37 protein-coding genes, 2 tRNA genes and 2 pseudogenes are annotated in these 45,045 nt (G+C 64.4%); 8 read left to right on the top strand and 33 right to left on the bottom strand.

The annotated features are described in order from the left end of the window. Positions 1-254: 254 nt before the first annotated feature. The 5 genes and pseudogenes from GJ668_RS14035 to GJ668_RS14020 all read right to left on the bottom strand — a co-directional run. Positions 255-428 (bottom strand): annotated as a pseudogene (locus tag GJ668_RS14035) (integrase core domain-containing protein); the annotation flags it as partial. Continuing rightward, positions 418-735 (bottom strand): annotated as a pseudogene (locus GJ668_RS21275) (IS1634 family transposase); the annotation flags it as partial. The pseudogenes GJ668_RS21275 and GJ668_RS14035, both read right to left, overlap by 11 nt. Positions 736-864: 129 nt before the next feature. Next, positions 865-1,413: a DUF4381 domain-containing protein gene (locus GJ668_RS14030; RefSeq protein ID WP_155450766.1), complete on the bottom strand. Its 549-nt coding sequence runs from the start codon at positions 1,411-1,413 to the stop codon at positions 865-867. Continuing rightward, positions 1,410-2,354: a DUF58 domain-containing protein gene (locus GJ668_RS14025; protein WP_155450765.1), complete on the bottom strand. Its 945-nt coding sequence runs from the start codon at positions 2,352-2,354 to the stop codon at positions 1,410-1,412. Before GJ668_RS14025 ends, GJ668_RS14030 begins: the two co-directional genes overlap by 4 nt. A 13-nt stretch (positions 2,355-2,367) precedes the next feature. After that, entirely contained in the window at positions 2,368-3,393 is a 1,026-nt protein-coding gene (locus tag GJ668_RS14020; RefSeq protein WP_222930793.1) for an AAA family ATPase, read from the bottom strand. 192 nt (positions 3,394-3,585) lie between these two features. Between GJ668_RS14020 and GJ668_RS14015 the strand changes: the two genes are divergently transcribed. After that, the gene (locus GJ668_RS14015; protein WP_155450764.1) at positions 3,586-3,984 is read left to right on the top strand and encodes a sulfur globule family protein; all 399 of its coding nucleotides are present in this window, start codon (positions 3,586-3,588) and stop codon (positions 3,982-3,984) included. 127 nt (positions 3,985-4,111) lie between these two features. Here GJ668_RS14015 and accC read toward each other — a convergent pair whose 3' ends face one another. The 6 genes from accC to cutA form a co-directional block, all read right to left on the bottom strand. After that, on the bottom strand, positions 4,112-5,452 hold the full coding sequence (gene accC / locus GJ668_RS14010) for an acetyl-CoA carboxylase biotin carboxylase subunit (RefSeq protein WP_155450772.1): 1,341 nt from the start codon (positions 5,450-5,452) through the stop codon (positions 4,112-4,114). Between the two features lie 20 nt (positions 5,453-5,472). Next, complete coding sequence (gene accB / locus GJ668_RS14005; RefSeq protein WP_155450763.1) at positions 5,473-5,949, bottom strand: acetyl-CoA carboxylase biotin carboxyl carrier protein; 477 nt, start codon at positions 5,947-5,949, stop codon at positions 5,473-5,475. Positions 5,950-5,953: 4 nt separating this feature from the next. Next, positions 5,954-6,415: a type II 3-dehydroquinate dehydratase gene (aroQ, locus tag GJ668_RS14000; protein WP_155450762.1), complete on the bottom strand. Its 462-nt coding sequence runs from the start codon at positions 6,413-6,415 to the stop codon at positions 5,954-5,956. 115 nt (positions 6,416-6,530) lie between these two features. After that, positions 6,531-7,124 carry a TlpA family protein disulfide reductase gene (locus tag GJ668_RS13995; RefSeq protein ID WP_155450761.1) on the bottom strand — a complete coding sequence of 198 codons (594 nt, stop codon included), beginning with the start codon at positions 7,122-7,124 and terminating at the stop codon, positions 6,531-6,533. Next, positions 7,121-9,388: a protein-disulfide reductase DsbD gene (dsbD, locus tag GJ668_RS13990; RefSeq protein WP_425482490.1), complete on the bottom strand. Its 2,268-nt coding sequence runs from the start codon at positions 9,386-9,388 to the stop codon at positions 7,121-7,123. The genes GJ668_RS13995 and dsbD overlap by 4 nt, the downstream gene beginning before the upstream one ends. Further along, the gene (gene cutA / locus GJ668_RS13985; RefSeq protein WP_155450759.1) at positions 9,385-9,723 is read right to left on the bottom strand and encodes a divalent-cation tolerance protein CutA; all 339 of its coding nucleotides are present in this window, start codon (positions 9,721-9,723) and stop codon (positions 9,385-9,387) included. Before cutA ends, dsbD begins: the two co-directional genes overlap by 4 nt. A 127-nt stretch (positions 9,724-9,850) precedes the next feature. On the opposite strand from cutA, the gene GJ668_RS13980 reads away from it, so the two are divergent. Beyond that, positions 9,851-10,309, top strand: coding sequence for an FxsA family protein (locus GJ668_RS13980; RefSeq protein ID WP_155450758.1), 459 nt, complete (start codon positions 9,851-9,853; stop codon positions 10,307-10,309). 22 nt (positions 10,310-10,331) lie between these two features. Here the strand turns inward: GJ668_RS13980 and GJ668_RS13975 are convergent, their stop codons facing one another. Further along, the gene (locus tag GJ668_RS13975; protein WP_155450757.1) at positions 10,332-10,757 is read right to left on the bottom strand and encodes a PilZ domain-containing protein; all 426 of its coding nucleotides are present in this window, start codon (positions 10,755-10,757) and stop codon (positions 10,332-10,334) included. A 96-nt stretch (positions 10,758-10,853) separates the two neighbouring features. On the opposite strand from GJ668_RS13975, the gene GJ668_RS13970 reads away from it, so the two are divergent. After that, positions 10,854-12,458 (top strand): DnaJ domain-containing protein, encoded by a 1,605-nt coding sequence (locus GJ668_RS13970; RefSeq protein ID WP_155450756.1) that lies wholly within the window; start codon positions 10,854-10,856, stop codon positions 12,456-12,458. Positions 12,459-12,473: 15 nt separating this feature from the next. On the opposite strand, the gene hybE is transcribed toward GJ668_RS13970, so the two are convergent. The 9 genes from hybE to rnr all read right to left on the bottom strand — a co-directional run bounded on the left by hybE (position 12,474) and on the right by rnr (position 25,564). Continuing rightward, a complete protein-coding gene (gene hybE, locus GJ668_RS13965; protein ID WP_155450755.1) occupies positions 12,474-13,034 on the bottom strand; it encodes a [NiFe]-hydrogenase assembly chaperone HybE in 561 nt (186 codons plus the stop codon). Then, positions 13,024-13,584, bottom strand: coding sequence for a TorD/DmsD family molecular chaperone (locus tag GJ668_RS13960; RefSeq protein ID WP_155450754.1), 561 nt, complete (start codon positions 13,582-13,584; stop codon positions 13,024-13,026). The genes hybE and GJ668_RS13960 overlap by 11 nt, the downstream gene beginning before the upstream one ends. A gap of 91 nt (positions 13,585-13,675) precedes the next feature. After that, entirely contained in the window at positions 13,676-14,635 is a 960-nt protein-coding gene (nrfD, locus tag GJ668_RS13955; protein WP_155450753.1) for an NrfD/PsrC family molybdoenzyme membrane anchor subunit, read from the bottom strand. Between the two features lie 4 nt (positions 14,636-14,639). Further along, positions 14,640-15,257: a 4Fe-4S dicluster domain-containing protein gene (locus tag GJ668_RS13950; RefSeq protein WP_155450752.1), complete on the bottom strand. Its 618-nt coding sequence runs from the start codon at positions 15,255-15,257 to the stop codon at positions 14,640-14,642. 15 nt (positions 15,258-15,272) lie between these two features. Continuing rightward, positions 15,273-18,047 carry a molybdopterin-dependent oxidoreductase gene (locus tag GJ668_RS13945; RefSeq protein ID WP_155450751.1) on the bottom strand — a complete coding sequence of 925 codons (2,775 nt, stop codon included), beginning with the start codon at positions 18,045-18,047 and terminating at the stop codon, positions 15,273-15,275. A 262-nt stretch (positions 18,048-18,309) separates the two neighbouring features. After that, a tRNA-Val gene (locus tag GJ668_RS13940) sits at positions 18,310-18,384 on the bottom strand. A gap of 73 nt (positions 18,385-18,457) precedes the next feature. Continuing rightward, positions 18,458-22,351, bottom strand: coding sequence for a phosphoribosylformylglycinamidine synthase (gene purL / locus GJ668_RS13935; protein WP_155450750.1), 3,894 nt, complete (start codon positions 22,349-22,351; stop codon positions 18,458-18,460). A 47-nt stretch (positions 22,352-22,398) separates the two neighbouring features. After that, positions 22,399-23,142: a 23S rRNA (guanosine(2251)-2'-O)-methyltransferase RlmB gene (rlmB, locus tag GJ668_RS13930; RefSeq protein WP_155450771.1), complete on the bottom strand. Its 744-nt coding sequence runs from the start codon at positions 23,140-23,142 to the stop codon at positions 22,399-22,401. After that, positions 23,135-25,564 (bottom strand): ribonuclease R, encoded by a 2,430-nt coding sequence (rnr, locus tag GJ668_RS13925; protein WP_186343110.1) that lies wholly within the window; start codon positions 25,562-25,564, stop codon positions 23,135-23,137. Before rnr ends, rlmB begins: the two co-directional genes overlap by 8 nt. A 116-nt stretch (positions 25,565-25,680) precedes the next feature. Between rnr and GJ668_RS13920 the strand changes: the two genes are divergently transcribed. From GJ668_RS13920 to GJ668_RS13900, 5 genes are all read left to right on the top strand, one after another. Further along, positions 25,681-25,767: transfer RNA gene (locus GJ668_RS13920), tRNA-Leu, on the top strand. Between the two features lie 109 nt (positions 25,768-25,876). Next, positions 25,877-27,250, top strand: coding sequence for an adenylosuccinate lyase (purB, locus tag GJ668_RS13915; RefSeq protein WP_222930792.1), 1,374 nt, complete (start codon positions 25,877-25,879; stop codon positions 27,248-27,250). Between the two features lie 214 nt (positions 27,251-27,464). After that, entirely contained in the window at positions 27,465-28,430 is a 966-nt protein-coding gene (gene ispH, locus GJ668_RS13910; RefSeq protein WP_155450749.1) for a 4-hydroxy-3-methylbut-2-enyl diphosphate reductase, read from the top strand. Positions 28,431-28,456: 26 nt separating this feature from the next. Continuing rightward, a complete protein-coding gene (gene thiO, locus GJ668_RS13905) occupies positions 28,457-29,542 on the top strand; it encodes a glycine oxidase ThiO (protein WP_155450748.1) in 1,086 nt (361 codons plus the stop codon). A 75-nt stretch (positions 29,543-29,617) separates the two neighbouring features. After that, complete coding sequence (locus tag GJ668_RS13900; RefSeq protein WP_155450747.1) at positions 29,618-31,243, top strand: ATP-binding protein; 1,626 nt, start codon at positions 29,618-29,620, stop codon at positions 31,241-31,243. 12 nt (positions 31,244-31,255) lie between these two features. Here the strand turns inward: GJ668_RS13900 and folC are convergent, their stop codons facing one another. The 12 genes from folC to GJ668_RS13840 form a co-directional block, all read right to left on the bottom strand. Next, a complete protein-coding gene (gene folC, locus GJ668_RS13895; protein ID WP_155450746.1) occupies positions 31,256-32,545 on the bottom strand; it encodes a bifunctional tetrahydrofolate synthase/dihydrofolate synthase in 1,290 nt (429 codons plus the stop codon). A 17-nt stretch (positions 32,546-32,562) separates the two neighbouring features. Next, positions 32,563-33,444: an acetyl-CoA carboxylase, carboxyltransferase subunit beta gene (accD, locus tag GJ668_RS13890; protein WP_222930794.1), complete on the bottom strand. Its 882-nt coding sequence runs from the start codon at positions 33,442-33,444 to the stop codon at positions 32,563-32,565. 119 nt (positions 33,445-33,563) lie between these two features. Next, positions 33,564-34,373 (bottom strand): tryptophan synthase subunit alpha, encoded by an 810-nt coding sequence (gene trpA, locus GJ668_RS13885; RefSeq protein ID WP_155450745.1) that lies wholly within the window; start codon positions 34,371-34,373, stop codon positions 33,564-33,566. Continuing rightward, complete coding sequence (gene trpB / locus GJ668_RS13880) at positions 34,370-35,620, bottom strand: tryptophan synthase subunit beta (protein WP_155450744.1); 1,251 nt, start codon at positions 35,618-35,620, stop codon at positions 34,370-34,372. Before trpB ends, trpA begins: the two co-directional genes overlap by 4 nt. Beyond that, positions 35,589-36,230 carry a phosphoribosylanthranilate isomerase gene (locus GJ668_RS13875; protein ID WP_343032219.1) on the bottom strand — a complete coding sequence of 214 codons (642 nt, stop codon included), beginning with the start codon at positions 36,228-36,230 and terminating at the stop codon, positions 35,589-35,591. The genes trpB and GJ668_RS13875 overlap by 32 nt, the downstream gene beginning before the upstream one ends. Positions 36,231-36,259: 29 nt before the next feature. Beyond that, on the bottom strand, positions 36,260-37,063 hold the full coding sequence (gene truA, locus GJ668_RS13870; RefSeq protein ID WP_222930791.1) for a tRNA pseudouridine(38-40) synthase TruA: 804 nt from the start codon (positions 37,061-37,063) through the stop codon (positions 36,260-36,262). Positions 37,064-37,070: 7 nt separating this feature from the next. Next, a complete protein-coding gene (locus tag GJ668_RS13865) occupies positions 37,071-40,043 on the bottom strand; it encodes a FimV/HubP family polar landmark protein (protein WP_155450742.1) in 2,973 nt (990 codons plus the stop codon). A 62-nt stretch (positions 40,044-40,105) separates the two neighbouring features. Then, positions 40,106-41,221 carry an aspartate-semialdehyde dehydrogenase gene (gene asd, locus GJ668_RS13860; RefSeq protein WP_155450741.1) on the bottom strand — a complete coding sequence of 372 codons (1,116 nt, stop codon included), beginning with the start codon at positions 41,219-41,221 and terminating at the stop codon, positions 40,106-40,108. After that, positions 41,218-42,291 (bottom strand): 3-isopropylmalate dehydrogenase, encoded by a 1,074-nt coding sequence (gene leuB, locus GJ668_RS13855; protein WP_155450740.1) that lies wholly within the window; start codon positions 42,289-42,291, stop codon positions 41,218-41,220. The genes asd and leuB overlap by 4 nt, the downstream gene beginning before the upstream one ends. 19 nt (positions 42,292-42,310) lie before the next feature. Continuing rightward, entirely contained in the window at positions 42,311-42,949 is a 639-nt protein-coding gene (gene leuD / locus GJ668_RS13850; protein WP_155450739.1) for a 3-isopropylmalate dehydratase small subunit, read from the bottom strand. After that, positions 42,949-44,352 carry a 3-isopropylmalate dehydratase large subunit gene (gene leuC / locus GJ668_RS13845; protein ID WP_155450738.1) on the bottom strand — a complete coding sequence of 468 codons (1,404 nt, stop codon included), beginning with the start codon at positions 44,350-44,352 and terminating at the stop codon, positions 42,949-42,951. The genes leuD and leuC overlap by 1 nt, the downstream gene beginning before the upstream one ends. A gap of 55 nt (positions 44,353-44,407) precedes the next feature. Beyond that, complete coding sequence (locus GJ668_RS13840; RefSeq protein WP_186343109.1) at positions 44,408-44,887, bottom strand: glycosyl-4,4'-diaponeurosporenoate acyltransferase CrtO family protein; 480 nt, start codon at positions 44,885-44,887, stop codon at positions 44,408-44,410. Between the last annotated feature and the right edge of the window lie 158 nt (positions 44,888-45,045).

Here is a 45,045-nt window from a genome sequence, read left to right as displayed (position 1 = left end):
TGCGCCCGCTGCACCAGGCTGTGGGCGGTTTCGCGGCTTCGCGCCAGACCTTCCAGGACGGTGCGTGGTTCAGGGGGTAGCTCAATCAACGGGGCAGGACGGGCCATGGGCGGCAACTCACAATCAGGCAGTGGGAGAGTGATGAGTGATTATCCAGAAAATTCACAGTGCGCGGTACTAGTGAGGCACCGCCAGACGAAAGGGGCGGAAACAGATAGGCCAGATCTACGGATGCAGAATGCCTGCTCTCTACTCTACCTCTCAACCACAGCGATTTGGCGCGGCCCCAGTTCTGATTCGGCCTTGGCGAAGCGATCGACGATCTTGGCTCCTCCGCCGGTGCCGGATTGGTAGACAGCATCGGGCGTGAGATAGCCCAGGGATTGATGAGGGCGTTGGCCGTTGTAGAAGGCGAAATAGGCGCTCAAGTATCAGCCCCAAACGGTCGTCGCTGACATCCAACGCCCGCAGCGCCCGGCGCTCCAGGCCGACCCGCAACGTCATCAAGAGACCGCCCGCCCAGCCCTGAACCCGGTTGAGGCGATGGTCTCCCTCGCTGAGAATGTAAGCCAGCCACACCACCGCCACCTCACCGAGGCTCAGCCCTTGCCAGTTTCCGTGCATCGGGCAGTGCTCGCCGAGCAGCGAGGCGCCCCCCATCTTGGACAATTGCGCCAAGAGTAGTGGGATGTCATCAACCCGTTCGATGCGGGTGACCGTAGGGGCCGTGTCCATGGGTGTCCTGACTCAGGATGCAAGTGCGCATAGCTTGCCTCATTTTTCAGGAACCGGGCGGTAAAATTGAGCGAACGATGACCATGAATCCTCCTTTGGTGAAATTGGCCTGGTAACGTCCTGCATGCATCAGGATCGTGGTTCGATTCCTGGCCGTTTGGCCAACGGCAGGCTGGTGAACGATGAAGCCATAGATGCCACAGAGATCGCGCTGTCGATCCAGCGTCCGGCCAGGGCCGCGAGCTGCTCGGAGTCGAACGCACTCTCGTCGGCGGAGCGATAAGCCGACTCGACCAGCACACGCCCGACGCCGTCGCTGAACTCGCCATCACCGCCGGTCGCATCCAGAAAGGTCAGCCAGTCCTCGCCGGTTAAACCTGCGACCTGGACGCGCGGATATCGCGCCAACGCCAGACGCCGCAACAGACGCGACAACTCGGCCAGATAGCGCCGCCGATCGCCATCGGCGGCCAGCTCGCGGCCCAGCCGTTCGAGTTCGCGCCGCGCGGCACGCTGGAGCGCGGTCTGGTCTCGCCAGCGAAGCCAACGACGCACCACCAGAACCAGTGCCACCAGAACCACAGCCGCCAACAGCCACCAGCCCGGCGCCAGCGGCCACCAGGACACCGGATCGGGCAGATGCCAGTCACGCAAATCAGCCAGGGGATCAGCCATCATGCCTGCCTCGCCGGATGAAGCGCCCGCCGCGCTCCGAGGGCGAGCGCCAGGGCCGGGCCGACCGGATCGCCGGTCGATAACCGCAGCCAGTGCGCGCCATGGAGCCGTGCCAGCCGTTCCAAGAGCGCCAGACGCTGTTCGAACGCCGCCTGATAGCGCGTCCGCGCTCCCGCACCGGTCAGGTCCAGAATCCCGCGCCGCTGGCCCATCAGCACCGGATACCGCCCAGCAGGTGGCGCCTTTGCTTCGATCGGATCATGGACCAGGACGAGCAGCAATTCACTCCCCGAGGCCAGACGCGCGATCCAGGCGCCATCGCGCTCGTCGAGATCGCTGAAGTCACTGATCAAAGCGATCAGGCTGCCGGGACGAACCAGCGCGGCCAGATGTGCCGCCGCCCCGGCGAGCCGGACATGACCGCCCTCCCCCATCGCCACCGGCGTGGCCAGGCGTTCGAGCAGCGGCAGCAGACCTGTGCCGCGCGCGGCCGGCCGTCGCTCCAGATGGCGTGACTCGTCGAACACCAGTCCGCCGACCCGGTCGCCTCGATCCACGGCCGCCCATCCGAGCAGCGCCGCCACGCGCGCGGCCACGACCGACTTGAAGGCCACGCGCGTCCCAAACTGCATCGATGGCCCCTGATCGACCAGCAGCCACACCGGCCGCTCGCGCTCCTCGCGGAATAGCTTCACATGCGGCGTCCCGGCGCGTGCGGTCACGCGCCAGTCCATATTGCGCGGATCATCACCCGGCAAATAGACACGCGACTCGTCGAACTCCATGCCGCGACCGCGAAAGCGCGACAGATGACCACCGCTGCGCGTGGCCAGCACCCGCCCGCGCGGAGCCAGATCCAGCCGCCGTGCCTGGGCACGGAGCGCGATGAGTTCACGCAGATCGGCACGGAAGCCGTTTGCAGTCTGCTCGTTTGAATCGGCCATGACTGGATGCGGCTCAAGGTGCCGGAACACGCGCCAGCAGCGCCGTGACGAAATCATCCGCACAGCGCCCTTCGGCCTCGGCTTCATAGGACAGCAGCACCCGATGGCGCAGCACGTCGGGCGCGAGCGCCTGGACGTCCTCGGGCGAGACGAAATCGCGTCCGGCCAACCAGGCGCGGGCGCGGGCACAGCGATCCAGGGCAATGGTCGCGCGCGGACTGGCGCCAAACCGTAGCCAGCCATCGAGATCGCGCGCATAGGCACCGGGGCGGCGTGTCGCCATCACCAGATGCACCAGATAGTCCTCGACCTCGGGCGCCATATAAAGATCGAGAATGGCCCGCCGTGCGGCGAAGACCTCAGCCTGGGTCAGCACCACGGCGGATTCCCGCGGCGCCTGATCGCCTCTGGCCTGATCGCGGTTGAGCCGCAGGATGGCGCGCTCGGTCTCCAGGTCCGGGTAATCGACGCGCACATGCAGCAGGAAGCGGTCGAGCTGGGCTTCCGGGAGCGGATAGGTGCCCTCCTGTTCGATCGGATTCTGGGTCGCCATGACCAGAAAGAGTTCCGGAAGCGGATAGGTCTCGCGCCCGACCGTGACCTGACGCTCGCCCATGGCCTCCAGCAGTGCCGACTGCACCTTGGCCGGGGCGCGGTTGACCTCATCGGCTAGCAGCAGATTGTGGAAGATGGGGCCGCGATCGAAACGGAAACTGCCATCATGCGGCCGATAGATCTCGGTGCCGGTGAGATCCGCCGGCAGCAGATCCGGCGTGAACTGGACGCGATGGAAATCACCTTCCAGACCGACCGCCAGATACTTGACCGCCGTGGTCTTGGCCAGACCCGGAGCGCCCTCGACCAGCAGATGTCCATCCGCCAGCAACGCGATCAGCAGACGCTCGACCAGGGTGCGCTGACCCAGGATGCCGCGCGCGATCTGATCGCGCAACGCGCCAAAGCGCCCGGCCAGATCGGGCGCGGCATCCGCATGGGCGCTGCGACCCTTGTGCAACTCCAGATTTGGACTCTGTTCCAAGGTTTGCCTCCTTCAAAAAAGCTCACAGGCATCCGACCGACGCCCCCGTACAGGCATGGCCAATCGGAATATAGAGTTCCAGGTTTTGTCGATCGACGCCGTTAAAACTTTTTAAGGTAGATACATTGTGGATGCTCAACCTGACCCCTATACTGGTTCAGCCATTCCGGCTCCACAACAGAGGACGACACAATGATCAAATCCAACCGGATCACCGCTTGCGCCATCGCCGCGCTCTTCGCTGGCGCCTCCTTCTCCGCAAGCGCCTGGTGGGGCGGCCCAGGCTATGGCAACGGCAACGGCCTCTGGGACAACATGGGTGACATGTTCGGCGATGGCTATGGCGACTTCAACATGAACATGGGTGGCGGCGGACGCGGCTATGGCCGTGGCTATGGTCGCGGACAAGGTTACGGCTACGGCTATGACGCCCCCTATGGCTATGGTGCTCCCTATGGTTACGGCGCCCCCTACGGCGGCTATGGTGCTCCCTATGGTTATGGCGCGCCCTACGGCGGAATGCCTTATGGTGCCATGCCGCCCCAGATGCCCGCTGTTCCAGCCCAGCCACAGGCGGCTCCGAGCCGTTAACCTGTGACCCCGCTCGGCTGAACGGCCCGGCCGTGAGTGATCGCGGCCACATAAAGACGCCTCGTGCTCCTTGAGCCGAGGCGTTTTTGTTGTTCGAGGTTTGCCGGGAACGGCGAACACCCGACGGCTAGAGACCGAGCATCTTTTCCAGATAGTGGATATTGGTGCCACCGGCGAGGAAGGCGCCATCGCGCATGATCGAGCGCTGAAGCTTGATGTTGGAGTGGATGCCTTCGATGATCGTCTCGCGCAAGGCATTGCACATACGCGCTACCGCCGAATCACGATCCTCGCCGTGGGTGATGAGCTTGCCGATCATCGAGTCATAGTGACAGGGCACGGTATAGCCCGAGTAGATATGGGTCTCGATCCGCACCCCCGGACCGCCCGGCGCGTGGAAGTCGGTGATCTTGCCCGGACTGGGCATAAAGGTCTCGGGATGCTCGGCGTTGATGCGGCACTCAATGGCATGCCCGCGCATCTGGATGTCTTCCTGCCGATAGCGCAGCGGCTCGCCGGCGGCGATCAGAATCTGTTCCTTGACGATGTCCACGCCCGTGACCATCTCGGTGACCGGATGCTCGACCTGGACGCGGGTGTTCATTTCGATGAAATAGAACTGCCCGTTCTCGTAGAGGAACTCGAACGTCCCCGCCCCGCGATAGCCGATCGACCGACAGGCGGCCGCGCAACGCTCGCCGATCTCGCGCCGCTGGGCCTCGGTAATGCCCGGTGCGGGTGCTTCCTCGACCACCTTCTGATGACGCCGCTGCATCGAGCAGTCGCGCTCGCCGAGATGGATGGCGTTGCCCATCTGGTCGGCCAAGACCTGGAACTCGACGTGACGCGGGTTCTCCAGGTACTTCTCCATGTAGACCATGTCGTTGTTGAAGGCCGCTGCGGCTTCGGCCTTGGTCAGCGCGATGGCGTTGAGCAGGGTCGCTTCGGAGTGCACCACACGCATCCCGCGCCCACCACCACCGCCCGACGACTTGATCATGATCGGATAGCCGATCTCGCGCGCCAGCTCCAGGGTGCGCTTCTTGTTGTCGTCGATCGGACCGTCGGACCCCGGCACACAGGGCACGCCGGCTTCCTTCATCGCCGCGATGGCCGAGACCTTGTCGCCCATCAGGCGAATGGTCTCGGGACGCGGGCCGATGAAGATGAAGCCCGACTTCTCGACGCGCTCGGCAAAATCAGCGTTCTCAGACAGAAAACCATAGCCGGGGTGGATGGCAACCGTATCCGTGACCTCCGCGGCACTGATGAGCGCCGGAACGTTCAGGTAGCTTTGCATCGCGGCTGCCGGGCCGATACACACCGACTCGTCGGCGAGCAAGACATGCTTGAGATCGCGGTCGGCTTCGGAATGGACGGCGACCGTCTTGATGCCGAGTTCGCGACAGGCACGCAGGATGCGCAGCGCGATCTCGCCACGGTTGGCGATCAGAACCTTCTCGATCATTGCAGACATAATGTCAGACCTCAGTCGATCAGGAACAGCGGCTGGTTGTACTCAACCGGTTGACCATTCTCGACCAGGATGCGCTTGACCGTTCCGGAGTGGTCGCTCTCGATCTGGTTGAGGATCTTCATGGCCTCGATGATGCAGAGCGTATCGCCGGCCTTGACCGACTGGCCTTCCTCGACGAAGGGCTTGGACCCCGGCGAGGGCGCGCGATAGAAGGTGCCGACCATGGGCGAGCGCACCAGGTTGCCGGTGAGTTCGTCCTCCTCGTCATCGCCCGCTGGCTGGGTCGGCGCTGGTGCGGCGGCCGGCTGGGGCGCGCCGCCGGCCATGGGCATCGACATCGGCATGCCCTGGGGCATGTAGAACGGCATGGCACCGCCGCTCACCTGGCGGCTGATGCGTACCGATTCCTCGCCCTCGTGGATTTCGATCTCGGCGACGTCGGATTGCTCCAACAACTCGATCAGCTTCTTGACCTTGCGGATATCCATCGTTTCAGTGGTTCTCGTTCGTTGGGTTCTGAGCCAGTCGACCAAGCGCGGCGCGGAGCGCCAGCGCATACCCCTCGGCCCCGAGTCCGCAGATCACGCCCACCGCGATGTCAGAGAAATAGGAATGGGCGCGAAATGGCTCGCGAGCATGCACATTCGACAGGTGCACCTCGATGAAGGGGATGGCCACGGCCAGCAGGGCATCGCGCAAGGCGACGCTGGTGTGGGTGAAGGCGGCCGGATTGATGAGGATGAAACGCACCCCGTCGCGCCCGGCCTGGTGAATGGCCTCGATGAGGACGTGCTCGGCGTTGCTCTGCACGAAGTCCAGCGCGTGGCCGGCTTCATGCGCCATCGCCACGAGCTGGCGCTCGATATCGGCCAGCGTGACGCGCCCGTAGTGACCGGGTTCGCGAGTACCGAGCAGATTGAGATTGGGTCCATTCAGGACCAGGATCGAGGCCATGGCGCGACTGCCTTGCAGACCAAAGGGGAAGGATGTGCGTCATTGCCGTCCGGCCGGAATCGGCGGCAAATCGCCTCGAATTGTCCGGATTTCGTCGGATCTTGTCCAGAGATGATCAGGGTGTGCGCGACACGCGCGGCCCCTCTCTCACGAGCAGTGGATCGAGGTACTCGCTCAGCTCTTCGGCGCTCAGTTCACCGATCTGACCGTGGACGCGCCGCCCACGCCGATCGAAGATCACGGTGAAGGGCAGCACCTCCAGCCGGTTGCCGAGCTGGACCGAGAGCTTGAGCACCTCGGGCGTGGCGATCAGGAGCGGATAGTTGACCGGTTGCCCGGCGACGAAGGCGCGCACGTCCTCGATCTGATCGACGGCGATGCCGACGAACTGTACGCCGGACTCCAGCAGCCGTTCCTGGATCTCGACGAAACGCGGGATCTCGGACAGGCAGGGCGGACACCAGGTGGCCCAGAAATTGAGCACCAGCACCTTGCCGGCCCAGGCGCTGCTGGCGACCTCGTGTCCATCGAGATCGGTCAGACGAAAGTCGGGCAGGGTTTGCAGCGGCTCGGTTGAGTGCTCGGAGTGCGCCTGGCGCCCGCCTCCGTCTCCTTCCTCAGCGCCGATCCAGTGTTGACTGACGATGGCGGTGCCGATGCTGATGCCACCGGCAAGCACGGTGACGAGGATGACCTTCAAGGGCTTCATGGGGCGATGACCTGGCGCAGATGCGCGGCAAATGGCTCAGCGGGCGAGAAGCCCACCAGACGATAGTTGACGAGTTCCTGACCGGCGCGATCGAAGAACAGGATCGCCGGTGGCCCGGGCAGACCGAAGCGACCCTGGATCAGGGCGCGATCCTCAGCGTCATTGGCCGTGACATCGGCCTGAAGCAGGACGAAGCGGTTCATCTCAGCGATCACGGCCGGATCGCTGAAGGTGTAGCGCTCCATCTCCTTGCAGGACACGCACCAGTCGGCATAGAAATCGAGCAGCACCGGCTGACCGCTCGCCTGGGCTTGAGCCAGCTCACGTTCCAAATCAGCGACCGATTTGATGCGCTTGAAGGTCGCGTGCTCGGCGCTGCCGGCCAGGGCACCCACTGGCAGCAAACCCCGCAGCGGCTGGAGCGTATCACGCCCACCGGCCGCCGCGCCGACCAGCATGAGCGCGCCATAGATCAGCAGGCCCAGCCCCAGCCCTTTCCACAGCTTACTCCACCCATTCGCCCCCGGCTGGATCTGAGTCAGCGCGCCCATATAGACCGCCGAGCAGATCAGCAGCAGCGCCCAGAGCAGCATGGCGACGGCCGGCGGCAGAATGCGTTCGAGCATCAGGATGGCCACGCCCAGCAGCGCCACGCCGAACACGGCCTTGACTGCGTCCATCCAGGCTCCGGCGCGCGGCAGATAGCGACCGGCCGAGGTGCCGATGACGATCAGTGGTGCGCCCATGCCAAGACTGAGCGCGAACAGCGCCAGCCCGCCGAGCAGCGCGTCTCCGGTCTGACTGATATAGATGAGCGCGCCGAACAGCGGCGGCGCCACGCAGGGTCCGACGATCAGCGCCGAGAGCAGGCCCATGATGGCCACGCCGATCAGGGTGCCGCCCTCCTGACGATTGCTGAACTCGGCGAGCTTGGTTTGCAGGCTCGATGGCAGTTGCAGTTCATAAAAGCCGAACATCGACAGCGCCAGTGCGACGAACACCAGCGCAAAAGCGGTCAGGATCCAGGGGTTCTGGAACACGGCCTGGAGATTGGCCCCGAACAGCCCGGCCAGCACGCCGACGATGGTATAGGTCAGGGCCATTGCCAGCACATAGACCAGCGACAGCACAAAGGCCTTGCGCGTGGTCAATCCCTCGCCCTGCCCGGCGATGATGCCCGAAAGGATCGGAATCATCGGGAAAATGCAGGGCGTGAAGGCCAGCAGCAGCCCGAAGCCGAAGAAGACGACGAGGATCACCCACAGCCCCTCGCCTGCAAGCACGGCGGCGATGCGATCCTGTTCGGAGATCGGCGGGCTGTCAGCGAGGGCGCGAACACTGGCCGCCGAAGCTTCAGGCAGGCTCAGCGCGACCCGCCGGGTCTGCGGCGGATAGCAGATCCCGATCTCGGCGCAGCCCTGATATTTGACGACCAGTGTCGCTTCAGTCGGCGCCGTCGCGGCACGCACGAGCGGTACGCTCAGATCGAGCCGGCCCTGATAGATCTCGACCTCGCCGATGGAGCCATCGGGCAGCACTGAGTCATGTTTGAGCGTGCCGCTCGGGCGCTCGATGACACCGAGCGCGACCTCGGGCGCATCGACGAGCGTGATCTCGATCAGATCGGCGTAGAGATAGGTGTCAGGCGCGATGTCCCAGGTGAGCTGCACGCGATCGGGCGCGACGACCTCGGACTGGAAGCGGAACGCCTGCTCGACCTCGGGAATCTCGTCGCGGCTCGACAGCCCCCGACCCGGCCTGGTGGACGCCATCAAGGCCGCCAGACGGTTCGGTTTGACCTCGGTTGGCGCCGGCGCCGCGACAGGCTCGGGCAGTTCCAGCGTCAGTGTCTCGCGATGCGGCGGATAGCAGAATCCGGCATCGGCACAGCCCTGTGAGCCGATACGCAGCGTCAGACGGTTGCCCGATCCCGGCTCGCGCGTGATGGGTAAGTCGACCGCGAGCCGTCCGTGATAGATCTCGACCTTGCCGAAGAATTCGTCCTGCTTGGTTTCAGCGTCGGGCAGTGTTGCCATGCCGAGCGTGATTCCGGGCGTCTCGGTGTCGAACCTGAGCTTGCTCTTATAGAGATAGTAGCCATCGGCCGTCTCCCAGATGACGCGCACGGCTTCAGGTCCAGTCACCTCGGCGCTGACCGGAAAGGCTTGCTCCTGAGTCAGGAAGTCCTCGGCCAGCGCCGGAGCGCAGACCAAGGCACCCGCCAGCCATAGCCACGCCCAAATCCACAGCCCGGTTCGTTTCACGAGTCTCGCTCCACGGCGTTCACACATTCACTCACCCAATTCAGATAGTCGCTCGACCCCGAGACGATGGGGAGGGCGATGATCTCTGGTACGTCATACGGATGCAACTGGCGCAAGCGTTCGGTCAGCGGCTCGACACAGGCCTCGACGCTCTTGATCAGGAGCAGGACTTCCGAATCATGCTGGATACGCCCGTCCCAGCGATAGACCGAGGTCAGGCCGGGAACCAGACTGGCACACGCGGCCAGCCGTTCTTCGACCAGGGCCTCGGCCAGGCGCAGCGCCGTGTTCTGGTCGGGACAGGTACAGAGGATCAGACGATAATGGGTTGACATGCTTGGGGACTCGATCTTGCTTGGACTTGATCTCGCCGACAGGGTAAGGTTTCGGAAAACCGTCGGGGCCAACGAAGGCCGGATTCTGACCGCGCCAGCCGCGATAGATTCCGTCCGCCCGGACCCGATGACTGCTCATTCAACGGAGAATGCCATCGTGCCGCTGCTCATTCTGCTCTTCATCGGTCTGCCGCTGACCGAGATCTATTTTCTGATCCAGGTCGGTTCCGAGATCGGCGCCCTGCCGACCATCCTGCTCTCGATCCTGACCGCCGTCATCGGCGCCTGGCTGGTGCGCCACCAGGGCTTTGGCGTACTGATGCGGGTGCGCGACCTGCTCGACCGGGGCGAGGTGCCCGCTATCGAACTGATGGACGGAGCGCTGATCCTGGCCGCCGGACTCTTTTTGCTGCTGCCCGGCTTCCTGACCGACGCCCTGGGCTTCCTGCTTCTGATTCCGCCGCTGCGCCGACGTCTGATCGAGCGTTATATCCGGATTCAGCCCGTGAATATGCAGCCGCCTGGCGAAGTTCGGACCGAAACACGGGTGCGGGTGATTGAAGGTGAATTCCATCGTGACGACTGAGCCGACACGGCCTGCGCCACGATCAGCCGCTGCCGGGGAAGCGGTCGGCGTATTTCTGGATCCATTCCAGCGCCGCTTCCTCGCTGCTCAGTGACCGTCCCTCGCGCTCCTGGATCTCGTGACGATAGTGCTCGATATGGCAGACCTGCTCGACCATCCGCACCCCATAGCGATCCTCGACGCCCTCGAAGCGCACCCCGACCTCGAAGATCGCTCCGTGGCGATCGCACCAGGCGACGATACCATCCGCCTCGAAGACCGGATCGGCGATCGGGATCTGAATATGGATGCGTGTTCCGGGCTGGATCGCCAGACGCGCGTTGAAGCAGAGTCCGCCCTCGCCGATGTTGCGTAGATAATCGCGCTCGTCGGTGACCACCTCGCGCAATGAATACCGGATGGGTACATCGGATGGATGGCGCAGAAAACGACGTTCTGTCCGGGACATGATTCCACCCCCGTTCAAGATCCTAAACCGCGCCGCGCCTGAGTGCGCGACGAGCGGCTGCCTGTTTGACCACATGACTGACCCGCCACTTGATCCATGAGCCTATCCTGGACGCACCAGATCGCCAAGTCACTTGCCAGCGGACGCCCGAGCCTGGCGCTGGAACTGCATCTCGATGCCCTGCTCGTCTGGTTGAGCAATCCGGACAATCCGCGTGCGGCCGAGCTGGAGCAGGCGATCGGGCGGCAGCGGCTCGCGCGCACCGAAGCCAGCGCAACCGCTTACCGTCTGCTCGACCAATGGCTCTTCGCCAGCGATGATCCGCCTGCGCCTGAGACCTTGGGACTCGATCCCAGCACGTCAGCGACACTGGCCAAGCAACGCTACCGGCGATTGGTCCAGGTCTATCATCCGGATCGACACCCTGAACGCACGGACTGGGCGACCCATCGCACTGAGCAGATCAACCGCGCCTTTGCCGCCTTTCAACGCGGCGAGCGTGGCACGACGCGCGTCGGTGCGCACAAGACATCGCGACACTCGGCTAGCGGATCCACCGCTCGACGCGCCTGGCGTTTGCCGCCGGTTTGGTTGCCAGAGGCACTCAGAGATGTGGTCGCACCGGCCTGGGTCTGGACACATGCGCGGCTCACGGCACTCACGCCGCTCCAGCAGCGACTGCTGAGTATAGCGGCCATAGCCGGTGTCCTGATATTCACACTCGCGCTCTGGCCGGAGGAACCACCCAAGCGGGCTCCCAGGATCATCCACCATCCGCTCGGCATCGCACCAAGGCCCGTGCTGGTGGATGCGCCGGCACCCGAGATTGAAGACCCGCGGCCAATGCCAGAGTCTCTGCGGCCGCTCATCGCGCAGGCTTCGGCTCCTGATGCGGATGCCTCACAGCCAGACCTCAGACCTGTGCCAAGCGAGCGGGAGGATTCACCACGCGAGGTCGCGCTCGTCGATGTTCCACCAAGCGACCCGCTCGACGAGGCATCAACCGTCGTGCCGGAGCCGGAGACCTTCGATCGGGAGCCGCCCGATCAGGCGCCGCGCGCCATCTTAGTCGAGCCAACATCGGCGAAACCAGAACCAGCGTCGGCGCCCCTTGACGCCGAGGATCGACCATCCGCCGCGCCTGCAACAGCGCCCACGCGCCAAGCGCCGCCGCCTGTGAAATCCGATCCCACGGCCTCATCCGCTCCGCGCACCCGCATTCCGGCGGCCACTCTGCCCGACCGACCCACGCCGCCCACGCCGCCGGCGGCACCGCTGGCCTTGGGCGCGGCGCCAGCCGTTGCGACCGCCAAGCCCACCGCGATCGCCAGCGCGCCGATCGAGGTCCGCTGTCAGGCGGCGCCCGAGATCCTGAGCCGTTTTCAGAACGCCTATCAAAACGGTGCGCTCGACCAACTTATGGCGCTCTACAGCCCACTGGCCAAGGAAAACGACTTAGCGACCTGGTTCGCCATTCGCCAGACCTATGCCGAGTGGTTCCGCACGACCTCGGCACGGCGGATCACCTTTGAGCAGACCCAGGTCCAGCCGATCGCTGACAGCCAACGCTGCGCCCTCATGGCGGTGTTCCAGGTCAATTATCTCGATCAACAGTCGCGTCTGGTCACTCAGGCTGGAATCATCGAGCTATTGCTCGAATACAAGGGCACGGACTGGCTCATCCTGCGGGCGCGCTATTAAATCGAGCAACGTGAATCAGCCTCCAGGCTTTAAGCGTCGAAAGAGCTCGCGCCTTGAGACCTCTTTCTGCATCGGGCAATCGCGCCGCGCGGCCTCCATGTTCTCGTCGCGCACACGGATGACTTCGCTCCAGCGCTCGAAGACGGCATCGGCGTCGCGATAGGGTTCCATGTTCAGACACAGGGGTTGCAGCAGCGCGTGCCCGAGCCGGTCGTAGTAGCCGAGATGGGCCTGCTGAGATTGGCCGAACAGCCTGAAGTTCAGACGCGGCCCCAGGACCAGATACTCGGCGTTTGCACGCTCGGCGGCTGACCAGCCTTCGGGCAGCGCCAGCGGTGGCGGCCGATCGGGAAACAGCAGACGCGCGAGCATCCAGGGCGTCAGCAGCAACAGCACGCGCCAGTCCTCGATGCGACGCAGGGCGCGGACTTCGATCGGCAGGGCCAGATTGAGCATGGGATCGCCCGCCAGGGGGCCGGCGAGGAGGGTCGTGTGGACGGCAACGACCGCCTCGCTCAGCGCCTGATCCTCGGCCAGCTCTTCGGGACAGAGGCACCAGGCTGCTTCAGGCATCATCCGCGCACTCCGGTGCTTGCGGACAGAGCGCCGCCAGTTGTTCACCGAGACGGCGATAGAGCACCAATTCAGTCTGGGCCTGTAGATCCTGGGCAAAACGCGGCAGCCACCGGCTCAGATGTTCATCCCAAAGCTCGGTCGCCAGCGCGCCTGCCAGACAGTCCGCACTCCCCTCAGCCTGCCCCGCGTCCAGCAGATAGGCCGCGAACTCCAGTTGTGTGCCCAGATAGTCGGGCGGCGTCTCGCCCGCTTCCAATCCGGCGCGATGATAGAGTCCCTGGAGATCCAGGGCCGTTGTGCCACCCATGTTGCCTTGCCGATAGGCGGACTCGAAGGGCGGACAGGGCGTTTTGGGATAGCCGCTCACGAACAGCCGCGTATGCTCGGCCTGCCAGTGCTCCAGCGGCAGGGACTCCAGCTCGGCGATCGGCTCAGCCAGCCAGGACTGCTGCTCGGCGATCTCGCGCAGTGCCTCTAGGGCATCCGCCTCGGGCATCGCCAGCAAGGCGGCGAGTCGGCGTAGATGGCTCGGGTCGTGGTTAGACATCATGGATTGAATGATTTCCTCGAACGTCTGCGGAACAGATCGGGGCCGGCGTCCATTCCAGCCCCAAGCCGTCGCGCCAAACGCGCTTCAAGCCTCACCAGGGATAGGCATAGACCCCGGCATACATGAAGTAATGCCGCAGCAGATAGCCGCCCGCCAGCACCAACACCGAGGCGGTGAGGATCGGCACCCGACTGGCCCAGCCGCGCATCACACCCTTGAGTTCGAGCAGGAAGGGCACGATCAGACCGAAGCCGATGAAGCCGATCAGCCAGCCATAGTCATTCCACAACAGCTCCATCGAGCGCACGCCGGACTCCGAGCCGTTCTTGAGGTACTGATAGAGCGAGAACAGGATCACCAGCTCGGCAGCGATCAGCACCAGGTCGATGCGCTCATAGAGCACCCGCACATGCTCATCCGCCTGATCGTGCAGCAGGGTATACATCAGCACCAGCAGGAAGGCCATCGCGGTCGAAAAGGCTGAAACCGTGAACAGCAGCGGCACCGCCGGATTGTGCCACAGCGCCACCGCCGGGAAGGATTGCAGCAGCAGACCCGTGTAGACGGCCACGCCCACGCCGTTGATGACCGCCAGCCAGCCGACCCCGCGATGAAAACTCTGCACCAGCTTGGCCGTGCCGATGACGAATGGCTTGTCGATCAGGTCGCGGATCACCGGCACCTTATGCGGAAACTTGGTCTCGCGCACATAGGGCAGCGCATAGAGCACACCCCAGACCATCATCCAGATGATGAACTGGGTGCCCCAGGCGATCCAGGCGCTCGACTGATTGAACAGCGCCATTGGATTGAGAATGGTCAGCACCGCCGTCTTATCGAGCAGATGGCCGAACAGCATCAGCGAACCGAGCGCCAGCAGCACCACGCCCGCGCCCGCGCCCCAGATCACCAGATAGCGATTGGGTTTGAGATACATGTCGGTCAAAAAAGTCACGGCGAGCGTCGCCGCGCCGAGACCGCCGAAGTAGAGATAGATGGCGAGCCACCAGGTCCACATCTCCTGGGTCGCATAGGTCATGTTGACGTCCATCGCGTTAGCTCCTCCAGCGGATATCGTCGATGTAATAGACATTGGGCCGGGTGCCGATGTGCGGCATCAGCGCCCGCGCCGCCCCGCTCGCCACCATCTGGGCCACCGGATCATCGGGATCGTCGAGGTCGCCGAACATGCGCGCCGAGCCGACACAGGTCTCGACACAGGCCGGCTTGCGGCCCTGCTCGACCAGGTGATCGCAGAAGGAGCACTTGTCCATGCTCGGACTGGTGCGCCGATAGTCCGAGCCGTAGAACTCGCGACCCTCGCGCATGTCGCGCCGGGTGACGGGCACGCGCGCATGATAGGGACAGGCCATGGCGCAGGCCCCGCAGCCCATGCACAGCTCCTGATCGACGAAGACGATGCCGTTGTCTTTCTTCTGGGTCGCCCCGGTTGGACAGACCGTCATGCATGGCGGGTTGTCACAGTGATTACACAGCCGCGGGAAGAAGCGCCGTTGCACGTCCGAGCCGAGACCGATCTCCTTGTCGTGCACATAGGTGCGCCACTTGCCTTCGTTCCAAACCGGCGTCTGGTTCTCCATCGCGCAGGCGGCCATGCAGGCATTGCAGCCGACACAGGTGTTGAGGTCGATGACCATTGCATAGTGAGTCATGGATCAAATCCTCCTTCAGGCCCGGTTGACGCGGACGGTGAACTCCTGCGAGCGGAAGCCCGCGACCACCGGCTCGACCTGATACGGAATGAGCTTGCTGGTGGCGGTGCCGTCGCCATGCGTGCGCGACAGCGCCTTGTTCTCGACGCCGAACGAGCTGTAGATGAAGATGACGTCCGGATGAATCAGGCGCGTCACATAGGCATGGCCGCTGGTCTGCTGGCCGGACTGGGTGTTGGTCAGTTGAATCGGATCGCCCATCGCAATCCCGAGCCGGCCGGCGCGCTCGGGATGGATCCAGACCCCCTTGTAGACGTCGCTCTTGAAGTCATTGATTGCCGCCAACACCGGATTGTTGCTGTTGGTCGAGGCATGCGAGACGGTCGGCGTCTTGCCATAGGTGAAGTAGAACTCGTCCTTGGCCAGGGGCGCGGCGATCTCGCGTGGCGAGCCGGAGCGCAACTGGATCGGGACATTGGCGGCGAGCACGTTGAAGTTGGGCGCGGTGTGGCCGCCGTCGCGCAACTGGCGCATGAGGCTGGAGAAAAACTCGACCCGTCCGCTTTCGGTTGGGACCGGCATGCGCCAGGGCATAGCGTGCTCTTCCAGGATCTGCTCGCGGTCGAGTTCGTGATAGATCCCCTTGGTACGCAGGATCTTGTCGATGTGCTCGGGCGTCACCCCGAGCCGTTCGGCGGCCTGGTTGAAGGCGACCTCGCGACAGGCGAGCTGATAGGCGCCCTTCTTCATGGTCTGACGGTTGCGTTCGAGTGCGGCCTTGATCGGCGCGGCTTTCAGACCGGTCAACTTCTCGACCCAGTCGTGGAAGGTGTCGGTGTTGCCCGAGATGATCTCGGTCATCTTGAGCAGGATGTCGGCCGTCTCCTCGGTATCGTAGAGCGGCGGGATGGCCGCATAGCGCGTGGTCAGCGCCAGGTCGTGGTTGACGCCGTTGCCGTAGAGGGTCGGCTCGTCGCGTTCCAGATAGGTGGTGTTGGGCAGAATGACGTCGGCATAGGGCGCGGTGTCCGAGGGCAGCACCTCGATCATCACCACCAGCTCGACGTTGTCGTGACTCAGGGTCTCCTTCCAGCGCGAGTCGGGATAATAGTGACGCACCGGATTGGAGGCGTTGATCAGGAAGGCGCGGGTCAGGTACGGCTCGTCGTTGAACTGAACACGGCCCTCGACCGACTCGCGCAGTCCGGACTCGGTCATCACCGGCAGCGCGACATTGAAGTGTCCGGCGGCCTTCTCCTGGGCATTCCAAGCCCAGGTCCAGCCGGGATGCCCGTGCGAGAAGTTCTCGCCCTTCGACAGCGCGCCGATCACCATCTTGGCGAAGGCCATGCCGGCGAGCGTGGCCAGCGGCGAGCCCATCTCATAGCCGTGCTCCATGGCCTCGTACATGCGCGCGGCCTTGTGATGGACCTCGGCGGAATTCATCCAGCCGCCGGTGCGGTCGAGTCCGCCGGTAAGCGCCTGAATCATGGCCTGGACGCGGCGCGTCATCATGATGTTGCCGTAGCGCGCGCCATGCCAGCCCGGATCGATGATCGCCGGGCGCGTGGTGCCGAACTCATGGGCGATGCGCTCGATGACCTCGGGCTCGATGCCGGTGATGTCGGCGGCCCATTTGGCGCTGTAGGGTTCGAGCTCCTGGAGCTGGGCTTCGAACACCGTCATCACCGCCCGTCCGTCCAGGCTGTAGTCCTTGGGCGTCTTGAGTGCCGGGGTGAAGGCGTTGCCCTCGACATCGACTGTATTGTCGTTGCTGAAGGCGGCGAGCGTGCGCGTCTCGTCGCTGCCCTCGACCCGCACCCTGGGGCGCCCCTGCTCGTCGGTCAGCAGCCGCAGCTCGCCGGTGTCGTCGCGATAGGCGAGGAAAGGCATGTTGGTGTGCTTGCGCAGGAAGCTGGCGTCGTAAAGGCCCTCGTCCATCAGGATGCGCATCATCGCCAGCAGGAAGGGTAGATCGGTGCCGGGCTTGATCTGGATCCATTCGTCGGCCTTGGCGGCGGTCTCGGAACGGCGCGGGTCGAGCGAGACGATCTTCGCTCCCTTCTTGCGTCCCTGGGCGAAGCGCACCATGCGGCAGGTCGAGACTGCGCCGATGGAGGCGTTGTTGCCCATGAAGAGGATGTACTTGGCGTTGTCGAAGTCCGGCAGCATCTCGTCGTGGATGTTGAAGTTGCCGGTGACCAGATCCGTGCCGAGATGGCCGGTGGTCACGCAGTGCTGCATCGGCGAGGCGACGATGTTGGGCACCTCGTTGGCCATGGCGAAGGGCACCGCCCAGCTCATGTAGAACACGCACGAGGTCCAGCCGCCGACCATGGTCCACTCCCAGGGCTGGATCGCGGCGGCTTGGGTCTTCTCGGCGATGTAGGCGTAGGCTTCCTCCCAACTGGCGGCGCGGAAGGCGTATTCGCCGCGTTTGGAGCCATTGACGCGGATCAGGGGCGTCTTGAGCCGGTCGGTGTCATAGGTCTGACGCAATCCAGCCTGGCCGCGGGCGCAGATCTTGCCGCGATTGAGTGTGGAGTGCGGATTGCCGTCGAGCTTGACGACGCGCTTCTCGCCGTTGCGGGTGTGGGTCGTGACCTTGAGGTTGCACAGCGAGGAGCAGAAGTTGCAGATGCTGTAGGAGACCTCTTCGATGGTCTCGTCCTTGGCCGCGGCGTTTTTGACGAATTGGGTGGCGGGCGACAGGAGTGTCAGCCCGGCCGCGCCATAGCCTGTGGTCTTGAGGAAGGCACGGCGGGAGAGGCGTGGAATGCTCCAAGCCATGTGGATGTCCTCCGAGGTAGTCGATATGATCCCGGGTCTTGGCCGCAGGATTTGGGTGTCTTACGCGTTTCAACCGGCAAGCGTGGGCCGGTTGGCAACATTACGGCAAGCGCCCGTCCGGGGTCCATCGGAAGATTCGGATTGATTGATATGGGTCAAGTGCGGGGCTGCATGTAGCCGGTTTTCGTCAGCTGAAGCTGGGGGGAAGCGGACAGGCGTAAAAAAGCCGCTGTTAAGAAGCGGCTTTTTTGATCGAGTAATTTGGTGGGCGCAGGTGGGATCGAACCACCGACCCCTGCCGTGTGAAGGCAGTGCTCTCCCGCTGAGCTATGCGCCCGAACAGACGAGGAATAATAGCGAGATTGGCGGGGCCTGACAAGCCCCGCCGGGCGTTGACGTGTAGCGCTCGATCAGCCGGTCCAGACACGCGCATTGCGGAACAGCCGCATCCAGGGACCATCCTGACCCCAGTCATTCGGATACCAGGCATTCTGGACGGCCCGGAACACACGCTCGGGATGCGGCATCAAGATTGTGACGCGCCCGTCGGTGGTCGTGAGTCCGGCGATGCCGTTGGGCGAGCCGTTAGGGTTGGCCGGATAGCGCTCCGCGATGCGTCCATCGTTCTCGACATAGCGCGCCACCACCCAGGGCTCGGCGGCAGCCAGATGCGCGGCGTCACGGAACTCCGCCCGCCCCTCGCCATGGGCCACGGCAATCGGCATCCGCGAGCCGCCCATGCCGGCCAGCACCACCGACGGAGTTGCGCCCACCTCCAGCATCAGCGTGCGTGCCTCGAACTGCTCAGAGCGATTGCGCACGAAGTGCGGCCAGTGATCCGCGCCCTGGATCAACTCGCGCAGATTGGAGAGCATCTGACAGCCATTGCAAACACCCAGCGCAAAGGTATCGCCACGCGCAAAAAACGTCTGGAACTGATCGCGCGCGCGGGCGTTGAACAGGATGGTCTTGGCCCAGCCTTCACCCGCGCCCAACACGTCGCCATAAGAGAAGCCGCCACAGGCCACCAGCCCCCGGAAGTCGGCCAGATCGACGCGCCCGGCGATGACATCGGACAGATGCACGTCGACACAGGAAAAGCCGGCGGCATGGAAGGCGGCCGCCATCTCGATCTGACCATTGACACCCTGATCGCGCAGGATGGCGATCGGCGGACGCGCTCCGCGCTCGATATAGGGCGCGGCGATGTCGTCGTCGGGATCGAAGGTCAGGACCGCGTTCAGACCCGGATCGGATTCAGCGATACGCGCAAAGGCCTCGGCCGCGCACTCTGGATCGTCGCGCCGCGCCTGCATCCGGTAGCTGGTCTCGGACCAGAGCCGTTGCAGCTCGGCACGATCGGCCGTAAACAGGGTGCAGCAACGATGGCAGAAGCGGATCTGGTCGCTGTCGTCGAGCAGACCGATTATCGGGCTGAACTCGGCCAGACCGTGGTACTCCAGGATCTGAAGCACGTCGTCGGTGTCGGTGTGACGCACCTGGATGACTGCGCCCAGTTCCTCGCTGAACAGGGCGGCGATCACGTCGGAGCCGATCGCGGCCAGGTCGATGTCCAGACCACAGCGTCCGGCGAAGGCCATCTCGCACAGGGTCGCGAGCAGCCCGCCGTCGGAGCGGTCGTGATAGGCCAGGATCATGCCCTCGGCGCGCAGTTCCTGGAGCGCGGCGAAGAAGCGCTTGAGCAAATCCGGATCGTCGAGATCCGGCGTCTCGGTGCCGATCTGGTTGTAGACCTGCGCCAGCGCCGAGCCGCCGAGCCGGTTCCGGCCGCATCCGAGGTCGATCAGGATCAGATCGGTATCGCCCTGATCGGTGCGCAGTTGCGGGGTCAGGGTATCGCGCACCTCCTCGACCGGCGCGAAGGCTGAGACGATCAGCGACAGCGGCGAAGTCATCTCGCGCCGCTCGCCTTCAGACGTGGCCCACACCGTCTTCATGCTCATGGAGTCCTTGCCGACCGGAATCGCGATCCCGAGTTCGGCGCAGAGTTCCAGCCCGACCGCACGAACCGTGTCATAGAGCCGTGCGTCCTCGCCCGGATGTCCGGCGGCGGCCATCCAGTTGGCCGAGAGTTTGATGTCGCCCAGCGCCTCGATATCGGCGGCGAGAATGTTGGTGAGGGCTTCACCGACCGCCATCCGGCCCGAGGCCGGGGCGTTCAACAGCGCCAGCGGGGTGCGTTCGCCGATGGCCATGGCCTCGCCGGTGTAGCCGCTGAAATCGCTTAGGGTCACGGCGCAGTCAGCGACCGGCACCTGCCAGGGACCGACCATCTGCTCGCGCGCCACCAGCCCGGTGATACTGCGGTCGCCGATGGTGATGAGGAAGCTCTTGTCGGCGACCGTCGGCAGTCGCAGCACGCGGGCGATGGCCTCGCTCAGGTCGATGTCACTGGTATCGAACGGCGCGCCGGGCGACGGCAGACGCTCGACATCACGGCGCATGCGTGGCGGCTTGCCCAAGAGCAGCGAAAGCGGCATGTCGATCGGGTGTTCAGCACGCACGGCGTCTTCGAGCGCCAGATGTTCGACCTCGGTCGCTTCGCCGACCACCGCATAGGGACAGCGCTCGCGCTCGCAGATGGCCTTGAACTCATCCAACTGCTCGGCGGCGACCGCCAGCACATAGCGTTCCTGCGACTCGTTGCACCAGAGTTCCATCGGCGACAACGCTGGATCATCGCTCGGGATCGCGGCCAGATCGAAGCGCCCGCCGCGCCCGCCGTCGTGCACCAGCTCGGGCAATGCGTTGGAGAGTCCGCCCGCGCCGACATCATGGATGAACAGGACCGGATTATCCTCGCCGCGCGCCCAGCAGCGGTCGATGACTTCCTGACAACGCCGCTGCATCTCGGGGTTGGCACGCTGCACCGAGGCGAAATCCAGATCCTCGGCGGACGCGCCCGAAGCCATGCTGGAGGCCGCACCACCGCCGAGTCCGATCAGCATCGCCGGTCCACCGAGCACGACCAGCGGTGTGCCCGCCGGGAAGGGACGCTTTTCGACATGCTCGTCGCGGATGTTGCCCATCCCGCCGGCGAGCATGATCGGCTTGTGATAGCCACGCAGTTCGGTGCGGCCGTCCGGACCGGGGATTGCCTGCTCGTAGGTGCGGAAATAGCCGGCCAGATTGGGTCGTCCGAACTCGTTGTTGAAGGCCGCCGCGCCGATCGGCCCCTCGATCATGATGTCGAGCGCCGAGACGATACGCCCCGGCTTGCCGTGATCGACCTCCCAGGGCTGCTCGAAATCAGGGATACGCAGATTCGACACCGAGAAGCCGCACAGACCGGCCTTGGGCTTGGCGCCCTGCCCCGTTGCGCCTTCGTCACGGATCTCGCCGCCTGAGCCGGTGGCGGCGCCCGGATCGGGCGCGATGGCGGTCGGGTGATTGTGAGTCTCGACCTTCATCAGCACATGAATGGGTTCCTCAGACTCGCAATAGACGCGCGTCTGCGGACAGGGGATGAAACGCCGCCCTTCCCAACCTTCCAGTACCGCGGCATTGTCCTTGTAGGCCGAGAGCACACCCGCAGGCGAGCAGTCCGTGGTATGGCGGATCATGGCAAACAGCGAATGGGTCTGCGGTTCGCCGTCGATCACCCAGTCGGCATTGAAAATCTTGTGTCGGCAGTGCTCGGAATTGGCCTGAGCGAACATCATCAGCTCGACATCGGTCGGATTGCGCCCGAGCGCGCTGAAGTTCTCGGTCAGATAGTCGATCTCGTCGTCGGAGAGCGCCAGACCCAGTTCGAGGTTGGCCGCTTCCAGTGCCGGACGTCCGGCGCCGATGACATCAACCCGTTGCATGGGACGCGGCTCGGCGGACTCGAAGAGCTGGCCGGCCGACTCCAGATCGAAGCGGACCACCTGGGTCATGCGGTCGTGCAGCACCGCCGCCATCGCGCCCAGCACATGGCCGTCGATTTCGGCTGATTCACTGGTCAGATAATAGGCGATGCCGCGCTCCAGACGCTGAATCGTCTTCAGACCGCAGTTGTGCGCGATGTCGGTCGCCTTCGACGACCAGGGCGAGATGGTTCCTGGTCGCGGCACCACCAGCACCAAGCGCCCCTCAGGTTCGTGCGCCGGCAGACTCGGTCCATAGCGCAGCAGACGCTCCAGGATGGCGCGCTCCTCGGCGCTGAGTTCAGCCGTCACCTGGGCGAAATGCACATACTCGGCATAGGGCCGGATCGGAAGTCCGGTCAGCTCGCGCAGCCGATCGGCCAGTTTCTGGAGACGGAGTTCGGAAAAGGCGGGCGCGCCACGAAGGACAAGCATCGGCGTTGCTCTTTAAGGACTTAGTGATTGTCGACAGAAAAAGACGGCTAGGAGCGACGTTGACGCAGGGCCTCGTAGAGACAGACGCCGGCGGCGACCGAGACGTTCAGGCTCTCGACCTGACCGCACATCGGCAGTCGCATCAAACGATCACAGCGCTCGCGGGTCAGGCGGCGCAGTCCGCTGCCCTCGGCGCCCATCACCAGACCCAGGGGGCCGGTCAGATCGGCGGCATAGAGTTCGTCGCTCGCCTCGCCGGCGGTGCCGGTCAGCCAGATACCGCGCTCCTTGAGCGCATCCATGACTCGCGCCAGATTGGTGACCTGGACATAGGGCAGCGTCTCGGCCGCGCCGCTGGCGACCTTGCAGACCACCGGGGTCAGCCCGACCGCGTTGTCCTTGGGTGCGATGACGGCCTGGACGCCGACCGCCTCGGCGGTGCGCAGACAGGCACCGAGATTATGCGGATCCTGGACTTCGTCCAAGAGTAGCAGGAATGGCGGCACATCGAGTCGATCGAGCAGCGCCGTCAGGTCGGATTCGGTGCGCGAGGCTGGCACCCGGACCCAGGCGAGCGCGCCCTGATGATTGACCCCGGCCGCCGCGCGTTCCAGCTCCGCACGCTCGACCTGGCGCACCCGGATACCGGCCTCGCGCGCCAGCTCAGCCAATTCGTGCAAGCGCCGGTCACGACGCGCCCGCTCCAGCCAAACCTCATCGACACCTTCGGTCCCGAACTTCAGCGCCGCGCGGACGCTGTGGATGCCGCCGACGGGCGCGCCCTCAGTCATCGCGATTCGCGGCATTGGACGCACGCTTGCGCTTAGAGCGCGAACGCGATTTCTTGGGCGCGGGCTTGCCGGCGCCGGTCGCGCCGCTGTTGTCGGTTTTGGCCGCTGCTGCTGGGGTCGGACGGTCGCCCGACGGGGCGGATCCACCCTTACGACTGCGCTTGGCCTTGGCGTTCGCATCACCGGCCGGTGCCGACTCGCCCGGCTTCGGCCCGCGACGTCCGGTCTTGGCCATCGGCTCGGCGAGCACGAAATCGATCTTGCGATCATCCAGATTGACCGACGCCACCTGTACCCGCAACCGGTCGCCGAGACGATAGACCATCCCGCTCCGCTCGCCATGCAGACGATGACCAATGGGGTCGAAGTGATAGAAATCGTTGTCGAGCGCCGTGATATGCACCAGACCATCGACATGGACCTCGTCGAGTTCGACGAAGATGCCGAATGAATTGACGCTGGTGATGGTACCGTCGAACTTCTCGCCCAGCTTGTCCTGCATGAACTCGCACTTGAGCCAGTCCTCGGCGTCGCGTGTCGCCTCGTCGGCGCGGCGTTCGGTGCCCGAGCACCACTCGGCGGCCTGTTGCAGCTCGGTCTTGGTGTAGTCGAGATCCGAGGCCGTACCGCCGGCGATCAGATGCTTGATGAGCCGGTGCACGACCAGATCCGGATAGCGGCGGATCGGCGAGGTGAAATGCGTATAGGCGTCGAAGGCCAACCCGAAGTGACCGACATTGTCGGTGCTGTACATGGCCTGCTGCATCGAGCGCAGCAGCACGGTCTGGATCAACCGACGGTCGGGACGCTCCTTGATCTGCTCCAGCAACGCGGCATAGTCCGCCGCCGTTGGCTTCTCGCCGCCCGGCAGCTTCAGCGCCAACTGCGCCAGGAATTCGCGCAGATCGTTGAGTTTTTCCTGACTCGGCAGGTCGTGGATGCGATAGATCCCAGGCAACCGCTTGCGCTGGAACTGACGCGCCGCGGCGACATTGGCCGCCAGCATGCACTCTTCGATCAGCTTGTGGGCGTCGTTGCGCACCAATGGCACCACGGATTCGATCCGCCCCTGCGCGTTGAACAGGAATTTTGTTTCAGTGGTGTCGAAGTCGATCGCTCCGCGCGCGGCGCGCGCCGCCTGGAGCGCCTGATAGAGCTGATAGAGTTCATGCAGATGCGGCAGGATTTCGGCGAAGCGTTCGCACAGCTCGCCATCGCCGTCGACCACCATAGCCGCGACCTGATCATAGGTCAGCCGCGCCTGCGAGCGCATCACTGCCTCGAAGAAGCGGGTGCGGGTGACCTGACCCTCACGATTGACATAGAGCTCAGCCGTCATGCACAGCCGGTCGACATGCGGATTGAGCGAGCACAGTCCATTGGAGAGCACCTCGGGCAGCATCGGAATAACGCGGTCGGGGAAATAGACCGAGTTGCCGCGCGCCTTAGCCTCGTCATCCAACGCCGTACCGGGACGCACATAGCTGGAGACATCGGCGATACAGACCAGCAGCTTCCAGCCCTTGGGCTTGCGCTCGCAGTAAACGGCATCGTCAAAGTCGCGCGCATCGGCCCCATCGATGGTCACCAGCGGCAGATGGCGCAGATCGACGCGCCCGGCCTTGGCCTCTTCAGGTACGTCCTCGGTCAAGCCCGCGATCTCAGCTTCGACCTCGGCCGGCCACTCGATCGGTAGATTATGCGCGCGAATAGCGATATCAGTCTCCATGCCGGGGGCCAGATGATCGCCGAGTACTTCGCGAATCCGCCCGATCGGTTGGGTGCGCTGGGTCGGCTGATCGGTGATGTCGGCCATCACGATCTGCCCCTGTTCGGCCCCTTCCAGACGATCACTGGGGATGATGATGTCATGCGTGAGCCGCTTGTGATCCGGCACCACGAAACCGACGCCGCTCTCCTTATATAAGCGTCCCACCACGCTGCGGGTGTTGCGCTCCAGGATCTCGACCACCGAGCCTTCGAGCCGTCCGCGCCGGTCACGTCCAGCCACCCGCACCACCACCCGGTCACCGTGGAAAAGCGCCCGCATCTCCTTAGGATAGAGATAGAGATCGTCCCCGCCCTCGTCAGGGCGCACGAAGCCGAACCCATCCGGATGCCCGATGACGCGCCCGGCGATCAGGTCGCGCTTGTTGACCGGGCAGAAGGCTTGATTGCGGTTGCGCACCAACTGGCCGTCGCGAACCATGGCCCCGAGACGACGTTCGAGCGCGATCAGATCCTGTTCATCGGAGAGCGCGAGTGTCGCGGCGACTTCGTCGATGGCGAGCGGCGCGCCATGATTGGCCAGGGTTTCGAGGATGAACTCCCGGCTCGGAATGGGATTGGCGTACTTCCTCGCCTCGCGTTGGCGATGGGGGTCCGCGCTCTTGGCAGGTGTGGCTGATCGGCGTCTGGTCACTATAGAAGGGTCGTTGCGAATAAAGTGTTAGTGTACCCTTGACAGGGTCATCCTGTCTCACTAATATGCGCGTCTCCACTGGGGGCGAGGCAAAAAAGCCAACGCAAACAGTGACTGCCGAGGTGGCGGAATTGGTAGACGCGCATGGTTCAGGTCCATGTGGGCGAAAGCTCGTGGAGGTTCGAGTCCTCTCCTCGGCACCAAAGATTCCGCAATCACCCGCAAGGGTGATTGAAAAGGCGCCGCATCTCTTGATGCGGCGCCTTTTTTATTGTCCGTTTCATTTTCAAGACCTTCGATTGGAGCCAGCCTATGTCGATGCCGCTTTCCTCGCTTACCGCGATTTCACCGGTAGATGGCCGCTATGGAACCCGTGCGGCGGACCTGCGCGCGATCTTCAGTGAATACGGCCTCATCCATCATCGCGTCCAGGTCGAGGTGCGCTGGCTTCAGACGCTGGCCAATCACCCCAGCATCCAGGAAGTTCCGCCCTTCTCCGACTCGGCGAACCGACTGCTCGACCGGATCGTCGCTGAGTTCAGTCTCGCCGACGCCGAGCGGGTCAAGGAGATAGAGCGCACCACTAACCACGACGTCAAGGCCGTCGAATACTTCCTCAAGGAGCGCATCGCCGAGAACGCCGAACTGACAGCCGTCAGCGAGTTCATCCATTTCGCCTGCACCTCCGAGGACATCAACAACCTCTCGCACGGCCTCATGGTCCAGGCCGGACGCGAGCGGGTGCTGCTGCCGCAGATGGACGCCCTGATCGAATCGCTCCGCGCCCTCGCCCACCAGTACGCCGAGCAGCCGATGCTCTCGCGCACCCACGGCCAGCCCGCGACCCCGACCACGCTCGGCAAGGAGCTGGCCAATGTCGTGCATCGCCTGCGTGCCCAGCGCGCGCGGGTGGCCGAAGTCGCGCTGCTCGGCAAGATCAATGGTGCGGTCGGCAACTACAACGCCCATCAGGTCGCCTATCCCGAGGTCGACTGGCCAGCGCTGGCCCAAGGCTTCGTTACCTCACTGGGACTGACCTGGAACCCCTACACCACCCAGATCGAACCGCACGACTATCTGGCCGAGCTGTTCGACGCACTCGCCCGCTTCGACACCATCCTGATCGACTTCTGCCGCGACGTCTGGGGCTACATCTCGCTCGGCTATTTCAAGCAGCGCACCATCGCCGGCGAAGTCGGTTCCTCGACCATGCCGCACAAGGTCAACCCGATCGACTTCGAGAACGGCGAAGGCAATCTCGGCATCGCCAATGCCATCCTGGAGCACCTGGCCGGCAAGCTGCCGATCTCGCGCTGGCAGCGCGATCTCACCGACTCGACCGTACTGCGTAACCTGGGCGTGGGTCTGGCGCATCTGAGCATCGCGCTCCAATCGATTCAGAAGGGTCTGAGCAAGCTGGAAGCCGACCCGGCGCGTCTGGCCGCCGATCTCGACGCCAACTGGGAGGTGCTGGCCGAGCCGATCCAGACCGTGATGCGCCGCCACGGCGTCGAGCAGCCCTACGAGAAGCTCAAGGAACTGACGCGCGGCCGACGCATCGGCGCCGAAGCCCTGATCGCCTTCGTCGACACCTTGGAGATCCCGAATTCAGCCAAGGCCGAGCTGAAAGCCCTGACGCCCGCACGCTACATCGGCGAGGCTGCTGCACTGGCACGCGCCATCTAAGCCCGACATCTCAGATCGCACGGACGTCAAGGCTTGGGGTACCGGTGTCGGGGGGTGTCGACCGCATGGATGCGGTCGTCAAGCCTACAAGGATGTATTCACGGCGTCCCCCCGATGCCGGTACCCCAAGCCGTGCCTTGGCCGGAACCCTAGCCAGAAAACCCTACTTTGGCTCTCTGTTTCAACCCGACAGCATCGCCTATTCTTGACGACCATGACATCGAACCAACACGCCCTCTCCATCGAACTCGCCAACCCACGCGGCTTCTGCGCCGGCGTCGACCGCGCCATCGCCATCGTCGAGCGCGTACTCGAACGCTATGGCGCGCCCATCTACGTTCGCCACGAAGTCGTCCACAACCGCTTCGTCGTCGATGGACTGCGCGAACGTGGCGCCATCTTCATCGAAGAACTCGACGACGTGCCGGACAACGCGACCCTGGTCTTCAGCGCCCACGGCGTCCCGCAGAGCGTGCGTCAGGCGGCTGAAGCGCGCGGTCTGCAAGTATTCGACGCCACATGCCCGCTGGTCACCAAGGTCCATCTGGAAGTCGCACGCCACTGCAAGAACGGCGTGAGCGTCGTCCTCATTGGTCATCGCGGCCATCCCGAAGTCGAGGGCACGCTCGGCCAGTTCGTCGATACCGCCAACGGCGCGGCCATGCATTTGGTCGAAACCGCCGCCGACGTCGCCTCACTGACCGTCGCCGATCCCGAACGCCTGGCCTATGTCACTCAGACCACGCTGTCGATGGACGACAGCCGCGAGATCATCGCCGCGCTCCAGGCGCGTTTTCCGGCGATCCAGGGTCCGAAGAAGAGCGACATCTGCTACGCCACCCAGAACCGTCAGGACGCCATCCGCGATCTGGCCACGCGCTGCGATCTGATGCTGGTGGTCGGCTCGCCGAACAGCTCCAACTCTAACCGGCTGCGCGAGCTGGCCGAAAAGCAAGGCTGCGCCGCCTATCTGATCGACGGCCCCGAAGACATCCAACGCGACTGGCTGGACGGTCGCGCGCGCCTCGGCGTCACGGCCGGCGCCTCGGCACCCGAGATCCTGGTCGAGCGCGTCATCGCTCAGCTCAAGGATTGGGGCGCCGACGAGGTCGTCGAGCAGGATGGCATCCGCGAACAGGTCGTCTTCGCCCTGCCGCGCGAACTGGCACAAGACTCATAACGAACTCGAACGATGGAGGACACCTGATGCGGGATGTGCTGGTTATCGGCGGCGGCATCATCGGTCTGCTGACCGCGCGCGAACTGCGTCTGTCGGGCGCCGAGGTCACGCTGATCGAGATGGGCCAGACCGGGCGCGAGTCTTCCTGGGCCGGTGGCGGCATTATCTCGCCGCTCTATCCCTGGCGCGCGCCCGAGCCGATCACGGCCCTGTCGCGCTGGAGTCAAACCGTCTACCCTGCGCTGACCACGCAGCTCCTCGACGAAACCGGGATCGACCCCGAGTTCACGATCAACGGCATGCTGGTCCTGGACGACGAAGATCTTGACCAGGCGCTCGACTGGGGTGCGCGTCATGGCCAGCCGATCGAGATCCTCCAGGAACCGGCACCACACGCCATCGAGCCAGAACTTGGGCCGCGTCCCGCGCGCGCCCTGCTCCTGCCCGGTATTGCTCAACTGCGGCCCCCCCGATTGTCCAAGGCGGTCCGGCGCGCGCTCGAAAAGCGCATCGATCTGCGCGAACGTGAGGAGGTGTGCGAACTGCTGGTCGCGGACGGGCGCGTGTGCGGCGTGCGCACACCCAAGGGCCAGGTCGAGGCCAAGCGCGTCGTCATCTGCGCCGGCGCCTGGACCGCCAAGCTGCTCGAACAGCTTGGCACGCCGCCGGACATCCAGCCGGTGCGCGGCCAGATGCTGCTGTTCCATGCCAAGCCGGGGCAGATCAACCACATCACCCTGCACGCCGGCCGCTATGCCATTCCGCGCCGCGACGGGCGCGTGCTCTTCGGCAGCACGCTCGAACACGCCGGATTCGTCAAGCGCACCACGGCTGAGGACAAGGAAGCGCTCTACAACGACGCCATCGAGCTTTTCCCCGTGCTCAGACGCACGCCGATCGAGGATCACTGGTCAGGATTGCGTCCCGGCTCGCCGAGCGGAATCCCCTACATCGGCGCCTATCCGGGGATCGAGGGGCTGTATTTCAACGCCGGGCATTTCCGCAACGGATTGGTCATGGGGCCAGCTTCAGCGCGGCTCATGGTCGATCTCATGCTCGATCGCGAGCCAATCCTGAACCCCGCGCCCTATGCGTTGAACGCCAGTCGCTGAATACCGCAGGCACTGGCCGCCGCCCATCGAGTGTCCGACAATGGCCGGCACGACAGATTATTTGGACGTGCCGCCATGCCTGATGTAAAGCGACTGCTACCGATCAGCATCCAGACCTTCAGCCAGATCATCGAGCGAGACTGCGCCTATGTGGATAAAACCGCGCACGCGCTGGCCTTGATCGAGAACGGTAAGGCGTATTTTCTCTCGCGCCCGCGCCGCTTCGGCAAGAGCCTGTTCGTCGATACGCTCAAGGAACTGTTCGAGGGGAGCGAGGCGCTCTTTCGTGGACTCTATATCCATGATCGCTGGGACTGGGAACAGCGTTATCCAGTCATCGTGCTGGATTTTGCCGCCGGGGTGATCGACAGCCGCGCGGCTCTGGATCAACGCATTCGGCGCTTGATCGAGGACAACGGCGAGCGTCTCGACATCGAATGTGACTGGCACGACAACGATATTCCCGGCTGTTTCGGTGATCTGATCCGCCACGCCCACACGCATTACGGCCAGCCGGTCGTGGTCCTGGTCGATGAGTACGACAAACCGATCCTCGACAATATCGACCACCCCGAACGCGCCGCCGAGATCCGCGAGGGACTCAAGAATCTCTACTCGGTGCTCAAGGCCCAGGATGCCCATCTGCGCTTCGTCTTCATGACCGGCGTGACCAAGTTTAGTAAGGTCAGTCTATTCTCGGGACTCAATCAGTTGCGCGACATCACCCTGAGTCCGCAGTTTGCAACCATTTGCGGCTATACCCAGTCGGATCTGGAGAGTACCTTTGGCGCCCATCTGGCAGGCGTCGATTGGGACGAGGTCCGACGCTGGTACAACGGTTACGCCTTTCTCGGCGAGCCGGTCTACAACCCCTATGACATCCTGCTGTTCATCAGCGAGAACCGCAGCTTCCGCAACTACTGGTTTGAGACGGGCAGCCCGAGCTTTCTCATCAAGCTGTTCCGGCGCCGGCGCTACTTCCTGCCCAGTTTGGAGCAGATCGAGGTCAGCGAGGAAATCCTCGACTCCTTCGATGTCGAGCGCATCAATCCCATCACCCTGCTGTTTCAAAGCGGCTATCTGACGGTGGAATCGACCCAGCAGACATGGGGTGAACTCAGCTTTCGTTTGCGGATACCGAATCAGGAAGTACGTACCGCGCTGAACAATCAGTTCATCGCGGCCTATGCTGAGATCAGCGACGAGCGCCTGCGCTACAAGGCCGGTCTGGCCGAGGCGCTGACCCAGGGTGATCTGCCGGCACTGGTCGCCGCGATCAAACGACTGTTCGCCGCCATCCCCTGGCGCAACTTCACCGGCAATACGCTGCCCGAGGCCGAGGGCTACTATGCCAGCGTGCTCTATGCCTTCCTCGCCAGCCTCAATGCCGAGATCATCCCCGAAGACCTGACGAATCACGGGCAGGTCGATCTCACGGTGCGGCTCGCGGGTTACATCTATGTCATGGAACTCAAGCTTGATCGCGGCGCGGCGGCCGCGAAGGTCGTGGCCGATGAAGCGGAGAGCACCGTCGAGGCTGAGTCCATCGAAGTGGCCAACCCCGCCCTGGCGCAGATCCAGGCGCGCGGCTATAGCGACAAGTATCGCGGCGCGCCGGGGCGGGGGTTGTTCGAGGTCGGACTGGTCTTTGGGAGCGCGGCGCGCAATCTGATTCAGGCTGATTGGCGGCGCGTGGCCTGAGCGCCGCGCGCTTTATACCGGACAGGCGGGATGTTGCAGCGCCTGACCGGCCGTCGTGAACGAGCCGACAATCAGCAACGCATCACCGGGCGCAGATGCAGCTAAAGCGGCCTCGATTGCCTCGGCGACACCGGCAAACGCTCCGCGCCGGTTCGCGCCGATCAGCCCCTCCAGGCGTTCGCTCAGCTGCTCGACTGGCATGGCGCGCGCGTCCTCACTCTGAGCCAGATACCAATCGCTCACACAGTCGCAAATCGGCGCCACGAGCCGCTCAGGATTCTTGTCGGCCAGCACTGCCAGCACCGCCCGCAACCGTCCGGCACAGGCAAAATCACGCAGATTGGCCGCCAGCGCCTCGGCCGCCTCGCCATTGTGGGCGACATCCAGAATCCAGGGAATCGGCCCCGGCATGACCTGAAAGCGTCCGGGCAGACGCGCGCGTTGCAGACCGGCACGGAGGGCATTGACCGGAACCGGCAGCCGCTCACGCAACGCCTGCAAGGCGGCGATAGCGGCCGTGGCATTGTCGAGCTGGAAGGGACCGCGCAGCGCCGGAATCGGCAGCGCCAGCCGCTGACCATCCGGCCCGGTCCAGATCCAGCCCTCAGCGGTACGCGCCTGGTCGAGTTCGCGCCCGAGCTGGAGTGGAAACGCACCGATTCGCGTCGCCTCCGCGCGCAGTGTCTCGGGCGCATCGCGCTGGCTGATAATCGCCGGACGTCCGGCGCGGAAGATCCCGGCCTTCTCACGCGCGATCGACTCCAGGCTGTCGCCCAGCCAGTCGGTGTGATCCAGCCCGATGCTGGTCACCACGGACACCTCGGCGTCGATCAGATTGACCGCGTCGAGCCGACCGCCAAGTCCGACTTCCAGCACCACCAGATCAGGCTGGGCGCGGGCAAAGATGTCGAGTGCCGCCAGCGTGCCGAACTCAAAATAGGTCAGCGAAATCTCTCCACGCGCCTGATCGATCCGCGCAAAGGACGCGCACAGCGCCGCATCCGCGACCGGCACGCCATCGAGCCGCACCCGCTCGTTATAGCGACACAGATGCGGTGAGGTATAGACACCGCACCGATAGCCGGCGGCGAGCGCCATCGACTCGATCATGGCCACCGTCGAGCCTTTGCCGTTGGTGCCACCGACCGTGATCACCGGACACGGCAGGCCCCCGCACTCAGGTGCCAGCCGTGCCCACACCGCCCCGACCCGCTCCAACCCCAGATCCATCCGGCTCGGATGCAGACTCGACTGCCACTCCAGCCAGTCATCGAGCGTCGTAAAACGCGCCTTGTCTGTCATCAGCGTCGTGCGGGAACTCAGACCGGCACCACGGTGCGGCAGTAACGCGGACGGTGCATGAGCAGCGCCAGCAGATCGGCCAATCGTTCACGCAGATCACGCCGGTCGATGATCATGTCGAGCGCGCCCTTGTCCAGCAGAAATTCACTGCGCTGAAAGCCTTCGGGCAACTGCTCGCGCACCGTCTGCTCGATGACGCGCGGACCTGCGAAGCCGATCAGGGCATTGGGTTCGGCGACATTGATGTCACCGAGCATCGCCAGACTGGCCGAAACACCGCCCATGGTCGGATCGGTCATGACCGAGATGAAGGGCAGCGAACGCTCGCGCATCCGCGCCAGGGCCGCGCTGGTCTTGGCCATCTGCATCAGCGAAAACAGACTCTCCTGCATCCGCGCCCCGCCGCTGGCCGAGAAGCAGACATAGGGCGAGTTCTGCTCGATCGCCGCTTCGACGCCACGCACGAAGCGCTCGCCGACCACCGACCCCATGGACCCACCCATGAAGCCAAACTCAAAGGCCGCCGCCACGATGGGCGTATCCTTGAGCCGCCCGCGCATCACGATCAGCGCCTCCTTCTCGGACGACTGCTTCTGGGCCGCGACGAGCCGGTCCTTGTATTTCTTCAGATCCTTGAACTTGAGCGGATCGAGCGATTCGAGATCGGCGCCGATCTCCTCGCGACAATCCGGATCGAGAAAGGCTTCCAGTCGCCGGCGTGCACTCAAGCGGTTGTGATGACTGCACTTGGGGCAGACCTCCAGATTGCGCTCCAGCTCGGCGCGATAGAGGATGGCGCTACAGCCCGGACACTTGGCCCAGACGCCCTCGGGCACGGCGCGCTTGGTGTTGGCGTCGATCCGGATGCGGTCTGGAATGAGCTTCTCGAACCAGCTCATGCCCTTGTCCATGGCCTGCTTCACGGTGGCGCTGGCCTGGGCCTTTGCCTTGGATTTGGTGGATTCTTCCATCGTCGTTGTGTGCTCTGGACGTGGGTTTCAGTGTATAGGTCGCTGGATCAACGGACGCTATCGATCGCGGCGCGCAGCTCGGCGAGAAAGGCGCCGACCGTCTCCGGGATACGCTCAGGCGTCTCGACGAGCGCTTCGATCCGCCCGACGATGGCACTGCCGACGATCACCGCATCAGCGACCTCGGCCACGCGCGCGGCGGTTTCAGCATCCCTGATGCCAAAGCCGACACCGACCGGAAGATCGACGGTTGCTCGGATCCGCGCCAGATGCTCAGCGACATCCGCCGTGTCGAGATTCGCCGCGCCGGTCACGCCCTTGACCGAAACGTAATAGACGAAGCCCGACGCCACGGTGCCGATGCGCCTGATCCGATCCTCAGTCGAGGTCGGCGCCAGCAGATAGACCAGATCCAGCCCCTGCGCTTTCAGCGTCGTGACCAGTTCATGTCCTTCTTCCGGCGGCAAGTCGACGATCAGTGCGCCATCGACCCCAGCCGCATTCGCCCGCTCGGCGAACGCGGTATAACCCATGATCTCGATCGGGTTGAGATAACCCATGAGCACCACGGGCGTCTCATTGTCGCGCTCGCGGAACGCCCGCACGATCTCCAGCACATCAGCCAGCCGCACACCCTGAGCCAGCGCCCGTTCGGTGGCACGCTGGATCACCGGACCATCGGCCATCGGATCGGAGAAGGGCACGCCCAGCTCGATGATGTCGGCACCGGCTTCGACCATGGCGTGCATCAGCGGCACCGTGGTCGCCGGCCCTGGATCGCCGGCGGTGACGAAGGGAATGAGCGCGGTACGACCCTGCGCCTTCAGTTGTTCGAAACGCTGTGCGATGCGGCTCATAGGACCAATCCGTCGTGACGTGCGACCGTGTGCATGTCCTTGTCTCCCCGACCGGAGAGATTGACCAGGATGCTCTGATCAGGACGCAGGGTCGGCGCGAGCTTGTGTGCATAGGCGAGCGCATGGCTCGATTCGAGCGCCGGGATGATGCCCTCGGTGCGCGTCAGGTGATGGAAGGCCGCGAGCGCCTCGTCATCGGTGATCGAGACGTACTGGGCGCGTCCGCTGTCCTTGAGCCACGCATGTTCGGGACCGACGCCCGGATAGTCCAGCCCCGCCGAGATCGAATGGGTCTCGATGATCTGGCCGTTGTCGTCTTCCATCAAATAGGTGCGGTTGCCGTGCAGCACGCCCGGACGTCCGGCGCACAGTGGCGCGGCATGATGGCCGGTCTCGATGCCCGCCCCGCCTGCTTCGACCCCATAGATCGCCACATCCGTGTCCGCGATGAAGGGATGGAACAGACCGATCGCGTTCGAGCCGCCGCCGACACAGGCCACCAGTGCATCGGGCAGACGTCCGGTGCGCTCCAGCATCTGGGCACGCGCCTCGCGACCGATCACGGTCTGGAAGTCGCGCACCATCATCGGATAGGGATGCGGCCCGGCGACCGTGCCGATGATGTAGAAGGTGTCGTCGATGTTTGTCACCCAGTCGCGCATGGCTTCGTTGAGCGCATCCTTGAGGGTGCGCGAGCCGGAGGTCACGGGCACGACCCTGGCGCCCAGCAGCCGCATGCGATAGACATTGGCCTCCTGGCGCGCGACGTCGACCTCGCCCATGTAGACCACGCACTCCAGACCCAGCCGCGCGGCGACTGTGGCGCTGGCGACGCCGTGCTGACCGGCACCGGTCTCGGCGATGATGCGGGTCTTGCCCATGCGCTTGGCGAGCAGCGCCTGACCGATGGTGTTGTTGACCTTGTGTGCGCCGGTGTGGTTGAGATCTTCGCGCTTGAGATAGATCTGCGCCCCGCCCAGCTCACGGCTCCAGCGCTCGGCGTGATAGAGCGGCGAGGGTCGGCCTACGTAGTCGCGCAGATCGGCGTCCATCTCGGCCTGAAAGTCCGGATCGGCCTTGCAGCGTTCGTAGGCCAGACGCAGTTCTTCCAGCGGATGCATCAGCGTCTCAGGCACGAACAGCCCACCATAGGGGCCGAAGTGGCCCGAGGCATCGGGCAGGTCATAGGCCGCCGCGCGGCCTGATTCCAGGTGCTCAGCCTGGCGTGTGTCGGCGTTGATCGCCATGTCTTACCCCTTGCATAAACGCGAAAATCAGTTCTGGGCTCTTGACACCCTTGGCGGCTTCGACGCCGCCGCTGACATCGACCCCATAGGGTCGCACCCGTTCGATGGCTTCAGCCACATTCGCGGGCGTGAGTCCACCGGCGAGCAGGATCTCGGGTGCCATCTCCGGCGGGATACGGTCCCAGTCGAAACACTGGCCGGTGCCGCCGGCGCGTCCCGGTTCATAGGCATCGAGCAGCAGACCATCGGCTCCGGCGAAGCGTTCGCGCTCGGCCGCGAGATCGACCCCCGGACGCATCCGCAGAGCCTTGATCCAGCGCCGCCCGAAACGGGCGCAGAACTCGGGCGACTCGTCGCCGTGGAACTGGAGCAGATCCAGCGGCACCTGGTCCAGGGTCGCTTCGATGGTTTCAGCCGCTGCATCGACGAACAGCCCGACGGCGGTGACGAACGGCGGCAGTGCCCGGCACAGTTCAGCGGCCTGCTCAGGCGTGACGGCGCGTGGGCTGGCTGGATGGAAGACGAAGCCAACCGCATCGGCCCCGGATGTCACAGCCGCTGCAATGTCCGATTCGCGCGTCAGACCGCAGATCTTGACCCGGGTTCGTATGATGTGATGACTCTTCACGCGGCCTCGGCTCAATGATCTCGCAAACGCTGGAGCGGATCGGTGCGTTCGCACTGTGGCAGACCGAACTCGGGCGGATAGTCGGCCCTGACGAAATAGAGTCCCTGCGGCTGTGCCGTCACGCCGCCGAGCCGCCGGTCGCAGACCTCCAGCAGTTCGCGCGTCCAGTCCACCGACGCCTCGCCGCGCCCGATGGCCATCAGCACCCCGGCGATGTTGCGCACCATGTGATGCAGAAAGCCATTGGCACCGATCGACAGTGTGATCAGTCCGTCACGCTCGCTGAGATCCAGATATAGCACGCGCCGCACCGGACTCTTAGCCTGACAGGCCACGGCGCGGAAGCTCGAAAAATCATGCTCGCCGACGAGCGCAACCGCCGCCGCGCGCATCTGCTCGACATCCAACGCCTCATGCACCCAGACCGCGCGATCGCGTTGGAGTGGCGAGCGGGTGCGCCGTGCCAGAATCTGGTAGCGATAGTGTCGCGCCTGAGCGCTGAAACGGGCATGAAAGCTGTCGTCGACCGGATGCGCCCAGCGCACACCGACATCGGGTGGCAGATTGACATTGGCGCCCAGCACCCAGGACCGCTCGCTGCGCGTGGCCGTGGTCTCGAAATGCACCACCTGTTCGAGCGCATGCACGCCGGCATCGGTGCGTCCGGCACAGTGAACGATGACGGGATGATTCGCGACACGCGACACGGCCGCCTCCAGGTCGGACTGCACGGTCCGGACCCCGGATTGCGTCTGCCAGCCATGGAACCGGGTGCCGTCGTACTCGACACCCAGGGCGATACGACCCGGTCTCAAGGCGTTCTCAACCCAGTCGCTCCAGCATGGTACGCGCCTCGTTGCGCTGCTCGTCGCGCCCCTCGGCCATGACCTCTTCCAGGATTTCGCGCGCGGCCTCCTTGTCGTCCATCTCGACATAGGCGCGCGCCAGATCGAGCTTGGTCGCGGTCTCATCCCAGATGCTGGAATCGACCTGCCACTGCGATGAGAGCAGATCCGAGGGCACGCTCTCTTGCTCAGGCGACAGGTCGGAATCCAATGCCTCAAGGCTTTCCTCGGCCGTATCCTTCAGCGCGTCGTCCAGGCTTGGAGACTTGGGCGCCGCTTGAGGTTCTTCCGCACCCTGCAAGCCATCGATCGTCAGGTCGATCTCGCCGAGGTCCGTATCATCGAGCGACGGCACCTCCAGGTCCAGATCGAGTCCGATCTCATCGGCCGCCGCCGGCGCGGTCTTGCCTGGAGCCTGTGTTGGCGGAGGTGGCGAACCCAGGATGTCCAGATCCAGATCCAATCCATCGGACGCCTCGCTCGCCGGGAGGATCGAGTCGATGTCTTGCTCGATCGCCTGTACGACCTCATCGAGGTTCGGCGCCGGCGGTTCGACATCGAGATCCAGCGCCAACGCTTCATCGAGTGCATCGGCGTTTTTGAATACATCGGACTCCGGCGACGAGGAATCGCTGCTCAGATCGAGCAACAGATCGTCCTCGGATTCCGGACCAGAGGTCGCGACCGATCCCACGTCGGGTAACACAGCGGATTCGAGTGTGTCATCCGCCCGCGCGTCTGCCAGACCGGCGCTGGCGGCAGCCACCGCCGAGGGTGTGAGCGATGGCGTCGCCGGAGACAGCGGCGCCTCGGGTGCGAGTTCATCTAGACGCTGCTGCATCTGCGCCCATTGAACCGGATCCTGGGTATCGCCACCCGAGGAACGGATTTCGTCGAGCAGGTCTCGTAACGCTCCGGCCTCGCCCGAGGCCGCAAGCGCCTCGGCCAGCTTGTATTTGATATCGAGCCGTTGCGGGTAGCGTCTGAGTTCCTTGTCGAGCAGATGGCGCGCTTCCTGAAAGCGGCCATAGGCAATATAGATGTCGGCTTCGGAGAGGATGTCGGCTTCGTCGGTCTCGGCATCGAAGTCGGTGAGACTCGACATGACCTCTTCGCTCGCCTTATCGAGATCCGGGACATCCGGCACCTCAACGAGCCGTGATGAGGGTTCGGCGGTTTGCGCGTCGGCGACCTTCTTGTCGAGTACCACGGCGTCAGGCGCTGAAGTGGCGGCCGCCTTCGATGGCGTCTCTGGTTCGGGTGGCGGCGCAAACGGATCGAGCACGAGTTCGGAGTCTGAATCGATTTCGTCTTCGCTTTCGGCCAGTTCCTGTCGGCGACGGCGCGCCGTCAATACGGAAAACAGCAGGATACCCAGGGCGGTCACGCCTGCCAGTCCAGCCAGGGGCAACAACAGCGAATGCCAGGTCGACGATGACTCGATCGCGGGCGGCGGCGTTGACTCCGCAGCCGTGGCCGCCGGGGTTGAGTCGGGCTTCGGCGTCGGCTCGGCGATCGGCTCGGAGGAGGCTTGAGAGGCTGGCGTTTCGGACGCTGTCGCCGGAGTCTCCGACTCGGCTGAAGCGGGCATTGGAACCGGAACTGGCACTAAACCAACCCCGGATTCCGATAGCTCAGCCTCTAGTTCGGTCTCCAGCGGCTCGGTAGAAAGTCCGGATTCAGCCGCGTCCGCTGATTCCTCAGCCAGGAGCGATTGCAGGTCGAAGGGCTCCTCGGCCGGCGGCACGTCGATCTCAACCGGCGCCGGTTCGAGCGTATCGCGTGCGTCCTGAGTCAAGGTACCAGGCGGCGACGCGACCGGTTCAGGTTCCTCGATGGACTCGACGTCGAGTATCGACTCAGGCACCTGGGCCTCGACCGACTGAGCACGCGCCAGTTCAGCATTGCGCAGTTGCAGCAAGGACTGAATGTCAGTGAGCTGGCTCTCCAGTTCCTGGATGCGATTGCGTAGCTCGATTGTCTCCTGGCGTGCCGTCTCGCTGGTCTCGATGGCCATCAACACATCGGGTGACTGCCCGCCGCTCCCGGCGGCGTTCGGCGCAGTGCTGGGCGGGGGCGCGGTAACGCCCGGACCTGTAGCGCCGGGCGTTGTACCCACGAGACGCAGACGCGAGAGCATTTCGGGCGTGACATTGGTCAGCGGTGCGCGCTGGACCGGACGGCCACGCATGGCCGCCTGGAGTTCAAGCCGGGCCGCCTCAGCATCGAGCGCGAAAAGCTCCGCGCGCGAGGGGATGACCAGCGTCTTGCCGGCGATCAGACGATTGATGTCGCCCCGAACGAAGGCGCCTTGATTGGAGCGATAGAGCGCCATCGCGGTCTGAGCATCGGTCGCGCCGGCGGTGGCCTGTCGACGGGCCAGCGCCCAGAGTCCTTCGCCGCCGCCCACGGGGCCGATATAGAGCGGAAAGCCCTCACCTGGGGCCGGTATATAGGCCCCCGCGCCGGTCGTCGTGCTCGGCTGGCCGGTACCAGGACCGCTGGCCGCCGTGGCGGCGCGCGCGGTCTGGACATTGGGTGCACGACGTGCGGTTTGAGTTGGCGGGTCGAGCAGCACGGTGTAACCCTTGACCAGACGTCCCGTGGGCCAGATGACCTCAACGAGAAAATCCATGTAGGGTTCGCGCACCGGATCGCGACTGGAGACGCGCACCCGGATGCGGCCATCGGCCGCCACCTCAGGTGTGAAGCTGAGCTGGGTCAGATAGTAGTAGCGCTCGATGCCCGCTTTGTCGAATGCCTCGGACGGGGCGATGGAGATGCGCACCGCATCGAGTTCGTCCGGCCCGATGTCACCGAGCTCGATTTCGCCCGAAAAGGGCTGGTTCAAAGCGGATTCGGTGCGCAATGCGCCCAGTTCCAACGCGAGGGCTGGAGGCCCGACCAGGGCCGTAGCGATGGCGGACGCCAACATCAGCTTACGAGTCATCCTCCCCCCTCGTGCGCCAGGCAGCGAAATACATCCACACGAACTGTAGCTGATCTCCTGGATCAGCGATTCAGCAGGATCGTCAGCATGCGCCGTAATGGCTCAGCCGCGCCCCAGAGTAGCTGATCGCCGACGGTGAAGGCCGACAGATAGCGACTCCCTAGATTCATCGTTCTCAGGCGCCCAACCGGCACTTGGAGCGATCCGGTCACGGCCGCAGGCGACAGCTCACGAACCGTCACGTCGCGATCGTTCGGCACCACGCGCACCCAGTCGTTGGCGCTGGCGATCAGCGACTCGACCTCACTCAGGGCGACGTCGCGGTTGAGCTTGATAGTCAACCCCTGGCTGTGGCAGCGCATGGCGCCAACACGCACACAGAGTCCATCGACCGGAATGGGTTGGTCGGTCAGGCCAAGGATTCTATTCGTCTCAGCCTGTCCTTTCCACTCTTCGCGACTCTGACCGTTGTCGAGCTGAGTATCGATCCAGGGAATGAGACTGCCGGCCAGCGGCACACCGAAGCTTTCGGTGGGAAATCCAGGGCGGCGTAACGTCTCGGTTACACGCCGGTCGATGTCCAGGATCGCCGAGGCCGGATCGGCCAGCAGCGGCTCGACCGAACCGTGCAGCGCGCCCATCTGGGCCAGCAGCTCGCGCATGTTCTTGGCGCCCGCGCCGGAGGCAGCCTGGTAGGTCATGGCGCTGACCCATTCGACCAGACCCGCGCGGAACAATCCGCCGATGGCCATCAACATCAGGCTCACGGTGCAGTTGCCGCCGATGAAGTCGCGCTGGCCGGCGTCCAGGGCGGCGTCGATCACGGCGCGATTGACCGGATCGAGGACGATGGTCGCGTCCGGTTCCATGCGCAGCGCCGAGGCGGCATCGATCCAGTAGCCGTTCCAACCGCTTGCACGCAGGCGCGGATGAATCGATTTGGTGTAGTCGCCGCCCTGACAGGTAACGATGACATCCATCTCGCGCAGCGCATCCAGCGACTCGGCGTCGAGCAGCGGCGAAGCGCCCCGGCCGACATCCGGCCCCAGCTGACCGACCTGCGAGGTGGTGAAGAAGACCGGTTCCGCGATCCGCGCGAAGTCATGCTCGGCGCGCATCCGCTCCATCAGGACCGAGCCTACCATGCCGCGCCAACCGACGAAACCAACCCGCTTCATAGCGCGGCCACCACAGCGTCGCCCATTTCGGCCGTGCCGACCTGACGCTTGCCTTCAGACAGGATGTCGGCGGTGCGCAGACCCTGATCGAGCACCTTGGAGACGGCGGCGTCGATGCGCTCAGCCGCCTCGGGCGCGCCGAGCGAGTAGCGCAGCATCATGGCCACCGAGAGGATGGTGGCGAGCGGATTGGCGACGCCCTTGCCGGCGATGTCGGGGGCCGAGCCGTGGATCGGTTCGTACATGCCCTGGCCGTGCTCATTGAGCGAGGCCGAGGGCAGCATGCCGATGGAGCCGGTGAGCATGGCGGCGCAGTCGGAGAGGATATCGCCGAAGATGTTGCCGGTGACCATGACATCGAACTGCTTGGGCGCACGCACGAGCTGCATGGCGGCGTTGTCGACGTACATATGGCTGAGCTCGATCTCAGGATAGTCAGCGGCGGTCTTGGTCGCGACCTCGCGCCACATCTCGGTGCATTCGAGCACGTTGGCCTTGTCGACCGAGCAGACCTTCTTGCCGCGCTTCATGGCGATGTCGAAGGCGACGCGACAGATGCGCTCGACCTCGGATTCGGTGTAGACCATGGTGTTGATGCCGCGCCGCTCGCCGGAGGGCAGGGTCTCGACGCCGCGCGGCTGGCCGAAATAGATGTCGCCCGTGAGTTCACGCACGATCATGATGTCCAGCCCGGAGACGATCTCGGGCTTGAGCGTCGAGGCCTCGGCCAGTTGCGGATAGAGCACGGCCGGGCGCAGGTTGGCAAACAGCCCCAGTCCAGCGCGCAGACCCAGCAGCCCCTTCTCAGGACGCTTGGAGATGTGCAGCGGTTCCCACTTCGGACCACCGACCGCGCCGAGCAACACCGCATCGGCGGCCTTGGCGGCGGCCAGGGTCGACTCCGGCAGCGGATCGCCATGGGCGTCATAGGCCGCACCGCCGACCAGCGCCTCTTCGAGCGTCACGTCGATGGCGCCTTCGGCTTGCAGTGCCTTCAGCACCTTCACCGCCTCGGCGACGATCTCGGGACCGATGCCGTCACCGGCGAGAACCAGAATCTTCTTGCTCAATGGAGTCTCCAGACAGAATTCAGATGAACAGCCAGGGCGCTTCGGCGCGGCGGCGTTCTTCGTAGGCGCGGATGGTGTCGGCTTCCTGTAGGGTCAGGCCGATGTCGTCCAGGCCCTCGACCAGGCGCTGCTTGCTGCCCGCGTCGACCTCGAAAGCGATGACCTGACCATCGCTCAGGGTCAGGGTCTGGGCCGGCAGATCGACCGAAATCTGCAACGGCTCAGCGACCGTCGCCTTGGCAAACAGCCCGTCGATGACGGCGGCGTCGAGCCGGATCGGCAGCAGGCCGTTCTTGAAGCAGTTGTTGAAAAAGATGTCGGCGAAGCTCGGCGCCAGGATGACGCGGAGGCCGAAGTCGGTCAGCGCCCAGGGCGCGTGCTCGCGCGAGGAGCCGCAGCCGAAGTTCTCGCGCGTGAGCAGGATTTCGGCGCTCTGATAGCGCGCATCGTTGAGCACGAACTCGGGATTGCGCGGACGGTGGGTGCAGTCCATGTCCGGCTCGCCGTGATCGAGATAGCGCCACTCGTCAAATAGATAGGGACCGAAGCCGCTGCGCTTGATGCTCTTCAGGAACTGCTTGGGGATGATGGCATCGGTGTCGATATTGGCCCGATCGAGCGGAGCGACGACGCCGGTGAAATTCGCGAAAGCCTGCATCAGAGCGTCCTCACGTCGACGAAACGGCCGGTCACGGCGGCGGCGGCGGCCATGGCCGGACTGACCAAATGGGTGCGACCGCCCTGTCCCTGCCGACCCTCGAAGTTGCGGTTGGAGGTCGAAGCACAGCGCTCGCCCGGCTCCAGCCGATCAGCGTTCATCGCCAGACACATGGAGCAGCCCGGCTCGCGCCATTCAAACCCGGCCGCGACGAAGATCTTGTCCAGACCCTCGGCCTCAGCCTGTTCCTTGACCAGACCCGAACCGGGCACGACCATCGCCAGCTTGATCGAGTCGGCGACCTGGCGCCCCTTGGCGATCTCGGCGGCCGCGCGCAGATCCTCGATGCGCGAGTTGGTGCAGGAGCCAATGAAGACCTTGTCCGGGCGGATCTCGTTGATCGGGGTACCGGCGCTCAGGCCCATGTATTCCAGTGCGCGGGCAATGCCCTTGGCCTTGACCGGGTCGGACTCAGCCGCCGGATCGGGCACGCGACCGTCGACCGGCAGCACCATCTCGGGCGAGGTGCCCCAGGTGACCTGCGGCTTGAGGCTCGCGGCGTCGATGTGGAGCACGCAATCAAACTGCGCGCCCTCATCGCTGACCAGGGTGCGCCAGTGGGCGGCGGCGCGCTCGAAGAGTTCGCCCTCGGGCGCGAGCGGACGGCCACGCATGTAGTCGACGGTCTTCTCGTCGACGCCGATCAGACCGGCGCGTGCGCCGGCCTCGATCGCCATGTTGCAGACCGTCATACGGCCTTCCATCGACAGCGCGCGGATGGCTTCGCCACCGAACTCGATCACATAGCCCGTGCCGCCGGCGGTGCCGATCTCGCCGATGATGGCGAGCACGATGTCCTTGGCGGTGACGCCCGCGCCGAGCCGGCCGTCGACGCTGATCAGCATCGACTTGGACTTACGCTGGATCAGGGTCTGGGTGGCCAGCACATGCTCGACCTCGGAGGTGCCGATGCCGAAGGCCAGCGCGCCAAAGGCGCCGTGGGTGGCGGTGTGCGAGTCGCCGCAGACGACCGTGGCGCCCGGCAGGGTGAAGCCCTGTTCGGGACCGACCACATGCACCACACCCTGACGCTTGTCGCCCATGCTCAGTTCGGTGATGCCGAAGGTCTGGCAGTTGGTGCCGAGCGTCTCGACCTGGAGGCGCGAGACCGGATCGGCGATGCCGGCGGCGCGGTCGGTGGTGGGGACGTTGTGGTCCGGCACCGCCAGGTTGGCGCTGACGCGCCACGGTTGGCGCCCGGCCAGACGCAGTCCCTCGAACGCCTGCGGCGAGGTGACTTCGTGGATCAGCTGACGATCGATGTAGAGCAATGCCGTGCCCGTATCATCGACACGGACGACATGCTCGTCCCAGAGTTTGTCGTAGAGGGTCTTGGCGACCATGGCCCTACCTCAAGAAAAAGTGAATCCGCTAGGATAGTCGCGACGCGCGTCAAACTCAATCGGCGCGCGCGGACCGACGTGCCGAGCGCGCGATGAAGCGGCGCAGTCGGGCGCGGTTGTAGCGCTGGATCAGGATGAAGGGCACATTGATCAGACCGCCATAGACGACCATGAACACGCCCATCTGCCAAGGCGTCCAGAGGAAGAAGGTCAGTGCCAGCGCCCAAGTCAGCCAGTGTCCGAACTCGGCGCGGCTGGTCTCGTGCGCGAAGCGGTCGAGATAGTCCGGCTCAGCGGAGGCGAGCTGGCGCTTGGAGAAGCCGTCGCGTAACAGGCCGCCAGCTTCGGGCAAATGATCCTTCCATACCCGGATGCCCAGCCACTCATAGCAGCGCCCGCCGCGCTCCCAACCATAGCTGGCGCCGATGATCGGCAGGTCTGCCAGCCAGTCCAGCGGCAGACGCTGCGCCACATAGCCTGCGATCAGGTGAAAGCTGACCCAGAGCGCGGCGCACAAGACGATGAAACTCAACACGACCGGTCGCTCGCTCGTTTCCTTGATGTTGTTTCCAAAATAGCGGCGTTATTCCGAACAAGCACAGTCGACAAATTTACGGGCTCTTCCGGGTTTAAAGTAAAGTAAATTTTTATTATAATCAGCAGCTTATGATTGATTCTGTCTGATCTTTTATT

The organism is Allochromatium palmeri (assembly GCF_009720725.1).
Lineage (GTDB): Bacteria > Pseudomonadota > Gammaproteobacteria > Chromatiales > Chromatiaceae > Thermochromatium > Thermochromatium palmeri.
This window is presented reverse-complemented; position numbering and strand designations above follow the sequence as displayed.

Bases quoted from the DNA above. Each gene is read 5' to 3' on its own strand.
- GJ668_RS14030 (WP_155450766.1), bottom strand. From the start codon at position 1,413: ATGATGGCTGATCCCCTGGCTGATTTGCGTGACTGGCATCTGCCCGAT.
- GJ668_RS14025 (WP_155450765.1), bottom strand. From the start codon at position 2,354: ATGGCCGATTCAAACGAGCAGACTGCAAACGGCTTCCGTGCCGATCTG.
- GJ668_RS14015 (WP_155450764.1), top strand. From the start codon at position 3,586: ATGATCAAATCCAACCGGATCACCGCTTGCGCCATCGCCGCGCTCTTC.
- accC (WP_155450772.1), bottom strand. From the start codon at position 5,452: ATGATCGAGAAGGTTCTGATCGCCAACCGTGGCGAGATCGCGCTGCGC.
- accB (WP_155450763.1), bottom strand. From the start codon at position 5,949: ATGGATATCCGCAAGGTCAAGAAGCTGATCGAGTTGTTGGAGCAATCC.
- aroQ (WP_155450762.1), bottom strand. From the start codon at position 6,415: ATGGCCTCGATCCTGGTCCTGAATGGACCCAATCTCAATCTGCTCGGT.
- GJ668_RS13995 (WP_155450761.1), bottom strand. From the start codon at position 7,124: ATGAAGCCCTTGAAGGTCATCCTCGTCACCGTGCTTGCCGGTGGCATC.
- cutA (WP_155450759.1), bottom strand. From the start codon at position 9,723: ATGTCAACCCATTATCGTCTGATCCTCTGTACCTGTCCCGACCAGAAC.
- GJ668_RS13980 (WP_155450758.1), top strand. From the start codon at position 9,851: ATGACTGCTCATTCAACGGAGAATGCCATCGTGCCGCTGCTCATTCTG.
- GJ668_RS13975 (WP_155450757.1), bottom strand. From the start codon at position 10,757: ATGTCCCGGACAGAACGTCGTTTTCTGCGCCATCCATCCGATGTACCC.
- GJ668_RS13970 (WP_155450756.1), top strand. From the start codon at position 10,854: ATGAGCCTATCCTGGACGCACCAGATCGCCAAGTCACTTGCCAGCGGA.
- hybE (WP_155450755.1), bottom strand. From the start codon at position 13,034: ATGATGCCTGAAGCAGCCTGGTGCCTCTGTCCCGAAGAGCTGGCCGAG.
- GJ668_RS13960 (WP_155450754.1), bottom strand. From the start codon at position 13,584: ATGATGTCTAACCACGACCCGAGCCATCTACGCCGACTCGCCGCCTTG.
- nrfD (WP_155450753.1), bottom strand. From the start codon at position 14,635: ATGGACGTCAACATGACCTATGCGACCCAGGAGATGTGGACCTGGTGG.
- GJ668_RS13950 (WP_155450752.1), bottom strand. From the start codon at position 15,257: ATGACTCACTATGCAATGGTCATCGACCTCAACACCTGTGTCGGCTGC.
- GJ668_RS13945 (WP_155450751.1), bottom strand. From the start codon at position 18,047: ATGGCTTGGAGCATTCCACGCCTCTCCCGCCGTGCCTTCCTCAAGACC.
- purL (WP_155450750.1), bottom strand. From the start codon at position 22,351: ATGCTTGTCCTTCGTGGCGCGCCCGCCTTTTCCGAACTCCGTCTCCAG.
- rlmB (WP_155450771.1), bottom strand. From the start codon at position 23,142: ATGACTGAGGGCGCGCCCGTCGGCGGCATCCACAGCGTCCGCGCGGCG.
- purB (WP_222930792.1), top strand. From the start codon at position 25,877: ATGTCGATGCCGCTTTCCTCGCTTACCGCGATTTCACCGGTAGATGGC.
- ispH (WP_155450749.1), top strand. From the start codon at position 27,465: ATGACATCGAACCAACACGCCCTCTCCATCGAACTCGCCAACCCACGC.
- thiO (WP_155450748.1), top strand. From the start codon at position 28,457: ATGCGGGATGTGCTGGTTATCGGCGGCGGCATCATCGGTCTGCTGACC.
- GJ668_RS13900 (WP_155450747.1), top strand. From the start codon at position 29,618: ATGCCTGATGTAAAGCGACTGCTACCGATCAGCATCCAGACCTTCAGC.
- folC (WP_155450746.1), bottom strand. From the start codon at position 32,545: ATGACAGACAAGGCGCGTTTTACGACGCTCGATGACTGGCTGGAGTGG.
- accD (WP_222930794.1), bottom strand. From the start codon at position 33,444: ATGAGCTGGTTCGAGAAGCTCATTCCAGACCGCATCCGGATCGACGCC.
- trpA (WP_155450745.1), bottom strand. From the start codon at position 34,373: ATGAGCCGCATCGCACAGCGTTTCGAACAACTGAAGGCGCAGGGTCGT.
- trpB (WP_155450744.1), bottom strand. From the start codon at position 35,620: ATGGCGATCAACGCCGACACACGCCAGGCTGAGCACCTGGAATCAGGC.
- GJ668_RS13865 (WP_155450742.1), bottom strand. From the start codon at position 40,043: ATGACTCGTAAGCTGATGTTGGCGTCCGCCATCGCTACGGCCCTGGTC.
- asd (WP_155450741.1), bottom strand. From the start codon at position 41,221: ATGAAGCGGGTTGGTTTCGTCGGTTGGCGCGGCATGGTAGGCTCGGTC.
- leuD (WP_155450739.1), bottom strand. From the start codon at position 42,949: ATGCAGGCTTTCGCGAATTTCACCGGCGTCGTCGCTCCGCTCGATCGG.
- leuC (WP_155450738.1), bottom strand. From the start codon at position 44,352: ATGGTCGCCAAGACCCTCTACGACAAACTCTGGGACGAGCATGTCGTC.